Source organism: Paraglaciecola sp. G1-13, from assembly GCF_055809255.1.
The window spans coordinates 2,132,417-2,190,087 of sequence record NZ_CM147903.1 but is presented as its reverse complement, the minus strand read 5'-3'; the positions used below and the strand labels follow the sequence as shown (position 1 = coordinate 2,190,087).

The following is a 57,671-nucleotide window of genomic DNA, read 5'->3' as shown; positions in this document are numbered from 1 at the left end:
ATGAAACACCCCACGGGATAACCACACAAAAGGCAGCGCGAGAGTGGCGAAGATCCGTCTGGTGACACTTGGTTCGCCGCCACTTTTAACACCAGCCTGACCAACAGAGCTGTTATTAAGGCTAGGGTCAATGTCAGAATCAAACCCTGCACCAGACGAATTAATGGTGTCATATAAGGGGTTTGTTAACGGGCGTGGGGTTTGCTGATGCGTGTTAGCGCTGTCCGTTACACTTAGGGACGTGTCGCCATGAGCGGGTTTCGAGCGCGCTCGTGCCGCCAACATAGGAATAACGGTTAAGGCAACAAGCAAAGAGGCTCCTAACGCAAAGGTAACGGTCAGGGCTTGATCGGCAAACAATTGACCGGCGATACCTTTAACAAATACCAAAGGAAAGAATACCGCCATGGTGGTAAGGGTAGAGGCGATGATCGCCATGGATACCTGTTTCGTTCCTTGTGCTGCCGCCTGTTTAACATCGCTTTGTGTTTGCTTGTGCCGCTCTATGTTTTCAAGCACGACAATGGCGTTATCGACCAATAGGCCGATGGCCAACGCAATACCGCCCAAACTCATGATGTTCAAGCTGATGTTGTTGCCATACATAAGGTTGAACGTGGCAATGATAGACACAGGAATAGAAAGAGAAATGATGAGGGTGGGCCAAACATTACGTAGAAATAAATACAACACCACCATCGCCAGCACCCCACCTATTATGCCTGCAGATTTCACATCGTCGATGGCATTAGCAATGAATACTGACTGGTCATAAATCAGCTGGATTTTGTAGTTAGCCGGTAATGCGCTTTCTAGTTGACGCAGTTCTGCATTTACATTTTGTGCAACTTGTACTGTATTAGCATCCCCCTCTTTGTAAATGGCAATTTCGACTCCTTCTAACCCGTCGAACCGTGTAATTGAATCCCGCTCTTTATAAGCATCTTGAATAACAGCAATATCACCTAAGCGGATATTTTTGTTGTCACGTCGAGCAACAAACACATTTTGCATATCTTGTATGCTAGTGAACTGATTAAGGGTGCGTACGGTGTAAGCTTGAGAGCCATCGTCGACACGCCCGCCTGCAGCATTAACGTTTTCTTCTTTTAAGCGTTTGATGATGTCGCTCATGGGGATGGCTAATTGACTGGCCTTTTGTTGATCAACCAATACGTGAATTTCGCTTTCTAAGCCGCCGCCTATTTTGATCGACGCCACACCGTTTATGGATTCTAACTTACGCTTAATTTGTTGCTCTGCGTACTCCCGCAGTCGTTTCATGCTAGTTACATCAAGGGCGGCGCTTTGAGTGACGTCAACGTTTTTTCCGTTATTACTGGTGCTACCAATGCCGAAACCGAGTCGCATGACGGGATCTAAACTTGGGTTAAAACGCAGCAACACTGGCTTTTCAACGTCTAATGGTAAAATTAAGGTATCGAGCTTTTCGCGTACCTCTAGACTTGCCATGTCCATGTCAGTGCCCCATTCAAACTCCAGTAGCACATCGGACTGCCCAGAGGTAGATGAAGACGTGACCTTACGCACGCCTTTAACAACGCCAATGGTTTCCTCAATAGGCTTAGAGACAAGCTGTTCGATTTCGCCAGGTGCTGCCCCCACATAATCGGTACGAATAGTCAGGGTAGGGTAGGATAATTCAGGTAATAGGTTAATGGGTAAGCGTGACAGCGACACCATGCCAAATAACACAATGGCAAAGGTGAACATCCACACCGCGACCGGGCGCTTAACTGCTATATCAACAATATTCATGCTAGGTGTCCTTACTTAGCGAGTGTGATCGGCGTTTGAGGCTGTTGTGTCTGTATCTGCGGCTTCGCCCGCGTCATCACCGTTAAATTTAATGGGCTTTTGAGTGCTAGAAACTGGCTCTGCAACAGGTGATTGTGCCTGTAACATAAGTGAATCGGCATTAACCACTTCTACAGGTGCTTGGTCTTTCAAATTTTGATGACCGGTAATCACCACATGCTCGTTGCCCTTCAAGCCACTGAGTATCTCTACATAGTCACCCTCTTGATAACCCACTTGAATTTCTTGTTTGTGGGCAAGGCCGTCATTCACAACAAACACATTGACTTTATTATCAATGCTGAGCATGGCTTTACGAGGCATAAGAGTAGCGTGCTGGTGGGTGTCGTAATTCAAACTGACATGGGCGAACATACCGGCTTTAAGCAATTTTTTATCATTTGGTACACGAAGCGTCACTTTAAACGTGCCAGTGGCAGCATCGATGACTGGGCTGATGCGCTCAACATAGGCAGTGACCGTACTGTCTTGCAATGCACTTAAGGTTAATTTTGCCGCTTGATTTTTATGCACCCGAGACAGTTCTTTTTCAGGTAAGTAGACAACGCCATGTAATTCATTTTGTTCGACGATATGGAACATTTGAGCACGTTGAAATGATTCGGTTAAATTACCCACTTTGGCGTTACGTGCGGCAATATAACCAGAAATAGGCGCCACGATAGTGGCTTCTTTTAAGTCTAACTGCGCTAGCGATAACGTCGCCTTAGTGGATGCGTATTGGGCGCTAATTTTATCGTAGGTGTCGTCGCTCACTAGCTTTTGGTTATACACCTTGTCTATTTTTGCTAACTCTTTTTCGATGCCAATTAAATCCGCTTTTGCCCGTGCGAGGTTTAAGCGATAACGCTCTGGCTCTAACTGCGCAAGTACTTGACCTTTGGTGACGTAATCACCTTCTTCAACGTAAATGTGTTCGATGATGCCCGAAGCGCGGGCGACTACGTAGGCTTCTTCCTTGGCTTCAAGTACCGCTGTGGTGGTGTAATTAGAGGAAATCTCGCCGATATGCAGTGCGCCTGCTTCTACGGGCACGGAAATGACCAATGCTTGTTCGGGCTCAGTGCTGGTGGCATCTGCGCCGCCACAAGCCGAAAGCAGTGCAGTGCTCATAAGTAATGTAAGTATCGTGAGTGCGTTAAAACTGATAAACGGTACCGTTTTAATCGTCATTTTATTCCCCTGTATCGTTATTTTTATGATGCTAAATATGTGTGTAAAGACCATGCGATGACGCGTTAAGCAAACTTTGTAGCGCTTAGGTCTGTTTTTTTCTTAACACAGCAGAAGTTGTGCCATGTAAAAAATTAACTTTTATTACAATAAAATCAGTGTGTTATCTGATTTTTCTCGACTTCTAATTTTTTAGGTTAGGTCAAACAAACGATAGTTTGGCGTAAACCCCCACTTATTCGTCACGAGCCAAAGTATGCGCAAATCGATGCTGTCGGTTAGATGAAAAACACCGGAACACCGCGAGCGAACGGGTTGTTTTTTGGACAGTAAAAGTTGCAAGCACTCAAGCAGTTTGTTCACAAGCGAACGCTGTGAAAGGCCTATCTAATATATGGCGGAAAAAGGTTAAGTTATTGTATTTTAGCGAATTTATATTCTTAGGATTGGTTTGGCATAACACTTGTTTAAGCCTAGTTCAGCAACGTGAATAGCTTTGCTTTGTAACCAACACTCTTGATTAAGCAATACGGAGATAAACTATGAAAAAATTTACCCTTACGACACTAGCAGCGACCTCTTTACTTATGACTTCAGGTGCTTCCTTTGCTGCGACGAATGATGGTGTTGATCACCACGGTATTTATGTAGGTGCCGGTTATGGTTTAGTAGATGTGGATGGAGATGAAGACTTTGACCGTGACGATAACGCAGCCAATGTGTATATCGGCACACAGTTTAACCAATACGTATCGATTGAAGGTGGTTACATTGATTTCGGCGAGTACGGTAACGATACGTTCAACACCGAAGTTGACGGCTATACACTTGGCTTAAAAGCGGGTTTGCCAGTCAACGAATATATCACCGTGTACGCTAAAGGCGGACAGTTATGGTGGGACGCTGACATCAACGCAGCCGGTGTGAATGACAGCACAGACGGTGATGACTTGTTTTATGGCGTGGGTGCATCTTTCGCTGTGTCTGAAGGTTGGGATGTGCGCTTAGAATACACACGCTTTGACTTAGAGTTTGAACGTGATGAAATCGGCATTTTGTCAGAAATCGACAGCTTCGACAGCGATGTTGATTACGCCAGTGTTGCCGTGCAGTACACGTTCTAAGTTATACCACGCAGTGAGAATAATGCGCAAAAAGGGCCTGCTAAAAGCAGGCCCTTTTTTTATGTTTACCGTATTTATACGAGTAGAAAGGTACTAGTTAGCATCTCCTTGTGCCGCCGCAATTATAATTTTCATCGCTTCTTCTTTGCTAAAACCAGACTCAATTAGCGCTTCATAGTACTTTCTTTGTAATTGTGCTCTCGCCTTTATCAACTCAGGGTCGCTCATGGCGCGTACCTGATTCTTCATTTGTTCAGCTAATTGCGAATTAACAAAATCAAGAGGGCTACCCATTTGCTGGGCATGTGTGCTGGCCGTGAAAAATGTGCTCATCGCCACACCAGCGATGAGCATAGCAACACCTCTTGGTGTAACACGTGATAGATAAAACTGGGGCATGAGATGTTCCTTTTGCAGTTAATGGCATAAAACAAGCTATGGTTTGTCTACTTAGCAATGCCGGGCAGTAGAGTCGGTTTAATCTAAAAACTCTTTAATCTAAGAGTTCTGTGTTTAATGGTAATAACCGTCTTTATCAAAGTAACATTAGAGACAAGGCTTCACAGAATAAGTTGCAATGAAAATGGTGGGTGTAAATAAGAGGAAGTAGGCGAGAATAATCGTAAATGAATATAATAAGGCCCAGTGAAAACTAGGCCAAATCGTTTGCATGATAGCGCGACTGGCGAGTCGCTTAGCGCGTTAAGGTTTTAATCAAATCGCTGTGTTGCGGGAAGGTGCTGACAAGTTCTGCTTGTTCAGCTAACTGCATGTCTTGATATTCAAAACCCGGCGCGACGGCTTCGCCAATAAGCCCATAACCATAATCACCGGTCGTGGATATTTTTGATGCTTTCCATGTACCGCCTTTTACCACCATTTGCATCTCATGACCTTGGGTTGGATCAGGGCCGAGTATATGAGTTTCAAGGCTGCCGTCTTGATTGAGCAAATAATAGGTAATGGGGTCACCCACGTGGAAGTAATGCATAATATCCGAGCGGTTCATGTGAAAGTGACCGATGGGCGATTTCGCACTGAGCAAATAGTAGATAGATGTCATATTGACGCGCTCCCCATGCTCTGTGCTTAACATGGGGCGGTGATCCGCTTTAAACGTTTGACGATAAAAGCCGCCTTCCACATGACCCGTTAGATTAAGCGATTTTATTAGCTCTTCTGCGCTGAGTTTGGCATCCACCGGCTCAGTGGTCGGGGTTAACATCTCGTTTAATGTATCTTCATCTGGGGCCACTTTTGATGCCTCATAGGGCAGGGCATCTTTGTAAATATCCCAATTAGCGATGATATCATTCACCACTACACTGCCGACACTGTAGGCAGATTCAAGGGCTGATTGCATTCCAGCATAGCCATTTTCTCCGCTTTCCATGGCAAGGTTGTTTGCGGCGGTTAGACTGTCGGGCTGCATTGAATAGTTGCTAGCAGCGCGCAATACCATAAAACGCGACTTGTCAGCTTTTTGCGCGTTATCCAAATAGATCATCGATTGATAACTGCCGGTGTCTTCCATGCCTGAGGTCACAAAGTTAGCTTGGCCGTTACTCCAATAGGCTGACCAATCATTGGCCCATTCATTTAGTAATTTTCCATGCCAGAAAGTAGCTGCCGCCATGTGGTCGCCAATTAATACAAACGGACGTTTACGGGCATTGGGGTAATTGATGTATTTTTCACGTAATTCGTACATCGCAGGATAGTCGCTTAGTGCAGTGTCTTTACTTAACTCATAGGCCCATTTGGTTAGCTGAGTGTTAAGCTGATAAGCCTCACCATTCATGGCTTGTACCTTTTCATCGCTCGGCGTTGTTGGTTCTGCGCTGATAGGCTCTACGCTAAATAAGGGAAAATAACCGCTTTTCCAATCTGCCGGAATTTCTCTGGCGTCAATTTCATGCGCTAGGTCGCCATCAACTAACCAGTTGGCCCACACAGCTGAGCCGATTGAGGCATCTTGCGGGTCAACCCCGGCTATGCCAGCGACTAACCAATAGGCGTGCGTTAAATCAAAGCGAGGATCTAACCCTAGGGCCATGATAGCCGCAGCTGCCTTTGCTGTGCCCATACCCGTGACTATGCCCATAACGCCAGTGTCTTCATTCACGTAGATATCGTGATGTGACATAGGAAATGCATAGCGGGTATCTAGATTTTGGCCTTCTTTCCACATTTGGAATTCGCCGGGCTTGTCGTCATCGTCTTCGCCAATTTCAAACATGGTGACCACAACGACTTTAATTTCTAGAGGTTGGGTGATTTCAGTGGCGGCTTGCGACGTGTTTGCAGCGCTTGTTGGCGATGTAGTTGATGATGGCGTCGTACTTTGACACGCAGTTAACGCAAGGTTTAAAAAAAGGATACTGGTGAGACAAAGCGCAGATTTGGAAAACGTTTTTAGCATAATGTAACCGTATATAAAAAAACAGGCATGCTAAATAGCATACCTGTCTGTTGGAATAAATCACCTATAAACATGACTGGTGATTAGAACTTATAAGATACCGACGCTTGATAGTGACGTGGTAACTCAGGCAACACAATTTGTGCACCAAACAAATCAGGGAAGTTAGCACGATAGTACTCTTCATCCGTTAAGTTTTTGATGTTCAAGCTGGCTGACCAAGTATCTGTGGTGTATGTCACACCTGCATTCACCAAAGTGTACGAAGGTAGTTTCACAGATTGTGAGAAGCTAGAGTAAGTCTCATCAGCACGCACAATGCTGGCACTCGCCGCATAACCGTTTAAGAAGTCATAAGTGGCGTTTAACGTGTAGATGTTTTCAGGGATACCGGCTTTTCTGGCTGATTCTTTACTTGCACCTTCAGGGATCAGTGTTAAACCGACTGGGTTACCACCAAACACCAATGATGGGTCAGTTAAGCTGGTTAAATCTTCAGCACCTAAGAAACCGAACAATGAACCACCGTTGCCGTCGTTGTACGCGGTTAAGTTATACACCTTCATTTTGGTATAACCGGCGCCGACTACTAGTTGGTCGTTCACTACCCAACGTAGTTCAAATTCGGTACCTTTGTTTTGCGTGGTAGCGTTGGTCACAATTGCTTGTGCGTTAAAATCAGAACGCTCTTGTTCATATACAGACAAGGCGAAATATAACGAATCGTCTAAGAACGAACCTTTTACACCAAACTCAGTGAGCTCAGATGTATCAAATGCGCCGTTGTAGCTATTGCCTTCATCATCGATTAACTGACCGTAGCCTATTTCCGCACCTTGACCGGCCACTAAGGTTGCTTGCTCAGCGAGTGTCACATAGGGGATCAAGCCAAACTCGGTTTTATATGAAATACTGGTATTCCATGAGGTACCGTCAACCGTTTCACTGGTTGACAGAATGTCACCTTTTTCGAGCAATAAATCACCGCGACTTGTTGTTTCTATGTCGATGGTGTCGTAACGCAGACCTAATACGATATTCAAACCCCAGTCCCATGTTAGGTCTGTCATGGCAGCGATACCGTAATCGGTATAATTGCCCTTATCGTAGTTATCGTAATTGTCGTTGATACGAGTCGCCATTTCACGTCTATCAAGCGCTGTTGATTCCATGGTTAAATCGCGACGGTTGAAGTACTCATAGGTGAAATCATCACCGTGTAAAAAGTTGGTGTGACGAATTGACGGTGATACTTGAAATTGTGCTAGCAACGAGTTGCTTTCGTATTCAGTAGAGAAGATAAGTTTGTTTTCGACCACAGAGCTGTTGTGAAACTGCGCGAAACCATAAGCGTTCTCGTTTAAGTTCTCATAGTCTTCATAGAAGAATTGATTTTTGATTTCCCAGCCGTTATCGCTGTAGTAAATCGCATCGAAATACAAGGTTTGTACCGTGTTTTGCAAGACATCATCAGCTGCGACCAATACTTGATTGCGGCCCAATGTGGTCGTACCCACATTTTCTAATTGCATTAGATCAGTAGCATCTGCATCTGTGAACAAAGAAGGCACGGCGTAAAAGAAACCATTACCTGCTAAGTTCACTGCGCCATATTCTTCATGAGAAATTGCACCGCTACCATCTGTGTCGATGTTTTTCGCTGTACCTGTGATATAGGTGCCGTTATCGATTAGATCCTGCGTTAAGCGGTTCCAACCAGCCACTTGGTTACCGTCGTAATCGTGGTACATACCGCCGAATTCGAAACGAAGGTTATCCGTTACATCGATATTGAATGAGCCTTGTAGCACGGTTTGGTCGGTACCTGAGTTTTCATAATAGCTACCTGAATTTTCAACCTCGCCATACAAATAGAAACCTGCTTCTTTGCCGCCCAATGTAGCAGGGCCGCCGATTTCTGCGGTCATGACACTTTTATCCCATGACCCTAAGGTATAGGAAAAAGCGCCTTCATTTTCTTCAAGATACTGGCCACCACTGGCGCGTGCTGACTTGGGATTAAAGTTTAAGTAGCCACCGATTTTGGCTGGGCCATAAATTGGAGATGCAGGGCCACGCACAATATCAATGCGGCTTGATGCACCAATAGGAGTCGGATAGTTACCTGGGTTGTCTAAGCGCTTAACGCCGCGAAAATACGTTTCGCCTGGCGTACCACGCACGTCAAGTGAGCCTGCGACACCAAAAAATGATTGAGTAAACGTACCAGGCGAGAAGGCAACTAGATCGTCTATGTCGGTGACGGCAAAGCGCTCTAGCATTTCATCACTGATGGTAGATGCTGAACGGGGCGTCTCCAAAATTGACTTACCGAAGCCGAAAACGGCTTCTACGCCTTGACCAGGTAGACTACCTAGTGATCCCGTTACTTCAATTCGCTCTACATCGGCGGTTTCCTGAGTTGCCGATTCTTGAGCCGATATGGTGGGAGTTAGCGACATGGCTAATCCTAACAAAACAGCTTTGCTCAAGGTTGAGCTTTTAAATAAGGGATGGTTCATCTGTATTCCTCTCACTTTTATTCTTATGGATGTGTGTATAGTTTGAAATTATGGTGTTGCTACACGGACTAATAGCATGAAGGGTGCCAAAGACTTGTCCAAATGGTCAGGTAATTAGTCTAATAAGTAAGGCATTGATATTTATAACATATTTTATTTTTTGTTAGACCAAACACGATGAGGGTGACACAAAATAGTAGCGCAGCATTATTAGTTGCACCAAAATGGCTCGAAAATGACTTATTTGCACCGTAACACGACCAAGTGGCGCGTGAACCTATTGGTTAAATAAATTCACGATACCTGCAGACTTAGTTTAATTCACTGCAGATTGCAGCTTTTTGGCGAGTTTTGTATGCTCGATTTGCAGTTCTTGTTCGTCAATTGCGTAGTGTTGACCCTCTTCTATAACCCATTTACCTGCCAGCATCAGTTTATCAACTTGTTGTGCACCGCACGTCACTATGGCCGCGATTGGGTCTCCGGCTCCAGAGAAACGTAGTTCGCTTAAGTCAAAAATGGCTAAATCTGCTTGTTTGCCTGTGTGGATCTCACCAATGTCATGTCGATGAAGCAAAGAAGCTGAACCTTTCGTTGCGAGCCCTAAGGCATATTCAGCCGTGATATCGACAGCGCCATAACGTAACCTTTGTTGTAACAGAGATTGTCGAACTTCTTGTATCATGTTCGAACAGTCATTTGATGCTGAGCCGTCTACCCCTAAACCCACTCGGCAACCCGCTTTCATTAAATCCAACGTAGGGCATATGCCTGACGCCAACAGCATGTTTGAAGAAGGGCAGTGGGCAATACCGACTTTCGCATTGCCTAAACGGATAATTTCGTCTGGAGTGAAGTGAATGCCATGGGCTAGCCATGTTCTGTCGGTTAACCATCCGCATTGTTCTAAATAATCTAATGGACGTGCACCGTAGATGCGCTGGCAAAATGCATTTTCGTCTTTGGTCTCGGCTAAGTGAGTATGAAGCAATACATCATTTTGCTTGGCTAAAAGGGCGGTTTGTTTCATCAATTCTTGAGAAACAGAAAATGGCGAACAGGGCGCCAGCGCAATTTGCAACATCGGGCTGGCATGCTTGTTAGCGGATTGGTGATAGGCGTCAATCACGCGCTGGGAGTCTTTAAGAATAACGTCTTCATTTTGTATAACAGAATCTGGAGGTAACCCCCCACTGCTTTGGCCCAAGCTCATGGAGCCTCGCGTCAGAATACCTCGACAACTTAACCCTGCTAACGCTTGAACCTGAACGTCAATGGCATGGGTGAGTCGCTTTGGGAACACATAATGATGATCTCCAATGGTTGTGCAGCCAGACTTCATTAACTCAAGCCCTGCTAATTTAGTTGCACTGTATAGCATCTCTTCGTCTAGGTTTTTCCATACTTTGTATAAAAATGTTAACCAAGGAAACAGTGGTTTATTCAGCGCCCCAGGCACACAACGCGTCAGGGTTTGATAGAAATGGTGATGGGTGTTGATCATGCCTGGCATGATCACTTTACCGGTGCAGCTTTCTATCGCATCGAAGTGTAACTTTGGTGTTTCGCCGCTTTTTACTAATTCAATAATACGGCTACCTTGGATCAATAAGCCGTTGCCGGCATTTTGGTTGTTGGCGGTGAATACCGCTTCTGGAGATTTAAGCCATAACGTCGGTGATGTGCTTGCTTGCATAACGTGCGTCCCTCAAAAAATGCATACTAATGGGTATTACTTTTGTAGCTATTTAAAAAATAGGTGGTGTTAATGAACGTGTTTAATCTTATGAAACGGTAAATTCGTTCACTCGTTGCTGCTTCTCTTGTTGCTGTTCATTGCCGTTCAGACTCGTTGATTGGTGATTCATCAGCTAACACTGTGGCTGCTGGGTGATTGAATCGAGGCGCTAGTGACGGGTCTTGTGACTCAACAACATCTGCTTCCAGCTCACCAGCTTTTGGCTCGGGTATAGCAATGCTCATGATAATCGCGCAGAAACCGGCAGTGGTCACCGAAGATGAAAGTATGTTGTTGGCTAATTGCGGTAATTGGGCAAGTGTCTCAGGTACCATCATGACACCTAAACCTAATCCTAGAGACGTTGCGATAATGAGGCTTTTTCGTCTATCTATAGGCTCGCTGGTCAGTATTTTTACGCCCGCAACCGCAATAGTGGCAAACATAACAAGCGTCGCGCCGCCAAGCACAGGTTTAGGCATAAGCTGCAAGACACTGCCAACAACTGGAAATAAGCCAAGTAACACCAGAAAGCCGGCGATGTAAAATCCAACATGGCGACTGGCGACACCGGTCATTTGTATTACCGCATTGTTTTGCCCGAATGTGGTATTGGGAAAGCTATTAAACATGGCTGCCAACATAGAATTAACCCCGTCCGCTAAAATTCCCCCTTTTATGCGTTTGAGGTAAATCGGCCCTTTAATTGGCTCCTTACAAAAAAGGCTGTTGGCGGTTAAGTCTCCCGAGGTTTCAATTGCACTTAGGAAGTACACCAGTGCGATCGGAATAAACAGTTCCCAGTCAAAGGCGACACCGTATTTAAACGGCTCAGGTATGCTAATTAAAGGGGATGACAGCATATTATTGAATGACAGGATCCCCTGATACCAAGCAATGATGCAGCCTACTAACATGCCAATGAATATTGCGCTTAAGCGCAACAGCGGATATTTAGATGCATTAAGGGCAATCACGGTAATAAGTACGCTCAGGCCTAAGATGAGATTATGCGGCGCGCCAAAATCCGGTGCATTGAACCCGCCGGATAAATCGGTCATGCCAACTTTAATTAAGGTGATACCGATAGTAGTGATCACGATCCCTGTAGTGAGCGGGGTAATCACTGCTTTTAAATGCTGAATAAATTGACTTAATACAATTTCAACAAAGGCACCAAAAAAACATAAACCAAACATCAGAGCCATAATTTCTTCATTCGACCCACCACGACTTTTTATTGCGGTTCCGGCGACTAACAGCGCGCTGATGAAAGTAAAACTCGTTCCCTGTACAGCGATAAGCCCACAGCCGACAGGTCCAAATTTTTTAGCTTGAATAAAGGTGGATACGCCGGATGTCATCAGCGCCATACTGATCAGATAAGGTATTTCAGCCTGTAAGCCAAGCACAGAGCCGATGATCAATGTGGGGGTAATGATGCCAATAAAGCACGCCATAATATGCTGAAGCGCAGCAGTGGTGCTATGACCAACAGAAGGGACATCTGTTAAAGAATATAATATTTCACCGTTTTTGGGGCGAGTAGTCTGCATATGTTGGCCTATTTTTAATCTGTTATGGGTAACAAGTTTTTCGGGGTTCAGTTATTTTGTGGTTGGCAAAGTCCGTATTGCCGACAAATAAATGTGCCGTAACGGTCAGGTGTTTGACTAAAACTGTTGGCCCCTTGGTCTAAAAACGCCTGCTCAAATGCGTTGATACGGGAATGATAATCCGCCAGCAGCGCACGTTTAGTTTGCTCGTCAACAAAACCGTGCTTGAGTGAGTTTTCGGCTAAACCAGTCAGCTCTTGCCAGGATAAATTAAACTCTTTAACGGCAACAAAGTACTCGTCTGTCATATTTGAATCCCACATACCGCGGTCGTCGGTTGATAACGCTACTGGGATCCCGGTGCGCAGGTATTCAGGGAAGGGGTGTTGATGATATTCATCGACGTATTCAAGCAGTAAATTACTCACAAGGTTAATTTCTACTAAATAGCGGTCGTTACGCATCAATAACATGGTGCCAGGATCGTCGATTAAGTTAACACCATGCCCAATTCGATTCGCGCCTAATAATAGGGTGTCCCTAACATGAAAATTGGGTTCATCTACCTCACCTGCATGGATAGCCAGCGGTATATTCGGGATGCGCTGGCGTAATTTTCGTAAGGTGGATAAAAACCGTAACGGATAACCCTTATCGTTGTCTTCGCGGCCAACCATATTAATACCCACGTAGATGTCTCTGTGTCTATCAACAAAGCGATACATCCATTCGAGCTCTTGTTCGGCGTTGGGTAAAAAGCGCAATAGCGCATATTGCAATCGAGCGGTGACACCCGTGGAGGTGGCATCATCTTGGGCTAACCGTTGACGGAATATATTGACTACCTCGTCCGGCGAATAGTGAGAGCCATCTGGTTTAATGCCGCCTTTAGCATTGGTTTGCGCTTCAATATAACCCAATCCTTCTCGTGCAAAAGACTGCATATTTTTAACCAATAATTCTGCCATGATGATTGGATTGCGATTCAGATCGCCCAGGCGAGACCAATGCTTTTCAAAAAATTCAGCGCGTCCTTCAAACGGCTTGTCTAATCTAATGCTATTCATCCATGCGGATTTTTGCTCGTTTGACAACGCGGTGAGTTCGCGATATTCACTTTTCTCGCAATCACTCAGCGCTGCATAGTGGCTGTGTTGAATCGTCTTGAATAACAATAATTGCGGATTTCCGCCAAATTCATTGCTGCCATAGCCATGACATTGTTTGATAAACACCTTAGTGTAATAGCGATATCCACCATTTGTTTTCTCATCAGTAGCAAGGTTGTACCACCAATGGCTAAAGCCCGAACCGCCAAGGTGGTGATGAAGGTCACCTCCTTTTGGTAGCGCATATAAAAAGTTATATAAGGCTGTGTTATCAGCCTGTTGCTTAAATGACTCAAACCAATGCGGTTTGGGGGGCATTGGCGTGTCTGCCTTTGTGCTTAAGGGGAGCAAAGTACAACCAAAGAAAACGAGAAGTTGTAAATAGTGATTCATGTAACGATAAGAATATCGATTGTTTTGGAGTGTCGGGTTCGAATTGTTGTGCAGATTGAGGTGGTGTTTATAAATGTAACGACGAATTTGTTGTACGATGTTCATAAGAGTGTCCGTAGCTGTTGACTGATAAAGTTTAGTCAAGATGGCTGAGTCCATTGCAATTATTTGACCAAATGGTCAGTCTGGAATATCTCATTAACGTGTTGTAATTGAAGGAATAAATATCCGTTAGGTATTGTAGGATGCACATTTTAAGCAAGGTTGCACTTTAATGGTGCAATTTACCTCTATTTTGATACACACATTTGCATCACACATCAATCAAATACACGCTTACTCATTGAATGGTAAACATTATCGTGATTACAAATTGATGAAGTGAGCTAATCCGCATCGCCTAAAACGATCATGTATAGTGGTTGATAATGTGAATATTTGCTCAACACGTAATAGTGAACAGATACCCAGAATACTCTTGATTTATTGACTCGACATTTATAATGGAGAACACAGTGCAAAACACTTCAGCCCTTGTCAGCCCACAATGGTTACATGCGCATTTGGATGATGCGAACATAATGATTTTCATGAGTACGATGAACGTGATCACTACAGGTGAGCCAGAACCCATGCCTGCTAGTTATATCCCTAAAGCACAAGTATTTGATTTTGAACATCAGATTTGCGACCCATCTAGCTCACTTCCTCACACTATGCCCAGTTCTGAGGTATTTCAGCAAGAAGTGCGAAAACTTGGGGTGAATAAAGACAGTATTGTGATTGTTTATGATAATCAGGGGGTGTTCAGCGCACCACGCGTGTGGTGGATGTTTACGTGCATGGGCCACAAGCAGGTCTATGTGTTAAATGGTGGTTTTCCTGAATGGCAAAAAGCGGGATTCAAATGTGCCGAAACGTTGTCGCAAGCGAAGCAAGAGGGAGACTTTATTAGTCAATTTCATGCTGAGCGTATGATCGATGCCAGCGGTGTATTAGCAGCACTTGATGCACCTGACTGTCATGTCATAGACGCCCGTTCAGCGGATAGGTTTTATGCAAAGGTAGCAGAGCCGAGACCTCACCTTCGCAGCGGCCATATGCCAAATGGGTTGAATTTACCTTTTAGTGACTGCATTGAGAGTGCTCAATTGTTAAGCCCCCAACGACTGCGGACTAAATTCGATGCATTAGGTGTTCGTGAGAATGACAAGTTAATGTTCAGTTGTGGTTCGGGGGTAACAGCCTGTGTTTTAGCCTTGGCCGCTAATGAGGCCGGGTATCAAAATATACAAGTTTACGACGGTTCATGGAGTGAGTGGGGTGCAGATGAAAGATTACCTGTTGTTAGATAATCATATAAGAACCCGCGCTAGTCGCTAGCACCTTCTGTTAAGCAAAGGTAAGCAATTTATTCAGTGAGTATTCATTCACCCAAGTAGATAATTCTATCATTCAAATTTAGCGATTGTGACCATCGCCATGTAAAGGAAATAATATGAAAAACGTGTTTGCTATTGTTACTCTGTTGGCGTCAAGCGCCGCATTAAGTTTTAGTCCACTCAGCGCCGCCAGTGCTGAGGACAAGGTGCATCAAATCAGCGTTAGTGGCCAAGCGAATGTGGCAAGTGTGCCAGACCTGTTCCAGTTCAGTGTTTATGTAGAGGAGCAAGGAGAGCGGGTTCAAAGTCTAAACAGTGTAGTCGCAGACAAAACCCAAACCATTATCAGCAGTGTGTTGGCTTTTGGTGTTGACAAAAAAGACGTGCAATCAATGCGTGTTCAGCTTAATCCTTGGTACGAACACAGTAATAACCAACGCATTCAAAAAGGCTTCAAGCTCTCAAGAGAGATTAACTTCACCTTGCGCGATATTGCCCTGTATGACCAAGTGATTGATGCGGTATTAGCGACGGGAGCGAGCCGTATTGATGGCTTCAATTATGTTGTCGAAAATCCACAGCCGCAGTATTTAGCGGCGTTAGAATTGGCACTGAAGGACGCAAAATTACGGGCCTCTCGTATGGCAAAAACCTTGGGCGCCAAACTAGGTAGGGTTATATCAATCAGCGAAAATAGTGGCTATTCACCCATGCCTAGAGGTCGTGAAGTGATGATGATGAGCAAATCAAGTGATTCACTACCAGGCCAAATTAACACCGCTGCGCAGGTAAACGTGACATTCGAATTGGTTGAGTAAAGTGAGGCGGTTAAATGCCTAATAGTGAAATGCGAGCTTAATATTGTTATCAAAAACGTGCTTGATTAGCTATACCGTGCAGGATTAATTTTAAAGGTTTAGGAAAAAGAGGTTAGCGAATACAGCTTATCCATGGATGCTGTATTCGTTTATCTACTTAATTGATTTCGTGAAAAGTCAACTTTCAATAGTAATAATCAAGTTCTACTTCGGGCGGAGCAATAACGACCAACCAATATACGAAGGCACAAATAACCATCGCCAGTACTAAAGCTAATATCAGTCTTGAATGATTAATCCCGCTTTTCGATTGCACATTTTTATGCCCATGAAGCATCGCACCAATCAAGGGCTTCTTAAGCAATAATTCGTAACTTAAAATAGCACTAATGTGTAAACCAATAATCACCAATAATACATCGAACAGGGTGTGATGCAGCCACTGCATGATACCCTGCGTCTCATCAGATACGCTTGAGTAATAAGGCCCTGTAAATAACACATCATCGGTAACGAACAGACCGCTTATTGCCTGAGCGCCGACCACAATCAAAATAGCGGGTACCATCAAGGCGCCGAGTGGATTATGCCCCGTGTACGTTGATGGGTGGCGGCTAAATAGTGTACTTGTGTAGTGTAAAATGGCGCTAGGGCCACGTAAAAAAGAACTAAACCGGGCATGTTTTGGCCCAGCAAATCCCCAAATTATTCGAAATATTACCAAGCCTAATAAACCGTAACCAAATTTAGCATGCAGTTCCATGTAGCCATCTAATACTTCAGCCGTTAGCCACTGCGCAAAAATCAGCAGTACGAGGGCCCAATGAAAAATGCGTAAGGGGAGATCCCAGACCAATGTTTTGTGATGTGTCATATTTTGGCTCGAATAATGAATACTAAAAAAAGGAATATACAGAATATTGTTACTGGCGATAAAGCACAACTCAAGAGGAATTATGTATTTGTCTTGGTGGTGGTCTAGTTTTTGTCCTTATTGCCTGTGTTGCGAGGAGTAAATGACCTCACCGTTGAGCGACAATTAGTCAGTTTCACCATGGTAAACACCTCTTACCAGTTTATTAATCCGCCAAATCCCCTTTTTACGCTGTTATTTGGCTGATTTTAAGGAAAATAAAGTAGCATATTCTCTATTTTCAAGCATAAAATGCGCGCAAAACTACTATGACCTTTTTATTACATTAACTGGGTTTAAACAACAAGGTTCAGCACATAAACCAAAGAGTGACTGCTGCAGCCAATTTATCACCTTATTAACACGACTGAGATTTCCTATGTTGCAGGCAAATTTACCATCAATACGCCAGACTATTCGCACTAATACCTACCTCAATGAGGGGGATAGTGTTGAATATATGCTCAAGACTAATCCATTGAGTCAAGAGGCGCGCAATAACGTACATGCAACGGCGTTATCATTTGTAGAGCAGTGCAGAGCGAATCCCGACAAGCAGGGGTTATTTGACGCCTTCCTACAAGAATACAGTTTATCTAGCCATGAAGGTGTCGTGTTGATGTGTTTAGCTGAAGCACTATTGCGGGTACCTGATAGCTATACTGTTGACCGTCTTATCGCTGAAAAAATTCATCTTGGCCAGTGGGGTGAGCACATAGGTAACTCCGAAGAGTTACTAGTGAATGCTGCAAGCGTAGGCTTATCGCTTACCAGTAAAATACTAGGTAAAGAACAGAGTAAAGGCCAGAGTAATGAGCAGGGCAGCAATGATGAGCCAAGCAACTGGTTCCGTAAGCTTATTCAACGAGTAGGTGAGCCTGTTGTGCGCGGTGCGACGTTGCAGGCCATGAAATTTATGGGGCAGCAATACGTATTGGGCCGAGATATTAAAGAAGCGGCAAAGCGTGGTAGAAAAGGCAATGTTGAAGGCACTCGCTTCTCATTTGATATGTTAGGGGAAGGGGCCAGAACCTACAAAGATGCCAATAAATATTACGATGCTTACTTATCAGCTATCCGCTCCATTGGGCAAAGTAACGATGAGAGCGATGTTAATTTAGCGGACGGGATATCGGTAAAACTCAGTGCTTTGCACCCACGTTATGAATTCAGTCATCATCATTTAGTGATCGATGAATTACTGCCAAGCGTTTTGTCGTTGGCGCTTGAAGCCAAAAAATTCAATATTGGTTTTACCATTGATGCAGAAGAAGCGGCTCGCTTGGACATTGAACTCGATGTATTTCAAGCACTGGCGTTTGCGCCGGAATTAGCCAATTGGAACGGATTGGGTTTTGTGCTGCAAGCCTATCAGAAACGTGCGCTTTTCGTAGTGGACTGGTTGGTCGAATTAGCGAAAGCCAGTGAACGTACATTAATGGTGCGCTTAGTTAAAGGCGCATATTGGGATGCAGAAATTAAACATGCACAAGAAATGGGGTTGAGTGAATTTCCGGTCTTTACTCGAAAAGTACACACAGATTTGAGTTATCAAGTTTGTGCTGGCAAATTGCTCGATAACCGAGATTGTATCTACCCTCAATTTGCAACACACAATGCTTATACTGTTGCGCTCATAATGGAAATGGCGGGAGACGACACCAATAGTTTTGAGTTCCAGCGCCTGCACGGCATGGGTGACTTACTTTACGGCCAAATTAGAGAAACCACCGGGCGTGAGTTACCTCTAAGAGTCTATGCGCCAGTGGGTGTTCACAGAGACCTACTCCCTTACTTAGTACGTCGATTACTTGAAAACGGTGCCAATGGTTCATTTGTTAATCAATTCTTGGATGGTAAAATTGCCGCCTCGAATCTGGTGCAGAGTGTTGAAACAACAATCGGCAAGGCTCAGGGAAGCCGCAATAGCCAAATCCCTCTGGCTCAGGACATATTTAACGCCTTCGGTGAAAAGCGTGATAACTCCCGGGGTATCGATTTAGACGATCCTCTGGCATTTGCTACGGTTGCCCAGCAAGTAACTGCTTTTTCTGAAAAGAAATGGCAGGCAGGACCGATCATCAACGGCGTGATGAGCACCGACAATGCTTACCCTTTGTATTCGCCAGCCGCTACTGACAGCCTGATAGGGGACTGCACCGATGCTTCTGCAAAAGATGTAGATATTGCGATGAATGCGGCGTCTGCAGCGCAACCAGCTTGGCAAGCAACGCCAGTAAATCAGCGTGCACAAATCATGGAAAAGGTTGCTGATTTATTGGAAGCACAAACAGAAGAGCTAACCGCACTCATCAGTTTTGAAGCGGGTCGTACCTTAAACGATGGTATATCAGAAGTACGAGAAGCTGTTGATTTCTGTCGCTACTACGCGTTACAAGTGCGCCATCTGGTATCCGATAGCCCAACCCAACCCAAGTTAAAACAAGGTCAGGGCGTTTTCGTGTGCATTAGCCCTTGGAACTTCCCGTTAGCTATTTTTGTTGGTCAAATTGCAGCAGCGTTAGTGGCAGGCAATACAGTCGTGGCCAAACCGGCGGAACAGTCGCCATTGATTGCGACTCAAGCTATTAAACTGATGCACGATGCAGGGGTGCCCACAGATGTATTGCACTTACTGACGGGCTCTGGACGCGAACTTGGTCCAGTACTAATGGCTGATGAAAGGGTTGCAGGGGTCGCATTTACTGGGTCTACCGCAACGGCACAGAGTATTCAAAAGGAGTTGATTAAACGTGGTACTACCTTGCCGCCTTTTATAGCTGAAACGGGCGGACAAAATGTCATGTTAGTGGACTCAACAGCGCTACCCGAGCAGGTCGTTGATGATGTCATTCAATCTGCGTTCTTAAGTGCTGGGCAACGTTGTTCTGCGCTGCGTGTATTGTATGTACAAAATGATATCGCCGATAACTTGATTGACATGTTAAAAGGTGCGCTTGCTACCTTACAAATAGATCAACCCTGGAAACTAAGTACAGATCTTGGGCCAGTCATCGATGCAAACGCATTAAATACATTGCAAGCACATTGTGAAAAAATGACCAAAGAAGCCAAATTTGTTGCCAAGGCAAAGGCACCAAAAGACGTTAAAGGCTTTTATATTTGTCCTCAGGTGTTTGAAATTGAAAATATCAATGTACTAGAACGCGAAGTCTTTGGACCTATCTTACATATTGTTCGCTATAACGCGAAAGAGTTAGACCGCGTTCTTAAAGACATTAATGACACAGGTTATGGCTTAACGCTGGGAGTGCATAGTCGCCTTAAAGAGTTCGCCGATAAGGTGTACGGTGAAACGCATGTTGGTAATACCTACATCAATCGAAATATGGTCGGGGCGGTCGTTGGGGTAAACCCGTTTGGTGGTCATGGTCTATCAGGTACTGGTTTCAAAGCCGGAGGTCCGCACTACTTATTACGTTTTACTAATTTATGGGCTGCGGAGCCTGTTATCGATCAACTACCTAGCGAAATATCAGAGACGTCTACCCTTAGCAAAGATACCCAAATGAGTTTGCGCGTGGCCAAATCTGAACAAAGTACTTGGCAAAATGTGCCCATCACCCAGCGCATTAAGTTCATTGAGAATGCTTTCGCGGGTGCGCAACATCTACCGGCATTTTCAGCGATGCCAGCGGATAGCCTAAAGCAAGCTTCGCGAATGTTTGCACAAGCGCGGCACAATTTTGGCGAGGCCATAACGCTACCGGGGCCAACAGGTGAAACGAATGAGCTATCACTTCACGGCCGCGGTGTATTTTTAGTCGTGCTGAAACAAGGTGATGAAGTAACCAATTTACTGCAAGCAATGGGAGCGTTGTTAGCAGGAAATAGTATTGTGCTTATTCATTTAGCGCAAACGCCAGCCAGCGCCAGCTCGGTGTACAAAGCGTTAGAAAGTTTTGTGCCGATGGCAAACGTGCAATGTATTGATTCACAACAAGCGTTAATGGCATTGTTATTAAGCGACGGTATTGCAGGCGTGGCAGGAAGTAACGCCCCAGGACTCATTAGCGCTTTGGGTGCCAGAAAGGGGGCAATCATCCCGTTTGTGGGAAGTATGTCTGCAGATTATAGTTTGCTGCGTTTTGCCACAGAAAAAACCAAGACGGATAACGTCGTAGCCACAGGTGGTAATGCGATGCTGCTAAACCTCAAAGAGTAAACTCGAGGTTGATATTATTCGTTGTTGTTGATTTAAGCAGCACTTATCACTGGATGATTAGTGTTAATGCTGCTTAAATTAAGCCTTTTGGGTAATTTACCTGACACTAATTCTGTCTATGATTAGCATGAACAAAACTAAAAACGATAAAATCGTGTTACTACAAGGCAAATACAATGAAAAAAGGCCAAGACACCTTAGACCGCACTGATCTTAAAATACTCGATATACTACAAAGAGAGTGTCGTATATCTAACGTAGAATTAGCCAACCAAATACATTTAAGCCCCACACCGTGCTTAGAGCGTGTTCGTCGTTTAGAGAAAAACGGCTATATCGAAAAATACGTCGCACATTTAAACCCTAAAAAGTTAAAGGCTAATTTGACGGCCTATGTACAGCTTTCACTTGCTAGTACCAGTACTGAGTCAGTAAAAGAATTTAATCAACAAGTCAGTGAAATTGATGAAATTGTGGAGTGCGCGATGGTCGCAGGACAGTTTGATTACCTGATTAAAATCCGTATTGAAAACATGGATGAGTACTGTAAATTTTTGGGTTCAAAATTAGCCTCTATAAAAGGCGTGACGCAAACTCACACCTACGTCGTAATGGAAGAAGTTAAGTCAACTCATCTCATTCAATTATAAGAAATGATAGATTGACCTGCTTGTATGGCTGAAAGCCTGATGTAAATCAGGCACAATGTCGCCACAGATTCCTATGACGTACAAGCAGCATGAATAAAATTGCAATATTTGGGGCCAACGGCCGAATGGGTCGCGTATTAATTGAAGCGATAGATCAATCGCAAAATGCCACATTAAACGCGGCATTTGTCAGAGCAAGCTCCACTATGATGGGTGTTGATGTTGGGGAACTAGCGGGCATAGGCCAGCGTGGACTCACTGTCACTGACGCCAATTCCGCTGACTTTTCGCAAATTGACATTGTCATCGATTTCACCCTCCCAGATGCGCTCGAAGCTAATTTAGCCCTGTGTGTCCAACAAAAAAAGCCAGTCGTCATCGGCACGACAGGTTTAAACCAACAGCAAAAAGACGCTCTGCAACGGGCGAGCCAGCATATTCCTATCGTTTTTGCTGCTAATTACAGTATCGGGGTCAACCTATTACTTAACTTAGCCCGCCAAACTGCGCGTGTTATGGGGGGTACGGCAGACATCGAAATTATAGAAGGCCACCACAGGTTTAAAAAAGATGCGCCGTCTGGTACTGCCGTTGCAATAGGTGAAGTTATTGCTGATGAGCTTGGCCGTGACCTATCTACTTGTGCTGTATATGGCCGTGAAGGAGACACGGGCGAGCGTGACCAACAAACGATTGGCTTCGCTACCGTCAGGGCAGGGGATATAGTGGGTGAACACACAGCACTGTTTGCAGATATTGGTGAGCGAATCGAACTAACCCATAAAGCCTCAAGCCGCCTGACCTTTGCTAATGGTGCTGTTAAAGCCGCTGTTTGGCTTAAGAATAAATCCCCAGGGCTCTATGATATGCAAGATGTATTGGGGCTAGCCTAATACGTTCCATATCAAGTGAGCATAACTTAGGGTTTTAACCCTTAATGCAGTAAATGTGGTTGAAAGCACTGTTTTAACTATTTTTCTAATTGGGAATAGACCTTAATCAGGCTTTCATGTATATTATTGCGAATTTGCCAAATTTTAGTGGGTTTTTAGTAAATCCATGGAATTAATAGCTGCAAATACGGTAAAGCGGGATGTAATTCAACTAGTTACAGCCCGTTTTTTATAGGTTTTTGCACATTGCCCGTGTAAACACCTTAGGTTAACTATATTCGGAGGTTGACTTGGCTAATTCCGCCCTTTTAGTGCTAGAAGATGGGTCTGTTTTCAATGGCACGGCTATCGGAGCGACTGGTATGTCTGTTGGTGAAGTGGTGTTTAACACCTCAATGACAGGTTATCAGGAAATTCTTACTGATCCCTCTTACGCAGAACAAATCGTAACTTTAACCTATCCCCATATTGGTAACACCGGTACCAATAGCGAAGACTGTGAATCAACAAAAGTGTGGGCCAAAGGCCTTATCATTAGAGATTTACCGCTGCTAGCGAGTAATTTTCGTAGTGAACAATCGTTGTCTGAATACCTTCGCGTAAATAACATTCTTGGTATCGCAGATATCGACACTCGCCGTTTAACGCGTATTTTACGTGATAAAGGCGCGCAAAATGGCTGCATCATCGCAGTCGATTCAAGCTCTGAGATCACGCTTGATAAAGAATTGGCCCTTGAGAAGGCGAAAGCGTTCTCTGGTTTGAAAGGTTTGGATCTTGCCAAAGAAGTCACCACTGACGAAGTCTACAGTTGGACCGACGGTTCATGGACGCTCGGCCAAGGCTTCAACGAAAAGCAAACTGATTTGCCGTTTCACGTCGTAGCCTACGATTTTGGTGCCAAACACAACATTTTACGTATGTTAGTAGACAGAGGCTGCCGATTAACGGTGGTACCTGCTAAAACTACAGCAGAAGATGTACTGGCGTTAAACCCAGATGGCGTGTTTTTATCCAACGGCCCTGGTGATCCTGAGCCTTGCGTTTACGCGATCGAAGCGATTAAGACCTTGCTCGTTAAAAACCTGCCTATTTTTGGTATCTGTTTAGGGCATCAATTATTGGCGCTAGCCAGTGGTGCAAAAACTGTAAAAATGAAATTCGGTCATCACGGTGCTAACCACCCAGTGAAAGATATACTTGGTCAGCGCGTCATGATCACCAGCCAAAACCACGGTTTCGCTGTTGATGAACAATCGATGCCGGACAATTTAGATGTTACCCATGTGTCATTGTTTGACCAGTCATTGCAAGGTATACACCGTAATGATAAGCCCGCGTTTAGCTTCCAGGGACACCCTGAAGCAAGCCCCGGCCCTCATGACGCGGCACCTTTGTTTGATCACTTCATTGAATTGATGCAAGCAACACGCTAAGACGACCCTTAAGCCCCAAATTTAGAGTAACAAGCACAATGCCAAAACGTACCGACATAAAAAGTATCTTAATTATTGGTGCTGGACCGATCGTCATCGGCCAGGCCTGTGAATTCGACTATTCAGGTGCGCAGGCGTGTAAAGCACTGCGTGAAGAAGGTTATCGAGTTATTTTAGTTAACTCTAACCCTGCAACTATAATGACCGACCCTGAAATGGCCGATGCCACTTACATCGAGCCTATCCACTGGGAAGTGGTTAGAAAAATTATTGAAAAAGAACGCCCTGATGCCATTTTGCCAACCATGGGCGGACAAACCGCACTTAACTGTGCGTTAGATTTAGATAAGCACGGCGTGCTGACTGAATTCGGCGTTGAAATGATTGGCGCCACTGCGGATGCCATTGATAAAGCCGAAGACCGTGAACGTTTTGATAAGGCGATGAAATCAATTGGCCTTGAATGCCCACGTGCTGAAATTGCGCATAGCCTAGATGAAGCATTCGATGTTTCAACTCGTATCGGTTTCCCCTGTATTATTCGCCCATCTTTCACTATGGGTGGCAGCGGTGGCGGTATTGCTTATAACGTTGAAGAGTTTGAAGAAATCTGTCGTCGTGGTCTTGATTTGTCACCAACGTCTGAACTGTTGATTGATGAATCATTGATTGGTTGGAAAGAGTATGAAATGGAAGTAGTACGGGATAAAGCAGACAACTGCATTATCGTGTGTACTATCGAAAACTTTGACGCTATGGGTGTTCATACCGGTGATTCGATTACCGTTGCGCCAGCCCAAACGCTTACCGATAAAGAATTTCAAATCATGCGTAATGCCGCTATGGCCGTATTGCGTGAGATTGGTGTTGAAACGGGAGGTTCAAATGTTCAGTTTGGTGTTGACCCACAAACTGGTCGTTTAGTTATTATCGAAATGAACCCGCGCGTTTCTCGTTCATCTGCTTTGGCATCTAAAGCGACGGGCTTCCCGATTGCAAAAGTAGCGGCGAAGCTAGCCATTGGTTATACCTTGGATGAACTTGCCAACGATATTACAGGTGGTTTAACACCTGCGTCGTTTGAGCCGGCCATCGATTACGTTGTCACTAAAATTCCGCGTTTTAACTTCGAAAAATTTGCTGGTGCCAATGACCGCCTAACGACTCAAATGAAGTCAGTAGGTGAGGTGATGTCAATTGGCCGTAATCAACAAGAATCCTTGCAAAAAGCATTACGCGGACTAGAAGTTGGCGTTAATGGCTTTGATTCTATTATCGATTATACCGATCCAGAGAACAAAGCGACCATCATTCGTGAACTTCGCGAGCCAGGAGCTGAACGCATTTGGTACATAGCAGATGCGATGCGAATGGGCATGGACATCGAAGAGATTTTTGCCCTAACGAATGTTGATCGTTGGTACTTAGTGCAAATTGAAGATTTGGTTAAAGAAGAACAAAACGTCGCGAACATTGGTTTATCTGGTATTGATGCCACATTGATGAACCGATTGAAGCGTAAAGGGTTCTCTGATGCGCGTATCGCTGATTTGACCGGTGTCGACCAAGGTGATGTGCGCGAAATACGCCGTGGCTTTGATATTCACCCTGTCTACAAACGCGTTGATACTTGTGCGGCTGAGTTTGCCTCCAGCACTGCATATATGTACTCAACGTACGATGAAGAATGCGAAGCAAATCCCACTGATAAAGATAAAATTATGGTTATCGGTGGCGGGCCTAACCGCATTGGTCAAGGAATTGAGTTTGATTATTGTTGTGTTCACGCTGCTTTGGCAATGCGTGAAGATGGCTACGAAACTATCATGGTTAACTGTAACCCTGAAACGGTTTCCACTGATTACGATACATCAGACCGTTTGTACTTCGAATCAGTGACCTTAGAAGACGTGCTGGAAATTGTCCGTATCGAGAAGCCCGTTGGCGTTATTGTTCAATACGGTGGTCAAACCCCCCTTAAGTTAGCGCGTGATTTAGAAGCTGCAGGGGTACCCATCATTGGTACTTCACCTGACGCTATTGATAAAGCGGAAGATCGTGAGCGTTTCCAGAAAATGGTCAACAAGTTAAACCTCAAGCAACCGGCGAATGCGACGGTAAGCAATCTTGAAGAAGCTTTGCTAGCGGCTGAGAAAATTGGTTTCCCATTGGTTGTTCGCCCTTCATATGTACTTGGCGGACGCGCGATGGAAATCGTGTATGACCTAAAAGATTTGAAACGTTACTTAAACAATGCGGTTAAAGTCTCTAATGACTCACCTGTATTACTCGACCGTTTCTTAGATGACGCAATTGAAGTGGATGTTGACGCTATCTGTGACGGTAAAGAAGTCATGATTGGCGGTATTATGGAGCACATTGAACAAGCAGGTGTTCACTCAGGTGACTCAGCATGTTCGCTTCCACCTTATTCGCTGAGCGAGGACATTCAAAACGTCATGCGCGAGCAAGTTAAAGCCATGGCATTAGAATTAGGTGTGGTCGGTTTGATGAACACGCAATTCGCGGTCAAAGACGGGGAGGTATACTTAATTGAAGTTAACCCTCGTGCTGCTCGTACTGTGCCATTTGTGTCTAAAGCGACAGGTTTGGCCATTGCCAAAATTGGTGCTCGCGCTATGGCTGGTCAGTCTCTTGCTTCGCAAGGTCTGAGCAAAGAAGTCATTCCTCCGTTTTATAGCGTTAAAGAAGTGGTGTTGCCTTTTGCTAAGTTTCAAGGCGTAGACCCCTTACTTGGCCCTGAAATGCGCTCTACCGGCGAAGTGATGGGAGTAGGTGATACCTTCGTGGAAGCTTACGCTAAAGCAAATTTAGGTGCTGGCGAGCCCATCCCAGCAGGAGGGAAAGCATTGCTTTCTGTTCGTCTTAACGATAAAAATCGTATTATCGAATTAGGCCGAGCCATGGTAGCAAAAGGATTTAATCTTGAAGCAACGCGCGGAACGGCTGAAGTGCTGAATAAAGCCGATGTGCCTTGCTCTATTGTGAACAAGCTATCCGAAGGTCGCCCTAATATTGTAGATGCGATTAAAAACGGTGAATATTGTTATATCATCAATACCACCGAAGGACGTCAAGCAATCGATGATTCTGTGTATATTCGTCGTGAAGCGCTGCTAAATAAAATTCCTTATACCACCACTATGAATGCGGCGTTTGCCACGGTTAATGCAAATAAAGCAGACGACCGTGCCAGAGTGCATTCAGTACAAGAATTACATAAACGTTTAGTTTAATCGTTTATTAATTCGGTGCTGGGCGTTGATTTATTACGCTCAGCACTTATTTATTATCCATGTAGAACAACAATCAAAAATAAAGCGAGCTATTGATCAATGACTCAATATCCTATGACGGCTAAAGGCGCAGAAATGTTGCGTGAAGAGCTACAACATTTAAAGTCAGTAAAACGTCCAGAAATTATTAAATCGATTGCGGAAGCCCGTGAACACGGAGATTTAAAAGAAAACGCTGAATACCATGCAGCGCGTGAGCAGCAAAGCTTCTGTGAAGGGCGTATTCAAGATATCGAAGGTAAGTTATCCAACGTACAAATTATCGATGTAACCAAAATGACCAACACTGGGAAGGTTATATTTGGCACGACAGTTACTATATTAAATCTACAAAGTGATGAAGAAATTACTTATAAGATTGTGGGTGATGATGAAGCTGACATTAAAAATAACCTTATTTCAGTCAGTTCGCCCATCGCCCGGGGGTTAATCGGTAAGCAGCTAGACGATGTGGTCACCATTCAAACGCCCAAGGGTGCAATTGAATTTGAAATCATTGAGGTAGAGTACGTCTAATTTAAGACTGCTCTTTTGGGTGATGCTTGACATCATTTACAAATTTATCGTCAAAAATAATGAAAAAGCGTGCTTCCTGCACGCTTTTTTTTGTTTAATGATAAGTTGATAAAGTCATACAAATTGAACCTAGCTCAATAGCATCCACAAGGTTATAACACTAGTGAACGCGTGGCTTAGTGAGCTGCTGAATAACTTGTTGGTTCAGCGCAGCCAGATTGTGGGAGCTTCGGCTGGTATATAAACCTTGATCGACCACGAGGTCCCGGTCAACGACCTTCGCACCAGCGTTTCGCAAGCGATTGAGAACAGTTGGAAATGAAGCAACGAGTCTGTTTCTCAAAACGTCTGCTTCAAGTAACATCCACGTACCTTGATTGATGGCAACCACAGGCTTGAGCTTAGCATCCACAAAGAATGCCTTTACAAAATCTACTGCGTCTGTGTCTTGCAACAGCGCGTCTGGGTTAAATAATCCGCCGGGTAAAATGAGTGCGTCATAATCATCAGCTGACACTTTTGACACGACTTTATCTACATCCACTTCTATACCCCATTTGCTGCCGTTCCAGCCTATTATAGTCCCAGGCTCAAGGGAGACAATGTGCACATCAACCCCAGCCTCAATAAGGGCGTCACGGGTTTCAATTAATTCACATTGTTCAAAGCCATCCTTGGCGAGTATGGCTGCAGTTTTTTTATCTGTTAGCGTCGTCAACATCCGTTGCTCCTTATTGCTGCACTGATACTTTTATCCGTTAATGGTTTAAAGTAGCAAAAATGCATTTAACGTTGTTAAGCAATAATCAAACCAACTAAATCGGTGTTAGTGATCTATCAGAAGTTTATATTAACCTTTGATTTATAATGAAAAATTGCTAGTAGTGAAAAGTTAGATTGAATAATTTACTTTTAGTTTAGTAATAATAGTAGAAAGTTATGTAAATTTAGTCGCAGAATATTGGCTTTTATGTCACAAAGATTTACAGGAAAAGAGCACTTACGGTAGGTATATTTACCGGAACGTCTATTTTAGGCTGTTTAATTTACCTTTTAACGGGTTAATACAGCATATTGTTAACAAAGCTGACGTTCTCGATATCAAATGTCGAGGGTTTTTACTCCAAAAGAACTGGATTGCGCCAAGCGTTTGGCGCAGAACCGCAAAAATCGACAGACCCTTATCTCTGTTACGTTATCATATACAATCCTGTTGACTGTGTTACCTTCCGCGCAGCTATTTTCTGACACCATTTGAGGACTCGCTACTTTGAAAAGCGTTATGTTGTATGTTTTGACCGTGCTTATTTGGGGCTCGACTTGGTTGGCGATTGAGTTTCAGCTTGGGGATGTGCCAGCACAGGTGTCTTTAGCCTATCGCTTCGCTATCGCCGCTTTTGTTATGTGGTGCTACTGCGTGTTTAAAGGTATGAATATGCGGTTTTCAAAGACAGATCATGGCTTTTTTATGGTGCTGGCCTTGTGCAATTTTGGGCTAAATTATTTAATCTTATATTGGGCGCAAAATTACCTCACCTCAGCCATGGCTTCTATTGCATTTTCAACCCTGCTTCTGATGAATATTATTAATACGCGTCTGTTCTTTGGCCGTCGCATCGCTAATCGGATATATATTGGAGCCTTGCTTGGCGTCGTTGGGTTAGGAGCATTATTTTGGCCTGACATAAAAGACCTCGATTTTACCAGTGATGCCATGCTTGGGTTGGGCCTTGCACTTGGCGGCACCTTTTTAGCATCACTGGGTAACATGGCCAGTGTTCGCAATTCATCCCATCAGGTCGGTGTTATGCAAGGTAACGCATGGGGAATGCTGTACGGTGCGGTGGCACTCGTTTGTGTGGTGTTGCTCAGTGATGCTCAATTTACTTTTTCTATGGAACTTAGCTACGTTATCTCACTGCTTTATCTCTCGTTATTTGGCACAGTGATTGCCTTTGCGTGCTACTTTTTATTATTGCGTGACATTGGTCCTGAAAAAGCCAGTTATTCCATTGTTTTATTTCCAATTGTGGCTGTGCTCTTGAGTACTGTTTTCGAAGATTTCGTATGGCACGCTAACACGGTATTTGGATTTGTATTAGTACTAGTAGGAAATGCCATTGTACTCACGCCATTAGCAAAAGTTAGAAATTGGTTAGGGTAGGTCGTTAGGTGAGTTGGAGGTGGTTAATTTGGTATCCGGCCGAAAGTGGCCCAACGAAAGCGCGTTAATACAACGCGCTGCGTGTCGAAACAATTTAGTAAAGGTTGAGCGCTTCACTAAGCCGTGTGATTAAATCGAATGGCGATCAAAACCCCAAACACACTTAACAGCCATGCACCAAGGTCACCAAAATAACGATAGGGTGTGGTCCCAGTGACTTTTTGTACTTCATCATTTAACACGCCGGTCTCGAACTGAGGTAAGCGGCTTTGTACCTCGCCGTTTGCGTTGATAAACGCAGTAATACCGTTGTTTGTTGAACGTAGTACTGGCAAGCCGAATTCCTTTGCACGGACCTGTGCAATTTCTAAATGTTGCGCAGGGCCATGGGAATGACCGAACCATGCATCGTTACTGACAGTAATAATGAAGTCAGTATCGGCGTAGAGATTTTGTCGGATTTGCCCAGGAAACGCGATTTCAAAACACAGTGCAGGCGCAAAATGATAGCCATTGGCCACTAAATTCGCTTGTTGGTAATCGCCACGGGTGAATGACGACATGGGTAGATCAAATATGGGCGCTAAGCCTCGCAACCAATCTTCCATTGGAATGAATTCACCTATGGGTAATAGGTGGTGTTTATCGAACCGATTAGATTGAGGATAATGATAATGCCCGTCGTTATCCGTAGCCTCCTTGAGCCCAACACCAATAATGCTGTTGTACGCTTGACGCGTTTCAAAATTGTAGTTAACGATGCCAGTAAGCAAACCTACGCGATGCTCTGCGGCTTCTTGATCGAGTTGCATCAGATAATCCACCGCTATCGGCTCAAGTTGCGGTATCGCAGCTTCAGGCCAAATAATGACTTGGTTGTCCCAATGCGCTTCTGTTAGCTCAAGATATTTCTGCATAGTAGGCCAGTCTTGCTCTGGTGCCCAACGTATATCTTGGGCTATGTTACCTTGCACCATGGCTATTTTAACTGGCTTATCAACAGAGGAGACCCAATTATATTGGTTCAACGTCCAGCCACTGAGGTACACGAACATCGCCAACACGACAGGCGCCATGTAACGCTTATTCATAAACCACACAGCAGATGCAGCACAAAGCGCCACGAGTAAAGCGGCAACACCAAACTCGCCTATTACAGGGATCCAACCTGCCAAAGGACTTGATACTTGGCTATAGCCTATGGAAAGCCACGGAAAACCAGTTAAAAATATGCCTCTTGCCCATTCGCACAGCAACCAAACGAAAGACAGCGCAAGGCCCCATACTGTTGGCGTAAAATAACGCTTTGCTAATTTGCTAAAAAGCATAGGATACAGGGCTAAATAACTGCACAGCAATACCATTAAACCGACTGAGCCTACCAGAGGCAAGCCACCGAAATCGGCGATGCTCACATGTACCCAACTGATACCTACACCAAACCAGCCTAAACCAAAACTAAAGCCTAATTTGGTTGCTTGCTCCGGAGGGGCTTTGTATAAGACACATAAGTATGCCGTGAGGGCGATGGGCATCACTGCCCAATACGAAAAAGGAGCGTAGCTTAGGGTTAAGCTCGCTCCAAGTAATAATGATAAAATATATAGCATGCGCGTTATGGCACCTAATCTTCGCTGTGGGGAAGGGTAACCTTTAATTGAATAAGGCGTCTGGAGTCAGAGTTGGTAACCGTAAAAACGAAACCATTGATGCTGACTTTCTCATCGCGCATGGGCATATGACCAAACGCTTTTAGCACAATCCCACCTATGGTATCGGCCTCTTCTTCGTCAAAATCAGTTTTAAAGAATTCGTTGAAATCTTCTAATTCTGTAAGCGCTTTGACTGAATAAGTGTGTTTGTTTAAAGCACGTATATTATCGGTATTGGTTTCTTCAGCGTCATGTTCATCTTCAATTTCACCGACGATCAGCTCGAGAATATCCTCGATAGTCACTAAGCCTGAAACACCGCCGTATTCATCCACTACAATGGCCATATGAAAGCGCTTTTGTTGGAACTCTTTCAGTAGCACATCAACCCTTTTACTTTCAGGCACGATCACTGCGGGGCGAAGTACCTGCTTGAGCTCAAACTCTTTGCCCGGAAGAAATGCGTATTTTAGTAGATCTTTAGCGAGGATGATCCCTTCAATATGATCTTTGTCTTCGCTGATGACAGGAAAACGGGAGTGGGCCGAATCTAGCATGATCGGTAAAAATTTATCTACAGTCTCGGTAATATCAATAGTGGTCATTTGAGCACGAGGGATCATGATCTCTCTAACACGCATCTCACTGACTTCCATGACGCCTTCGATCATCTCGCGAGTTTCTTGATTGATGACTTCTCGTTGTTCTGCATCAGTGATGACAGAGAAGAGTTCGTCTTTGCTTTTCGGTTCTCCCGTGAATGATTGGACTATTTTATCCAACCAACCTTTGTTGGCAGAACCGCTAGTAGAGGGGGGGTTATCTTCGCTCATGATCTCGTTAAATTATGGTTTGAGTGGCTATCATCATTGATCTTGGTAAGGGTCGTCAATCGAAAACTGTTTAAGTATATCAACCTCTAACGCTTCCATCTCTTTTGCTTCATCATCGTTAATGTGGTCAAAGCCCAATAAATGCAAGGCTCCGTGAACGATCATATGCGCCCAATGATGGTGTAATTTTTTGTGTTGTTCGTCGGCTTCGTGCGCTACAACATCGGCACAAACGACTAAATCACCCAATAGGTTCAAGCTTAAACCCGGTGGCGCTTCAAAAGGAAAAGATAACACATTAGTCGGTTTGTCTTTCCCTCTGTAGGTAAGATTCAGTTCTTGGCTTTCTTGTGTCTCAACGATCCGCACGGTAAGTTCATGCTCTGACAGTTGTTGATGTGCAAGAACCGCATTCAACCAACGCTGAAAATCGTCAGCGCTGGGTAAATTGGCAGCATCACTGGCGACTTGCAGATCAACAATTGCACTCATGAATTGTCGCTTTGTTGCTGAGTATGTTCTGCTTTCTTTTGAATACGAATACGTTCTTGCTGTGTTTCGTAGTCTTCGTAGGCCATAACGATTCGGGCAACCACAGGGTGGCGCACTACATCGTTGGCGTTAAAGAAGTTAAATGAAATATCGTTAACATCCTTTAATACTTCGATGGCGTGGCGAAGACCTGAGCGCGTTCCTCGTGGTAAATCGACTTGAGTAATGTCCCCCGTGATCACCGCTTTAGAATTAAAACCAATACGCGTCAAAAACATCTTCATTTGTTCTACAGTCGTGTTTTGGCTCTCATCTAGAATAATGAAAGCATCGTTAAGTGTGCGCCCACGCATATAAGCTAAGGGGGCTACCTCAATAACATTACGTTCAATCAATTTTTCGACTTTTTCAAAGCCAAGCATTTCAAACAAGGCATCATAAAGCGGGCGCAGGTAAGGGTCGACTTTTTGGGATAAATCACCAGGTAAGAAGCCTAACTTTTCGCCGGCTTCCACTGCAGGACGAGTGAGCAGAATACGGCGGATCTCCTGACGCTCTAAAGCATCGACTGCTGCGGCAACCGCGAGATAGGTTTTACCGGTACCGGCAGGTCCAATACCAAAGCTGATATCATGGGTTAAGATATCCGATACGTATTTCGACTGGTTTGGATTGCGCGGTTTAATCACACCCCGTTTGGTTTTGATATGTACTTCTTTGCCGTAATGGCCTGCTTCTGCGCGCTCGAGACATTTAGCCTCTTGGATCGCGAGGTGAACCTGATCAGATTCTAAATCAGGGATTTCGCCGCGCACAGGCTGAGTTTCAATATACAACAACTTAAGTAACTGGGCCGCACCACTGGATTGTAGTGGTTGGCCTGTCACTTTAAATTCATTACTGCGATAGGTAATTTCTACCCCTAGGCGGCGTTCAATTTGTTTAATATTGTCATCAAACGGTCCACATAAACTGGCCAAACGTTTTAAGTCAGATGGCTCTAATACGATTTCATTACTGGTAAGTTTGCTCAATCGGTATCTCTCGGTTATTTAATGTTTATCAATGTGCTGGCACAAACTGAGCGACGCCTAAGGCGTCGGTTTTATTTGTTTGCTTGGCCAATATGGCCTGAGGCGCCACATTGATACGTAAATTCATGTCGGCTTCTTTGCGTAGAACATCTCCGCGCAATGAGTTGGCAAACACATCTGTGATTTTTACATCTACAAAGCCGCCAATCATATCCGGACTGCCTTCAAAGTTAACCACTCGGTTGTTTTCAGTACGCCCAGAAAGCTCCATCGGATTTTTTTTAGATGGGCCTTCTACTAATACTCGTTGTTCGCTGTCAATCATATTCCGAGCAATGCGCAATGCTTGCTGGGTGATGCGATTTTGCAATAGCTGTAAACGCTCTTTTTTCGTTGTTTCAGATACGTCGTCGGGTAAATCTGCTGCCGGCGTACCCGGACGCGCACTGTAAATAAAGCTAAAGCTCAAATCGAAATCCATCGCTTGGATCAAATCCATTGTCGCTTCAAAATCAGCGTCAGTTTCACCTGGAAATCCGATGATAAAGTCTGATGACATACTTAAGTTGGGACGAATCTTCCTAAGCTTACGAATTTTCGACTTGTACTCTATTGCAGTATGGCCTCGCTTCATTAAATTCAAGACACGATCTGAGCCTGACTGTACAGGCAGGTGTAAATGATCAACTAATTCAGGGATGGTCGCGTAAGCATCAATGATATCGTCAGTGAACTCAACGGGATGTGATGTGGTGTAACGAATACGGTCAATACCATCAATTGAAGCAACCATTTCTAGTAACTCAGCAAAGGTACAAATCGCGCCATCATGATGTGGGCCACGAAACGCATTCACGTTTTGGCCTAACAAATTGACTTCACGTACACCTTGTTCTGCAAGCTGTGCGACTTCAAGTAATACATCATCGACTGGACGACTGACTTCTTCACCCCGGGTATAAGGTACCACGCAGAAAGTACAATATTTTGAGCAACCTTCCATAATAGAAACAAAGGCAGTCGGGCCTTCCGCTTTGGGTTCTGGCAAGCGGTCAAACTTTTCTATCTCAGGGAAGCTAATATCAATAACGGAGGAGCTACCACCTTTGATCTGATTTATCATTTCTGGCAAACGGTGCAGCGTTTGCGGACCAAATACTAAATCTACAAATGGCGCACGCTGACGAATCACCTGACCTTCTTGCGATGCCACGCAGCCACCAACACCAATGATCAATTCAGGCTTATCTTGTTTGAGGTTTTTCCAGCGTCCCAATTGATGAAACACTTTCTCTTGGGCCTTTTCGCGGATAGAACACGTATTGAGTAAAATGATGTCGGCTTCTTCCGCGGTGTCAGCAACTTGATATCCATGGGTCGAATCCAATAAGTCAGCCATCTTCTGCGAGTCATACTCGTTCATCTGACAGCCCCAAGTTTTAATAAAAAGTTTTTTAGTCATAACGCCGTGTACTTACCTTTGATGTGAAATCTTTGCTCATAGAAAAGCAATGCAATCTGTTAATGCTCTTGATTGGGAACAACCTAAGGAGGTTAGTCGAAAAAATGGAGCAAAATCGAACCGCGTATTTTACGGGTTATTGTGACGCTAGGCTAGTTTTATCCTGTTGGAATGACACAAAATTAGGCAGAATTTAGGGTCTTGTAAACGAATTGCTACGTATCGAGTGGTTTACTGGCCATCAGCAAACAAACGCAGCTGATATATTAGTGAATAATTATGCATTTAGCCTGAGCCAATGACGCTGTTAACAGCAATAAGCTTTTTACTTATATCAATATTAATTAGGATGGGTTCTCCCTATTTACGCTCTATCCAAGCGTATACAGCCTTGCTATTCTTGCGCCCTAGAATATTTCAAAGGCGTAATTCATGAACAATTTACACAATATTGCTGTTGGTGACATTCAGGTTGCTAACGACAAACCTTTCGTACTGTTTGGGGGGATGAATGTTTTAGAATCCCGAGATATGGCCATGCGTATTGCTGAACACTACAAAGAAATTACCAGCAAACTTGGGATCCCATATGTTTTCAAAGCCTCATTTGATAAAGCCAACCGTTCATCGGTGAATTCATATCGCGGGCCGGGTATGGATGAGGGATTAGAAATTTTTGCAGAAATCAAAGCGACCTTTGATGTGCCATTAATAACCGATGTACATGAACCTGCTCAAGCAGCCCCAGTCGCTGAGGTGGTTGACGTTATTCAATTACCCGCATTTTTAGCACGTCAAACAGATTTGGTAGTCGCTATGGCTAAAACGAATGCCATCATCAACGTGAAAAAGCCACAGTTTTTAGCCCCACATGAAATGCGCCATATCATTACTAAATTTATGGAAGCCGGAAATGACAAAATAATTTTGTGCGAACGAGGCTCTAGTTTCGGTTACAACAATCTGGTTGTTGATATGCTAGGTATGGATGAAATGAAGCAATATGCTCCTGTCATTTTTGATGCCACGCATGCATTGCAAAAGCCTGGGGGCAGAACGGATTCCGCTGATGGGCGACGAGCACAAGCAGCACAGTTAGCAAGAAGTGGTATGGCGTTAGGATTAGCTGGGTTGTTTATAGAAGCACACCCGAACCCAAATGAAGCGAAATGTGATGGTCCATGTGCGTTATCATTAGACAAGTTAGAACCGTATTTACAGCAAATGTTGGCGTTAGATGACTTGGTAAAAGGTTTCGCACCGTTAGACACCAGCGCAAATTAAGTCCTGTATAACGTTTTACTTACACAACGTAAGAACTAATACAACACAATAGAGCTGAGAGGTTTTGAGCATACAGCGCAATCTGTATGCTCAGAACGTCTAGATAAAAATGCGTTAATGCTTTAAATGGATAACGCTTTACTATTCGGCCAAGGTAGCGGTTTGTGGCGCATTTCCGCCACGTTTGTCATTTGTAAGTGCAACGTCTTGTTGGCTATTGCTGAGACTTTTTTCAAGGCCAGCAACGATAACGTGTAGTGCTGGTGAACTGTCATTATTACTCATATCAGCTAACATGGATTCTAAACTCGCTTCGATTTGCTCTGTTACGTACATTGACGTTAAATCAAATTCTTGAGCGAAAGATTGTTGACTGAATACTAATGCAAATAAACTGCTTAAAATTAAATTTTTACGATTTTTCATCATTATCACCTAAAGTATATTAATGTTTAATGTAAACATATTTACTTATTTGTTAAATAAATACGCATTATGTTAACCCTTGTTTTAAAAGGGCTTTTACCTTTGACGGTTCGAATAATATACAATTTATGTTGATGATAAAAACGACAATAAGTATGGCGATGGATTAGAAAAACTAATAATGCTAGACTTTATTAAAATCTTATTCTTGTTGATGTTATGAACCGCAGACTGCCCCCACTTAACGCTCTTAAAGCCTTTGAAGCCGCAGCGCGTCATTTGAGCTTTACCCGCGCTGCTGAAGAACTCTTTGTGACACAAGCGGCTGTCAGTCATCAGATTAAATCCCTCGAAGAATTTCTATCCATGAAACTCTTTATGCGTAAAAACCGCTCTTTGTTACTCACTGAGGAAGGTCAAAGTTATTACTTAGATCTCAAAGATATTTTTCAAGCGTTACAAGAAGCGACTCAGCGGCTACTCGCCCGAGGAGAAAAGGGCGCGATCACGGTCGCTCTGCCGCCAAGTTTCGCCATTCAGTGGCTCGTTCCGCGTCTGAATCAGTTTAGCCAGTCTAACCCTGATATCGATATTAGGATCAAAGCGGTGGATTTTGACGAGGGTTTTTTAACAGATGATGTGGATGTGGCCATTTACTATGGTCGTGGCAAATGGCCAAATGTACATGCTCAGAAACTGCACACTGAATATTTAACGCCAGTATGTTCACCGCTGTTGTTCCAAGGTCAAAAGCCGCTTGAAAAATTAGAAGATTTGAAACATCACCTATTGCTACACGATTCATCAAGAGAAGCGTGGAAAAACTGGATCAAGCACTTTCGCATCCCAGGTATCAACGTAAACCAAGGGGCCATATTCAGTCACTCCATGTTAGTACTGCAAGCCGCCGCATTGGGGCAAGGTATTGCACTAGGGCACAGTGTTTTAGCGCGGCCTGAAATTGAATCAGGTCGATTAGTGTGTCCTTTTGATGAGAGACTCATCGCCACCAATGCGTACTATGCAGTATGTCACCAGTCTCAAGCTGAACTTGGCAAGATAGTCGCATTCTTACAGTGGCTGCAAAGTCAAGTAGAAGACGAACAGGAAGATGATGATTTTAACCAATAAAGCACAGGATCCGATTGCTCATTTAATACTTGCTCATGGTGCAGGGGCAGGTATGCACAGTGCGTTTATGGCGCGAGTTGCTGAATTGTTCGCCCAGCGAGGCGTCACGGTAACTCGATTCGATTTCGAGTATATGCAAAAAGCTGGTGAGTTAAACCGCAGGCAGCCGCCAGATAGAATGCCTAAGCTTCAGGCATACTTTAGCTATATTATCGCCGAGTTAGACGCTAGCTTACCGATTTTTATTGGCGGCAAGTCAATGGGAGGACGAGTGGCGACCATGTTGTTGGATGAATCAGATGCCATGGGAGGGATATGTTTTGGTTACCCATTTCATCCGCCAGGTAAATTGGACAAACTAAGAACAGGGCATTTAGCCATATTAAACAAGCCACTTTTGGTGGTACAGGGAAGTCGCGATACATTTGGCACCCAAGAAGAAGTGGCAAGCTATGATTTACCTAGCACCATTCAAACGTATTTTTTGCCTGATGGCGATCACAACTTGAAACCACGCAAGCGCTCAGGTTATACCGAAGAGGCGCACATTATTGCTGGCGCAGACGCTGGTGTTGAATTTATCCGCCAGCTTGTAACCAGTGAATGAGATCTCGGATAAGTTCAACAACAAATATACTGGGTTATCATCGCAGAAATTTATCACGCGCCGGTGCTAGATGACCTCGTCGAGATTATAAGGAACGCAAAATGAAGATTTATCTCATCGTAGGCACCGCGAGTGCGATGCTTGCGGTTATACTGGGGGCATTCGCCGCCCACGGATTGAAAAACCAACTGTCTGAGAGCCTGATTGGGGTCTTTCAAACGGGCGTTCAGTATCAAATGTACCATAGCCTAGGGCTTATTTTATTGGTACTTACGGCTCAGTTTATGCCGAGTCCGCAGCTAGTGTGGTCAGCGGGTTTTATGAGCGCAGGCATAGTGTTATTCAGTGGTAGTTTATATTTATTGGCCATCACTGGGATTAAATGGTTCGGACCGGTCACGCCGTTAGGTGGTCTGTGCTTTATCATCGCGTGGGCGTTATTCATTTACGCAGCAGTTAAAGGGTTAAAATAGATAATGGCAGGATTAGCATTATATTGTCGTACTGGCTTTGAAAAAGACTTAGCCAATGAAGTGATTGAAAAATGTGCTGAGCTTAATGTGTACGGCTACCCAGAGCTAAAAACAAATAGTGGCTTGGTATTGTTCCATTGCTATCAAGCAGAAGACGCTGACAGGCTAGCCAAAACGTTACCTTTAACTACATTGATATTCGCCCGTCAGCTTTTTGCTTTTAGCGAACGATGTGAGCAACTCGATACCAATGATAGGATCGGCCCAATCCTAAATGGTTGTATTGAATTTCCTGAATGTGGTGAATTACGCGTTGAGCATGCAGACAGCACACAAGGGCGCGAGATTTCAAAATTTTGCCGAAAAATAAGTGTACCACTGCGCCAAGCGCTCAGGGGAAAACGCATTTTAACGCCGCTGGAGCGCAGTAATCTGCCTGTCTGTCATGTGTATTTTGAAGACAGCACCACCGCTATTGTGGGTTATTCTTACCCTGCTAATAACTCGCCCTATCCGTTGGGCATTTTACGCTTGAAGTTTCCCAATGAAGCGCCTAGTCGCTCCACATTGAAACTGGACGAAGCATTTCAATTATTTATTCCCAAAAAAGAACAGGCAAAACGTTTATCGGGTGGCTTACATGCCGTTGATTTAGGTGCCTGTCCAGGCGGCTGGACTTACCAACTGGTGAAACGCGGCATGTTTGTTGAAGCAGTGGACAACGGCGCCATGGACGATGCACTTATGGCGACAGGGCAGGTACGCTATTGCCCAGAAGATGGTTTCAAATTTCAGCCAAGAAAAAACAATGTGTATTGGTTGGTGTGTGACATGATTGAGCAACCTCAGCGTGTGGCGAAACTAATGGCCACTTGGATAGCCACTAAGCGTTGCCAAGAAACCGTATTTAATCTCAAATTGCCGATGAAAAAGCGTTATGAATCCGTTAAAGAAGCATTGCAAATCATCGATCAGTGTATTGATCAACATCGCGCAGGGCCGTATGATCTGAAAGTTAAACACCTTTATCATGACCGTGAAGAGGTAACTGTTCACATGCGATTAAACACATAATAGATCGTGAGCATTTTTCAGTTAGTAACATTAAAGCAATAAAAAACAAAAGCTTATAAGTAGTGCACAAAGCGATTATATATTCGTTAATATAAATTAAACCGTGCGAAGGTGTAAGCGATCAGTATAATAATGAACAGAACATAGACAGTAGTGACCATAAATGAAGAACATTGAAATAGAAGATGATTTGTACGCATATATAGCGTCTCAGACACAACACATTGGTGAGACGGCCTCAGATATTCTACGTCGTTTGGTTATGCCAGAAAATACAGTAGTGAAAACGGTTGTCGCTGCTAAACCAAGCCCAACAACGAAAAAACCAGCAGGGGATGTATTTAGTCAGATAACCACTGACGAATTAAGTGAATACCCCAAAATGGTTGAGCGATTCTTAAAGATTTTATCGGTACTTGAGAGCATGCATGGTGCTCAGTTCGATGAAGTGCTCACACTCAGTGGCAGAAATCGCGTGTACTTTGCTAAAGACAAAGAGACGTTGTTGCAAGCCAGTAGTGTGACAAACCCAAAACAGATCGGTGAATCTACGTTTTGGGTTATGACCAACAATAATACGGCTAAGAAAGCGTCGTTAATTAAGGAAGTAGCAGAAGTATTAGGCTACAACGCGAACGATGGACAACGTCTTGCCGCATTATTTGCCCCGGAATTATATGAAGACTAACTAAAGGATCTACATGGCTATTCACTCAGAAGCAGGTAAACCAGCGTCACAAGCGCAACTTGTAAACGTTGCGCATTTAATTAGTGCCTATTACAGCAATAAACCTGATAAAAGTGACGTCAGTCAAGGTGTTACTTTTGGTACATCAGGGCATCGCGGAAGTGCGTTTAAAAACACCTTCACTGATACTCACATTGCAGCGATTAGTCAGGCATTAGCAGAATATCGACAAGCCAATAGTATTACAGGTCCCATGTATGTGGGGATGGATACACATGCGCTTTCTGAAGCTGCTTTTACCACTGCCATAGAAGTACTCGCAGCAAACGGGGTCAAGCTGGTTGTTCAGCAAGACCGAGGCTATACGCCAACGCCCGTGATAAGCCATGCAATTCTTGATTATAATGAGGGCAAAGAGTCCGGTTTAAGTGACGGTGTGGTCATTACACCTTCCCATAACCCACCCGAAGATGGGGGATTCAAATATAACCCTCCTCATGGTGGCCCTGCTGATAGTGATGTGACCAATCAAATTCAAGCCCGCGCTAATGAACTCATTCATAATGATCTTCTGGATGTGAAGCGCATGTCTTATCAGGCAGCTTATGACACCGGCCTAGTCGAAGAAGTTGATTTCTCTGATAACTATATCGAGCAGTTAGATCAAGTCATCGATATGAAAGCCATTGCACAAGCAGGGTTAACTCTGGGTACAGATCCCCTAGGCGGTGCAGGTTTACATTACTGGGATAAGATTGCTAAACGATACGATTTGAGCATCGAAGTGGTAAATCGAAAAGTCGATCATCAATTTGGTTTTATGCGCAGAGATAAAGACGGCAAGATACGGATGGACTGCTCCTCACCTTATGCAATGGCTGGCTTAATTGATCTTAAAGATCGTTTTGATTTAGCGTTTGGTAATGATCCCGATTTCGATCGTCACGGTATAGTGACAAAAACCAATGGCTTGATGAATCCTAATCATTATCTGGCGGTTGCCATTGAGTATCTTTATGCTCATCGTCCGGATTGGCCCACAGGACTAAAGGTCGGTAAGACCTTGGTTTCAAGCAGTATGATTGACCGCGTGGCTCATGATGCCAATCTCACCGTGGCAGAAATGCCAGTCGGGTTTAAGTGGTTTGTTCAAGGTCTGCTGAAAAGTGAAATTGGTTTTGCTGGCGAGGAAAGTGCCGGCGGTATCTTTTTACGTCGTAATGGTAAGCCATGGGCAACCGACAAAGACGGCATCATTTTATGTTTATTGGCTGCAGAAATTCTTGCTGTTACGGGCAAAGACCCAAGTGAACATTACCAAGCTTTCACCAAAAAATTCGGCGCACCTTTATATACGCGTATTGATGTTGCTGCGACTCACGCACAGAAACAGGCGTTAAGCAAAGCGGACAAAAATGCAATTACGTCCACTGAATTAGCTGGTGAACCAATTGTGTCCATTCAAACTCATGCATCAGGGAATAACGCCGCGATCGGCGGGGTGAAAGTGGCGACTGAAAATGGTTGGTTTGCTGCACGACCTTCAGGCACCGAAGAAATTTATAAAATTTACGCAGAAAGCTTTAATGGTGAAAAACATTTACAGCTTTTGATCAAAGAAGCACAAAATCTGGTGGCGCGTATATTTGAAAGCGTGAAGTAGCGACATTTTTTCATTTCCGTAATCACTTGTGATATTTATGTAAAGATAAAGTTTATTTAATGTAGTGATTAATTTTAAGTTAAGGCGGTTGAATACGTATTCAACCGCCTTTTTTATTTTGTTAACCTTTTTTTAACAGATTTATTTGAGTATTCCTGCTAAAACTACTCTCAGTTTATTTTTGTAATTTAATTACGGTTTATGTCCTTAGGATGTTAACTGAATTTTAACAAATACCACTGAGGTAGAGAAATGACCACCAAAACCACCAAACGAGCAACCAAGAAGGTTGCCTCATCAAGCAAAACGATGATGAATAAAGCTGAACTGAAGGCATCGATTGTAAAACACTTACACTGTTCTTTAGGTACAGATGAAAACAAAGCAAACAATCACGCTTGGTGGAAGGCGACTTGTGCCTCTGTGCAAGAACACGTTTTAGAAGGACTGCGTAAAACCCAAAAATCGCATTATCTAAATGATACCCGTGCCGTACATTACTTTTCGGCAGAGTTCTTAATGGGTCGTTTGACGTCTAACAACTTACACAATCTGGGGTTGTTCGAACAGACTGAAAAAGCGCTAAATGAATTAGGCGTGAATTTAACCGATATTATGGAAGAAGAGCCCGATATGGCATTGGGTAATGGTGGTCTAGGTCGCCTGGCTGCTTGTTTTATCGATTCACTGGCAACATTAGACTTACCAGCTGTGGGATACGGCTTACATTATGAGCACGGGCTATTTCGTCAAGAGATCCAAAATGGTGAACAGATTGAACGCCCTGACAGTTGGCGAGACTATGGCAATCCGTGGGAGATTTGCCGACCTGAATCGATACAAGATATTCCATTATTTGGCTACGTAGAAACTAAATACGGTGAGAATGGGCGCATTAATAAAGAGTGGCATCCTGGTCATATTGTTAAAGGTTTACCTTGGGATATTCCAGTGGTGGGGTACGGTGGTAAAACCGTAAACGTTTTGCGCTTATGGCAAAGCCAATCCTCAGACTACTTCAACTGGGATGTTTTTAATGCCGGAGGTTACGTGGATGCTCAAACAGAAAACGTCCAAGCGGAAACCATTTCAAAAGTACTTTATCCAAATGACGAAACCCAAGCGGGCAAAGATTTACGTCTTATCCAGCAGTACTTTTTTAGCGCATGCTCCCTAAAAGACATTATCCGCAGATATAAACGGGCCCATGGCGATGACTGGAGCCGTTTCTCTGATCAAGTGGTTATCCAATTAAACGATACCCATCCTGCTGTTGCTATCCCAGAGTTGATGAGAATATTAATCGACCGTGCTGAACTTGATTGGGACTATGCATGGAGTATCTGTAGTAAAACGTTTGCCTACACCAACCATACCTTGTTGCCTGAAGCATTAGAAAAGTGGCCTGCTCGTATGTTTGAAAGGATATTGCCTCGCCATTTGGAAATTATTTATGAAATTAACCGTCGCTTCATGGACGAAGTGGAAGCGGTTTGGCCAGGTAATAATGAGATCAAGCGTAAACTGTCTATTATCGAAGAGGGGCCAGACAAAATGGTACGCATGGGGAATTTGTCAGTCATTGGCTCTTTCGCCGTTAACGGGGTAGCAGAAATCCATTCGGAGCTGGTTAAGAAAGATTTATTCCCTGAATTTAATCATATGTGGCCAGGTAAACTCACCAATGTGACAAACGGCATCACACCGCGTCGTTGGTTGAAGGCGTGTAATCCTGCATTGTCACAGTTAATTGACGGTAAGATTGGTCAGGATTGGCCCTTAAATTTAGATAAACTGAAAGGTTTAGCCGAATTTGCCGATGACGCTAAGTTTCAAAAGCAGTTCATGAAAATCAAGCGTGATAATAAAGTGCAACTGGCGAACGAAGTGTTGGCGTTGACAGGTATTGAGATTAACCCAGATGCGATATTTGATGTACAGATTAAACGTCTTCACGAGTATAAGCGTCAACATTTAAACCTGTTGTATATCATGGCGTTGTATCGTCGTCTATTAGAGAACCCTGACTATGACATGCATCCTCGCGTTTTCTTGTTCGGTGCCAAAGCAGCACCTGGTTACAAGCTTGCTAAAGACATCATCTTCGCTATTAACAAAGTGGCAGAAAAAATCAACAATGACGCACGGGTTAATCACAAATTGAAAGTGGTATTTTTGCCTAACTACCGCGTGAGTTTGGCTGAGAAGATGATCCCTGCTGCAGATATTTCGGAACAGATATCCACCGCAGGTAAAGAAGCTTCTGGTACAGGCAACATGAAACTGTCCTTAAATGGTGCTCTCACGGTGGGGACGTTAGACGGGGCAAACATTGAAATAGCCGAAGAAGTCGGAGATGAAAATATATTCATCTTTGGCCTGACAGTAGCCGAAGTAGAAGCGTTAGATAAGAAGGGCTATAACCCGTTTGATTATTATGATAATAATCGCGAGTTAAAAGCAGTACTTGATTGGTTAGACAGCGATTACTTTACACCAGGTAAGCCCGGAGCGCTTTCTTCATTAAAACGCAGTATGTTGGAAGGGGGAGATCACTATAAGGTACTGGCTGATTTTACGTCCTATTGCGAAGCACAATCTCTTGCTGATAAAGCGTACAAAGAGCCACAAAGATGGGCCAAAATGGCGATACTCAATACGGCGCACATGGGGAAATTCACTTCTGACCGCTCAATCAAAGACTATGTTGAGCGCATTTGGAAGCTTGATCCTTGCAAAGTTGAGTAGTATTTATGCATTGTAATTTTAGCAGCCTAATGGCTTTCACCCCAGCCATTTTCCTGTAGACTATTACCCTATATGCAAGGCGCTAACTATGGTTAGCGCCTTGTTTTTCCTAATCAAAATAGACACACAGTGTCAGAAGTATTTGGGGTTTATCTATTTGCATGAAGCCTGTTCATGATTCATTGCGAACAATACCGAATCGTCACGTCTTCCTAAGACAAATAGACGATATGCTAAAAAGCCATCCTCATCATTCGATGCTTTTGATTGATGTGGTACGCTTTTCAGACGTCAGTAGCAGCTTTGGTTATGAATTAGGTGACGAGTTGTTGCTCAACATTGCCAATAGAATTTGCTATTTGTTTGATGGCCATGGCGCTCACTTAGGGCGTATCAGTGGCGACATTTTCGGTTTAGTCATTCCAGGTAAATTCAGCCAAGTCCAACTTCAACGCTTTTATATTCACCTAATTGAACATTTTAAAACCCCAATTGGGGTAGGTGATCATTCATTTATTGCTGATTTTAACGTGGGTGCGGTCTCTAACGAAGAATCCGCCATCGCGGCTAGTCAATTTTTTACCCGAGTTGAAGCAGCACTAAAGCAAGCTAAACAAAATCGCTACGATAATTTTTGTTATATGAGCCTTAACGATAAGCCAAATAATAGCCGTTCGATAACATTAAAAGCTGATTTGAAACGCGCATTGTCAAGAGATGAACTTGAGATATATTACCAACCTAAGGTGAACCTGCGCACATTACAAATTGTTGGCGCCGAATGCTTGTTACGCTGGAATCATCCGCTAGATGGTGTGTTATTTCCCGGCGCGTTAATTGAAGCTGCTGAGTCATACAATATGATGAACGAGATGGGCTACTGGGTTTTGGAAGCCGCCTTTAAAGGGGCAAAAGAACTGAGTAAGGCCAATATACATCTGAAGCTTTCGGTGAATATGTCACCAACCCAGTTGTACGATCCAAACTTTGTCGACCAGCTTGCTGACTTTGCGCTTATATACGCGGTCAACTTAAGTCAGATTGAGATTGAGCTAACGGAAGACGTGGCGTTATCAAATTCGTTTGTTGTAACCTCTCAGTTGACGCGTATACGAGCGCTGGGGGTATCTGTTGCGATTGATGATTTTGGTAAGGGCTATTCGAATTTAGCGTATATGCGTAATATTGAACTTGATACTATAAAAGTCGATAAAACGTTTGTGATGGAATTAGCTGAAAATCCTATTAATCGTGCAGTAATAGAAGCCTCTAAATTGATCGCAACCGCAGCCAATTGCGAATTAGTCGCAGAGGGTATCGAAAATATTCACCAGCTACATGTGCTGCGTGAAATAGGTGTAGCTGAGGGGCAGGGCTTTCTATTTTCACGGGCAGTGCCATTGCAGGAATTTATCGGATTAACTCAACAAGACTTCATCGTAGGAGATTCCCATGCACGGTTAAGTCGTCTTGATAGTGCCTAGCCATTGGCATTCCAGATAACACTCTTCTTTGGACGCCAAAAGAATATTTTTTACACTGTAAACATCATTGTCGGCCAGTCAAAATTAAAGCGCAAAGGTAACGTATGCAAACTGTTAATACGCATAAACTCATTAGTCATTTACAACAGCAGGGACAGTTTTTAACGCTATCGCGTCGCTCTGGCGAATTAGTACAAAACCCTATTTCTTTCACACTTTATGAGCACACGCAGGTCAGTATTATCTCCCCTGGTATTATTTCATTTTCACCCAAAATAAAGAGTGACAAAGCCATTGTGCTATCGAGCGGGATCCACGGCAATGAGACAGCCCCTATTGAAATATGTGACCAATATGTCATAGATATTTTGACGGGTAAAATACGTGTTGCTCATCGGATATTGTTCATTTTTGGTAACTTGCCAGCAATGGATAGAGCCACCCGCTTTGTAGATGAAAACCTAAATCGCTTGTTCAGTCATGCTCATGCAAGTGAGTCGGTCGATCAAAACAGCTACGAATGTGCTCGCGCGAAAGAAATAGAAGAGGCGGTCGCTGAGTTTTACGGATCAGGGCACGGTGAAGAGTCGCGCTATCATTACGATCTCCATACGGCTATCCGCCCATCGAAAAATGAAAAGTTTGCTGTGTATCCCTTTTTACATGGCGAGAAGCACGACAAAGAACAAATTAGTTTCTTGCTTGCTTGCGGCATCGATACCTTTCTACTCTCTGGTAGCCCTACAACGACTTTCAGCTATTATTCCAGTCGTCAATTTGGGGCCCATGCCTTTACGGTGGAACTAGGGAAGGTACAAGCGTTCGGTCAAAATGATATGTCTCGTTTCACCCAGGTTAACGACACCTTGAAACGCTTTATTTGCGGTCAACCATTGAACCTGAAATCGTTTAATGATCAAGATGTGTTGATTTACCAAGTAAATCAGGTGATCAATAAGCATGCAGAAGACTTTGAGTTGGACTTTTCAGACGATTTACCGAACTTTAGTGACTTTCCCAAGGGCACCTTATTGGCGCATGAAACAGGCAATGAATACCGCGCTGAGTTTGACGGTGAAGCGGTTGTTTTCCCTAACGCAAACGTGGCAATTGGCCAGCGTGCGATTTTAACCGTAATCCCCACTACGCTCGATTGATAGGTGCACCTCAATAAGATTGTATTTGTTACAAATACGAACGTAATTTCAGTAAGTTAATAGAAAAAATTTTGCTAACGTTCAATAGGTCAAATGGATTAACAAGGGACAATATAATGATTATGACTACTACCCCCAGTATTGAAGGCAAAAAAATCGAACGTTATTGCGGAATAGTTGTAGGGGAAGCTGTGATGGGGGCCAATGTGTTTCGCGATATATTCGCCGCCATTCGTGATGTTGTTGGTGGGCGCTCCGGTGCTTATGAAGATGAACTAACAAACGCTCGACAAATAGGATTTCGTGAGCTTGAAGCTGAGGCGCGCTCTATGGGCGCTAATGCTGTGGTAGGCATTGATATTGATTACGAAGTGGTAGGCAAGGGCGGTAGTATGTTGATGGTCAGCATCAGCGGCACGGCGGTGAGCTGCAGCGACCTTTAGTTCTGTGTTCTTAAGCAACTTGTGTTGGAAGTTGCTTAAGGTCCAATACGACTGACGTACTTAGGCTATCACTTTTTACCCCAATCATCGTCTTCGTCATCAAAATTTTTATTATTGTCTTTCGTTGGTTTAGGCAGTTTCTCATTTGCACTTTGTTGTAATAGCAATATATTGCCAATGATAAAACCCAATACGACCACAATGATGGCAACGACTATCCAAATATTCATTTAACCTCCTGATGCTCACGATCTGATATTCCTTTGTTTAGTATGTACCTGTGATAGATCATCGGCAATCGATTTAACACCTCAGCTTTGCCTTGGATATCTTGTTTATCGAGCAGTGCTTGAAGAGTTGGTAATGTCAGCAGGCTAAGCATGCTTTCAGCCACAGGACGGTAACTTAAATGCCAAGGCTCCACGGAGACCCCACCGGTAAAATTCTGATAAGGCATGTAAAAATCAAAATCAGCCGCATGCGTTACTAACCATTTATTCAGTGCAGAACAGGGACCACCCTCGCTGTATTCTTGCGGGATAAGTTGTAACGTTTGACCGGCTTGAGCCATGGCGTACTTGTCATATACATCGAGATCGGTGCCCCAATGATGACGGCTTGCCCCTGGCAATGCTGACCAAGTGAGAATGGCGTGTAGCTTTTGTTCAGAGGTCAGAGTGGTTGCATCTAATGGTTCACCGGTCTTGGAATACAGGGGGCGTAATCCCCGCCATTTATTGTCCCAAATCAATTTTTGCCGGGCAAAGTCGCGATAACCGCTGGCGATATTGATGTAAATATTGTCTTTTGCTGCACTTCGCTGCATGGCGCTAAAGGCAGAGAAAGTGTTAACTTCAAGGCGATGGCCATCTTGTGCCTCACACAAATGTGAGGCATCAAGACCTAAGGCATGCTCCACATTTATCAAGCCAATAGCCTTTGCAAAATCCCTTCATATATTTTCGCAAGTTGTGCAAGATCGTTAATATTCACATTTTCATCAATTTTATGAATAGTTGCGTTGACGGGCCCCAATTCAATGACTTGCGCGCCAGTTGGAGCGATAAAGCGCCCATCGGATGTGCCGCCGGCCGTAGAAAGTTCTGTTTCCCGGTCCGTTACGTCCTTTATCGCGCTTTGTGTGGCTTCAACTAACTTTCCAGAATCGGTCAAGAAAGGTTGCCCATTGAATGTCCAGTCGATGTGGTAGTCGAAATCGTATTTATCGAGTATCGTCGTTACGCGCTCAATAAGTTGCTTGTCGGTGACTTCTGTTGAAAAGCGAAAGTTAAAACATGCCGATAAGTCACCAGGGATAACATTACCGGCGCCTGTGCCTGAATTGATGTTAGAGACTTGGAAGCTAGTAGGTGGGAAGGAGGCATTTCCACTGTCCCAATGGGTTTGCGCTAACTCAGCAAAAGCGGGTGCCGACAAGTGAATTGGATTTTTAGCTAAGTGAGGGTATGCAACGTGACCCTGCACGCCTTTCACTGTGATATCACCGGTGAGTGAACCCCGGCGACCATTTTTAACGACATCACCAATCAGCGTAGTACTGGAAGGCTCGCCAACGAGGCACCATGTCATTTTTTCATTGCGAGCTTCTAGGGTATCAATTACGCGAGTAGTGCCATTAATAAATGGACCCTCTTCGTCGCTGGTAATTAAAAATGCGATCGAACCTGAATGTTCAGGATGCTTGGTCACAAACGCTTTAGTGGCAACAAGCATCGCCGCTAGGCTGCCCTTCATGTCCGCCGCACCACGGCCGTACAACTGACCTTCATGCTGGGTGGCGGTAAAGGGTGGAAATGTCCACTTTTCAGCAGGGCCGCTGGGCACAACATCTGTGTGCCCAGCAAAACAAAATACGGGTCCGCCTGTGCCTTTTCGGGCCCACATGTTGGTTGTATCGTCAAACACCATAGATTCAATATCAAATCCTAACGGGGCCAGATACTCAGCCATTAATTGCTGACAACCGGCATCTTCAGGTGTGACTGACTGTCGATTGATTAATTCTTCTGTTAACGCAAGTACTTCACAACTCATTTGAATATCTCTAGGTATTGGGCGTCTTTAAATCCGACTACGTGATGATCTTGATGAATAAGTAATGGACGCTTTATCATGGCCGGTGCTTCATGCATTAACGCTAAAGCAGTTTCTCGATTTAGGTTCTCTTTCTGTTCGTCAGTCAATTGTCTAAACGTTGTACCGCGTTTGTTTAGTAGGGTTTCCCAGCCAACGATGGCTTCAACTTCTTCAAGCCATTTTGGCTCGATACCGTCAACTCTATAATCATGAAATGTGTATTCTATTTCGTTCGCAGTTAGCCATTTACGTGCTTTTTTTATCGTGTCGCAGTTCTTGATACCGTACATTTTCGTCATGAAATTACTCGTTACCCGCATTAATTAACTAGCCGCTCACTATAGCGAGACTGTGCGGGTAGGGTAAAGAGGAAACAGACAATTGGCGTGAATTGATTAATAGCAAGCACCATTACACGTGCTTTCAGTGTATTTTGATATGCCGTAGAGAAAGCTGTTCACACAAATAATTCATAATATAAGTTTGGGCGAGCCTTTTAATTTTAGTTTTATACCACACATTAAAACGATGAACTTTTCAAAGCGCTTGTCCAATAGCATTTTAGCCAGTACTGCATTTGTATTGACTCTATGGTGTATAAAATCAGCTGAAATACTATTCTCGATTGATATGCACATGTTTGCAGTTTATCCCCAGACACTTAACGGAAGCCTTGGGATCATCACAGCGCCCCTCATTCACGGTTCGTTGGAACATATTTTTAGCAACAGCCTACCCTTGTTAGTGTTACTCACGGCGCTTTTTTATGGATACCCTAAAACACGCACTCGGGTGCTTATCAGCGTGTGGTTGCTGTCAGGAGTTGGTGTATGGTTCTTCGCGCGTGATGCTTATCATTTAGGCGCAAGCGGGGTGACCCACGGCATATTTTTTTATCTTTTAGTGGTTGGGATTTTACGTCGTGATAAATCGTCGGTCGCTATTATGATGATCGCATTTTTTATGTATGGCGGAATGACCATGAGCATCTTTCCCCGTGAGCCTGTCATCTCGTTCGAATATCATTTATTTGGTGGATTAGCCGGTGCTTTTGCAGGTCTACTTTGGAATAGATTAGACCCTAAACCTGCCGTGAAGCGTTATCCATGGGAGCACAGCACTGATGAAGAAGACCCTATCATCAAAGATGAATGGCGTGTTGCGGTTAATTCAAGTGATTCAAGTGATCCAAGTGAAAACCTCAGCAACTTAAAAAATGATGACTTGAACACTGCTTTAGATAAAGGTGGAGAAAAGGTAGAAAAGAGAACTTCATCTCATTCAATAATTATGACGCGTAAAGAGTAACTCTACACTTATTAAGGGTTTCCACGGTTACGCGTAGCTGTTGACGCACTTTTTTGCGCATAAAGTTAACGCAAATGACATTCCAATCAATCAGCTAAATAGATAGTTACTCATTGTTTTAATTCGTGGTCTTTTCTTGAAGCACGTAAGATAAAAATCTGTGCATATGCCAAGTAACCCCAAACAAGTGAGATCAAAAGATATGGAATTTAACTACTATTTTCGCGTCCGTTACGGTGAGTGTGATGCACAAAGCGTAGTATTTAATGCACGCTACGCAGACTATGTTGACATCACAATGACCGAATTTTTTCGAGCATTTTATGGTGGTTTCGACAATCTATTAAGCCAAGGGTACGAAACCCAAGTGGTAAACCTCAATATTAGTTGGCAATCTTCAGCGCGCTTTGATGATGTTATTGCAGCCTCTGTGAGTGTCATGAAGGTCGGGAATACGTCTTTTACCTGCGAAGTAAACCTAGTGCATCAAAGTAGTGGTAGAGCAATCGCCAATGCACAAATTACCTATGTTTGCGTTGATGCGACTACGTATATCAAAAAGGCTGTTCCGCAAAGCTTACGCAGTGGGCTATTACATCAAAAACAATTGCCTGCTATTAACCACGCAGGTGAGATTCAAGGAGCGTAGTTTCGCTCTTTTTCTTCTAGATTATACTTTAGTAGCATACTCAGTTAGTCGATATACTTTTATAGTGTTACTACATCAGTTGCTGCTAAGCACAAGCATAAGAGGCTGGTAAGTTCTTGGTTAGGTTAATATTTGAACCCAGAACAATGAATGCGCTATGGCGTGATAACAATAAATAACCTAAAAATAATAATCATAATAAAGGGTTTGTAATGGTGCCTCAGAATAGGAAAAGTGACACTGCGTTGTTTGACGCTTTGCGCATTCGATCAAGTTTAACCGTGGAACGTTTGTCCGCTTTAGTCAATCAACCCAATATTAATCTTAAGGCGTTGAATCAATGCCTTTCCCCTCTTGAAAAACAACTTCCTGCGATTATTGATGAGATCTATGCGTCACACCCAGAGATGGCAGATGTGGCGTTGCAGACTGATGAGTTCAATCTCTCTACAGATTTGCGATATCTTCTTAAGGCCTATATCAAGGAGTTATTGGTCAATAATGAGTATGACGAGCAGTACATCAGTAACCGTATCGTGTTAATTGTACATTATAAAAATATTGGTGTACCAGCGTTAACCTTCATTCAGTTTATCGATACTTTGCGCCATGTATTACTCCAACATATTGAGAAGATACCGGATTTGAGTTCTATAAAAGAGCCAATTAGCTTGGCCATTCGCCAATTACTGCAGTTCGACCTTGAGTTGTGTGTTGACATTAACGTGGCACATTTACACGCTGATATCGAGGAACTGCGAAAAGAACACAACGAATTACGCAAAAATATTGAAGCTAGAATTGCCCAGCGCACAAAAGATTTGATGGAGCAGGTGCGATTGGACCCGCTGACTAAAATATACAACATCAGTGCGATGCAAGAAATGCTCGATAAAGAGCTCGCATTAGCGAAGCGTCGGCACACAAAGTTGTCGTTAGTGTATTTTGATGTTGACCACTTCAAGCGTATAAATGACACCGAAGGGCACTTAAAAGGAGATGAAGTGCTTAAAGAAATCGGTCAAACACTGCGCCAGTGCGTGCGTCAAACAGACATAGCATGCCGTTACGGTGGTGATGAGTTTTGTGTCGTGTTACTGGAGTGTAATGCACTTGAAGCGCAGAAAGTATGTGAAAAACTGATCGCTACTTTTCAATCCCGTTACCCGACTTATTCGTTTAGTATGGGGATCGCTGAAACAGGAGCATCGGAATTTGTCAGTGTTAAACAGTTGATCCATTTAGCGGACCAGAAAATGTATCTTGCTAAAAAACAAGCGGGTTACAAAATAGTACTTTGAGTTAACATCAAACAAGGCCAAGGATAATGCTTATTCGGTCCTTGGTTAGGTACATGACTCCCCAAGTCCGTGCATTGTCATCTAACCCCCTCTTGTATTAACGTTGCAAAACTAACGTTTCAGAATCCTGCATCAGTACCTGTTGTTATCTGAATACGTATGCAAGCACTTGTTTAGATATTGTTACAAAGGATAATCTAACTCATCATATAATTGACGTGCTTGTTTACATACCTCACTACGCCAAATTCGTGGCTACCTGATGTTAATGTACAAGATGCTACAGCAATCAATTTCATCAGTAGCTGTAGCTAATGTAAGCACTTTGTCGATACACAATAATAAATAAGAGACCCCTTCATGCAGCAAACTAAACCACAATTAAGCTTTTGGCAGATTTGGAACATGTGCTTTGGCTTCCTCGGTATTCAATTTGGTTTTGCCTTGCAAAATTCTAATGTCAGTCGAATATTTGAGTCCCTTGGTGCTGATTACAGTAATTTGGCGGTCTTGTGGGTAGCCGCGCCTATTACTGGCTTAGTGGTTCAGCCGATTATTGGCTATTTGAGTGACAATACTTGGAATCGTTTAGGCAGAAGACGACCGTATTTTCTTTGGGGCGCTATTGCCGCAAGTGGTGCGTTGTTCATAATGCCAAATTCACCTACTTTGTGGTTTGCTGCAGGTATGCTGTGGATCATGGACGCCTCAATTAATGTTTCAATGGAACCGTTTCGTGCGTTCGTGGGTGATATGTTGCCCCCTAAACAACGTGCCAGCGGCTATGCCATGCAAACCTTCTTTATTGGTGTTGGTGCTGTGGTGGCGTCTGCTTTGCCTTGGATGATGACGAACTGGTTTGATGTTTCGAATATTGCTGCACCTGGCACCGTTGCTGATTCTGTTAAATTCTCGTTTTATGCTGGCGGTAGTATCTTCCTGTTTGCGGTTCTATGGACGGTCATTTCAACCAAAGAGTACTCCCCAGAGCAATTAGCTGCGTTTGATGCTGCTCAAGCGGAGAAAGACAAACAATCTCTCGCTATTACGCACACTAGAACAGCAGGGCAGTACATTAAGGGAGGCAGTCTTTTTTGTATTATTGGGTTAGCCTTACTTGTACTGATTTACCTCAACATCGACCAACTTGATAAAAATTTATATATTTTGGCCGGCGGGCTGATTGTTTTTGGCATCTGTCAGTTAGTTGGTGCCTCTATGGTGCACCAAAAACGCACCAAAAATGGTTTCGCGCAAGTCCTTGGCGATCTATTTGCTATGCCGCAAGCCATGCGTCAGTTGGCAGTAGTGCAGTTTTTCTCATGGTTTCCTTTGTTCGCGATGTGGATTTATACCAATTCAGCCGTCACATCTCATCATTATGCCAGTCGAGATACCAGCTCAATTGCGTACAATGAAGGTGCCGATTGGGTGTCAATCCTGATGGCGACCTATAATGGCGTGTCTATTTTCGCTGCTATTGTCATTCCTTTTGTCGTTCGTAAACTCAATTTGCAATATGCACATTTAATCAATCTATCGTTGGGAGGCATTGGCTTTATTTCCTTTTGGTTTATTCGCGACCCTGCTTGGCTTGTCTTAGCAATGGTCGGTGTCGGATTTGCTTGGGCGTCGATTCTTTCAGTACCTTACGCCATCTTAGCCAACGTGTTACCCAGCAACAAAATGGGGGTATACATGGGAATTTTTAATTTCTTTATTGTGATTCCACAAATCCTTGCTGCCAGTATCTTAGGTTTTTTGATCACTAAGGTGTTCGATAATCAGCCTATATTCGCGCTTGTGATAGGCGGTTGTAGCATGTTGATAGCGGGCGTGATGACGTTACGTGTGAAAATTCCTCAATAAGCAATACGAGACCATTTTATTTATGAAAATTACATGTCCGTCTTCATCCAATACTGCGCAATATTGCCTGCGTACACTTACCATATCAGTTGTGCTTGCTATGGCTGGTTGTGCTCCTACCAATAACAGTCATGTCACAGAGTCAGCTAACAGCACAACTCAGGAGTTTTATGGCACCGATAATCCGTTTGTAAAAGAAGCGGTGTACTTTGTTATGACAGACAGATTTGTTGATGGCGATAAGGCAAATAACTACCCTGAACAAGGTGGTAATCTGCCTAGTTTCAATTTGCCCTTATACGGTGAAAACGGTGAAACAGCTAATGTGGGTTATTTGGGGGGGGACTTACGCGGTGTGCTTGATAACGGACGATATATCAGCGATATGGGGTTTACCGCAGTTTGGTTAACACCTGTAGTGGATAACCCTGACCAGCAATTTTCAGGCGGCGAAGCCATAGGCTTCAAAGGCGCATTTAAGGACGGTGGTAAATCCGCTTACCACGGCTATTGGGCCTCAAATTTTTATAAAATCGACGAACATTATCCTTCTAGCGATCTTGATTATAAAAAATATACCAGCAGTATGCGTGAACAACATGGTTTGAAAACGGTGTTTGATGTGGTCGCCAATCATGGCTCACCTTCTTTTACTATGCCGGTTGAGCAAGAAAAATTTGGTAAACTGTATGATGAAAACGATCAGCTTGTGGCGGATCATCACAACGTACCGCCGGAGAAGCTCGATCCAAATAATCCTTTGCATCAGTTTTATCACACTGAACCGGATATTATGCAGCTATCTAACCTGAATGAAGATAATGCACAATTACGCGACTACTTAATTAACGCCTATTTATATTGGATAGAGCAGGGGGCAGATGCATTTAGAATCGATACCATAAAACACGTGCCACATCATTTTTGGCAGGAAATGGCTGCTCGGGTTAGGGCATTGCACCCTGATTTTTTTATGTTTGCTGAAAGTTATGATTACAATGCCAACTTTATAGCTCAACATACCTTGCCTAAAAACGGCGGGATAAGTGTTTTAGACTTTCCGGGCCAAAAAGCCATTACAGATGTTTTTGAATCATCAAGTAGTGATTTTTCCGACTTGTTGCCTTATCTACATTTGACTCATGGGCCCTATGCGAATCCCTACGAGTTAACCACGTTTTACGACAATCACGATATGCCAAGAATGAACGCCAGCGATACGGGTTTTATTGACGCGAATAATTGGTTGTTTACCAGTCGCGGGATCCCAGTCGTTTATCAAGGGTCTGAAATTGGCTTTATGCGAGGTAAGGCGGAGCATCAAGGTAACCGTAATTACCTTGGCCAAGCCAATATTGATTTGGCCAAAACCCATCCAATCCACAATGCCCTCACTGGAATTGCTAATGTGCGCAAAAGCACGCCTGCGCTACAAAATGGTTTGCAGGTCAACCTTGAGTTCAAAGGCGATTTCGCAGCGTTTTATCGGGTTATACAAAAAGGTGATATCGCTCAAACGGCGCTTATATTGTTGAACAAGAGCGATGAGACACATCGTTTTACTATTTCTAAGTATTTGGATGCAGGCACCTGGACTGAAATGCGCTTTAAGCAAGATACGCAAGTTATCGAGCAAGGAGAATCG

46 protein-coding genes (2 of these 46 running past the window's edge) are annotated in these 57,671 nt (G+C 43.8%); 26 read left to right on the top strand and 20 right to left on the bottom strand.

The features are described 5' to 3' along the window. Positions 1–1,779, bottom strand: partial view of an efflux RND transporter permease subunit gene (locus AC0L6N_RS09180; RefSeq protein WP_473480711.1) — the 5' portion only. It extends 1,692 nt beyond the left edge of the window; only the first 1,779 of its 3,471 coding nucleotides appear in the window; it begins with the start codon at positions 1,777–1,779; its stop codon lies beyond the left edge, outside the window. Positions 1,780–1,794: 15 nt separating this feature from the next. Beyond that, positions 1,795–3,012 carry an efflux RND transporter periplasmic adaptor subunit gene (locus tag AC0L6N_RS09175; protein WP_473480708.1) on the bottom strand — a complete coding sequence of 406 codons (1,218 nt, stop codon included), beginning with the start codon at positions 3,010–3,012 and terminating at the stop codon, positions 1,795–1,797. Positions 3,013–3,554: 542 nt separating this feature from the next. Here AC0L6N_RS09175 and AC0L6N_RS09170 point away from each other — a divergent pair. Further along, positions 3,555–4,136, top strand: coding sequence for a porin family protein (locus AC0L6N_RS09170; RefSeq protein WP_011575028.1), 582 nt, complete (start codon positions 3,555–3,557; stop codon positions 4,134–4,136). A 93-nt stretch (positions 4,137–4,229) separates the two neighbouring features. Here AC0L6N_RS09170 and AC0L6N_RS09165 read toward each other — a convergent pair whose 3' ends face one another. From AC0L6N_RS09165 to AC0L6N_RS09140, 6 genes are all read right to left on the bottom strand, one after another. Next, positions 4,230–4,535, bottom strand: a complete 306-nt coding sequence (locus AC0L6N_RS09165) for a hypothetical protein (protein WP_473480705.1) — start codon at positions 4,533–4,535, stop codon at positions 4,230–4,232. Positions 4,536–4,830: 295 nt separating this feature from the next. Continuing rightward, positions 4,831–6,558 carry a cupin domain-containing protein gene (locus tag AC0L6N_RS09160; RefSeq protein WP_473480703.1) on the bottom strand — a complete coding sequence of 576 codons (1,728 nt, stop codon included), beginning with the start codon at positions 6,556–6,558 and terminating at the stop codon, positions 4,831–4,833. 83 nt (positions 6,559–6,641) lie between these two features. Next, positions 6,642–9,080, bottom strand: a complete 2,439-nt coding sequence (locus AC0L6N_RS09155) for a TonB-dependent siderophore receptor (protein ID WP_473480700.1) — start codon at positions 9,078–9,080, stop codon at positions 6,642–6,644. A 316-nt stretch (positions 9,081–9,396) separates the two neighbouring features. After that, on the bottom strand, positions 9,397–10,776 hold the full coding sequence (locus tag AC0L6N_RS09150) for an 8-oxoguanine deaminase (protein WP_473480697.1): 1,380 nt from the start codon (positions 10,774–10,776) through the stop codon (positions 9,397–9,399). 137 nt (positions 10,777–10,913) lie between these two features. Then, positions 10,914–12,374 (bottom strand): uracil-xanthine permease family protein, encoded by a 1,461-nt coding sequence (locus tag AC0L6N_RS09145; protein WP_473480694.1) that lies wholly within the window; start codon positions 12,372–12,374, stop codon positions 10,914–10,916. Positions 12,375–12,421: 47 nt separating this feature from the next. Next, the gene (locus AC0L6N_RS09140; protein ID WP_473480691.1) at positions 12,422–13,981 is read right to left on the bottom strand and encodes an adenosine deaminase family protein; all 1,560 of its coding nucleotides are present in this window, start codon (positions 13,979–13,981) and stop codon (positions 12,422–12,424) included. A gap of 410 nt (positions 13,982–14,391) precedes the next feature. Here AC0L6N_RS09140 and AC0L6N_RS09135 point away from each other — a divergent pair, with 410 nt between their 5' ends. Beyond that, positions 14,392–15,231 (top strand): sulfurtransferase, encoded by an 840-nt coding sequence (locus AC0L6N_RS09135; protein WP_473480688.1) that lies wholly within the window; start codon positions 14,392–14,394, stop codon positions 15,229–15,231. 143 nt (positions 15,232–15,374) lie between these two features. Next, positions 15,375–16,076 (top strand): SIMPL domain-containing protein, encoded by a 702-nt coding sequence (locus AC0L6N_RS09130; RefSeq protein ID WP_473480685.1) that lies wholly within the window; start codon positions 15,375–15,377, stop codon positions 16,074–16,076. Between the two features lie 184 nt (positions 16,077–16,260). On the opposite strand, the gene AC0L6N_RS09125 is transcribed toward AC0L6N_RS09130, so the two are convergent. After that, positions 16,261–16,950: a cytochrome b/b6 domain-containing protein gene (locus AC0L6N_RS09125; protein WP_473480682.1), complete on the bottom strand. Its 690-nt coding sequence runs from the start codon at positions 16,948–16,950 to the stop codon at positions 16,261–16,263. A gap of 418 nt (positions 16,951–17,368) precedes the next feature. Here AC0L6N_RS09125 and putA point away from each other — a divergent pair, with 418 nt between their 5' ends. From putA to greA, 6 genes are all read left to right on the top strand, one after another. Then, on the top strand, positions 17,369–21,175 hold the full coding sequence (gene putA, locus AC0L6N_RS09120; RefSeq protein WP_473480679.1) for a bifunctional proline dehydrogenase/L-glutamate gamma-semialdehyde dehydrogenase PutA: 3,807 nt from the start codon (positions 17,369–17,371) through the stop codon (positions 21,173–21,175). A 176-nt stretch (positions 21,176–21,351) separates the two neighbouring features. Beyond that, positions 21,352–21,825, top strand: a complete 474-nt coding sequence (locus tag AC0L6N_RS09115) for a winged helix-turn-helix transcriptional regulator (protein ID WP_006993387.1) — start codon at positions 21,352–21,354, stop codon at positions 21,823–21,825. 89 nt (positions 21,826–21,914) lie between these two features. Beyond that, positions 21,915–22,718 carry a 4-hydroxy-tetrahydrodipicolinate reductase gene (dapB, locus tag AC0L6N_RS09110; RefSeq protein WP_473480676.1) on the top strand — a complete coding sequence of 268 codons (804 nt, stop codon included), beginning with the start codon at positions 21,915–21,917 and terminating at the stop codon, positions 22,716–22,718. Positions 22,719–23,008: 290 nt separating this feature from the next. Beyond that, a complete protein-coding gene (carA, locus tag AC0L6N_RS09105; RefSeq protein ID WP_473480673.1) occupies positions 23,009–24,154 on the top strand; it encodes a glutamine-hydrolyzing carbamoyl-phosphate synthase small subunit in 1,146 nt (381 codons plus the stop codon). A gap of 38 nt (positions 24,155–24,192) precedes the next feature. After that, entirely contained in the window at positions 24,193–27,411 is a 3,219-nt protein-coding gene (gene carB / locus AC0L6N_RS09100; protein WP_473480670.1) for a carbamoyl-phosphate synthase large subunit, read from the top strand. A gap of 99 nt (positions 27,412–27,510) precedes the next feature. Next, positions 27,511–27,987 (top strand): transcription elongation factor GreA, encoded by a 477-nt coding sequence (greA, locus tag AC0L6N_RS09095; protein ID WP_011575014.1) that lies wholly within the window; start codon positions 27,511–27,513, stop codon positions 27,985–27,987. A 160-nt stretch (positions 27,988–28,147) separates the two neighbouring features. On the opposite strand, the gene AC0L6N_RS09090 is transcribed toward greA, so the two are convergent. Next, the gene (locus AC0L6N_RS09090) at positions 28,148–28,708 is read right to left on the bottom strand and encodes a DJ-1/PfpI family protein (RefSeq protein ID WP_473480667.1); all 561 of its coding nucleotides are present in this window, start codon (positions 28,706–28,708) and stop codon (positions 28,148–28,150) included. A 549-nt stretch (positions 28,709–29,257) separates the two neighbouring features. Between AC0L6N_RS09090 and AC0L6N_RS09085 the strand changes: the two genes are divergently transcribed. Next, a complete protein-coding gene (locus AC0L6N_RS09085; protein WP_473480665.1) occupies positions 29,258–30,151 on the top strand; it encodes a DMT family transporter in 894 nt (297 codons plus the stop codon). 116 nt (positions 30,152–30,267) lie between these two features. Here AC0L6N_RS09085 and lnt read toward each other — a convergent pair whose 3' ends face one another. From lnt to miaB, 5 genes are read right to left on the bottom strand one after another with little or no spacing between them, the layout of a single operon-like run. Beyond that, positions 30,268–31,761, bottom strand: a complete 1,494-nt coding sequence (gene lnt / locus AC0L6N_RS09080) for an apolipoprotein N-acyltransferase (protein ID WP_473480662.1) — start codon at positions 31,759–31,761, stop codon at positions 30,268–30,270. A 14-nt stretch (positions 31,762–31,775) separates the two neighbouring features. After that, complete coding sequence (gene corC / locus AC0L6N_RS09075) at positions 31,776–32,636, bottom strand: CNNM family magnesium/cobalt transport protein CorC (RefSeq protein ID WP_011575010.1); 861 nt, start codon at positions 32,634–32,636, stop codon at positions 31,776–31,778. 33 nt (positions 32,637–32,669) lie between these two features. Further along, positions 32,670–33,128, bottom strand: coding sequence for an rRNA maturation RNase YbeY (gene ybeY / locus AC0L6N_RS09070; RefSeq protein ID WP_011575009.1), 459 nt, complete (start codon positions 33,126–33,128; stop codon positions 32,670–32,672). Next, a complete protein-coding gene (locus AC0L6N_RS09065; protein WP_033185276.1) occupies positions 33,125–34,162 on the bottom strand; it encodes a PhoH family protein in 1,038 nt (345 codons plus the stop codon). Before AC0L6N_RS09065 ends, ybeY begins: the two co-directional genes overlap by 4 nt. A gap of 28 nt (positions 34,163–34,190) precedes the next feature. Next, positions 34,191–35,624 carry a tRNA (N6-isopentenyl adenosine(37)-C2)-methylthiotransferase MiaB gene (miaB, locus tag AC0L6N_RS09060; RefSeq protein WP_473480658.1) on the bottom strand — a complete coding sequence of 478 codons (1,434 nt, stop codon included), beginning with the start codon at positions 35,622–35,624 and terminating at the stop codon, positions 34,191–34,193. A 432-nt stretch (positions 35,625–36,056) separates the two neighbouring features. Between miaB and kdsA the strand changes: the two genes are divergently transcribed. Then, positions 36,057–36,908: a 3-deoxy-8-phosphooctulonate synthase gene (gene kdsA, locus AC0L6N_RS09055; protein WP_011575006.1), complete on the top strand. Its 852-nt coding sequence runs from the start codon at positions 36,057–36,059 to the stop codon at positions 36,906–36,908. Positions 36,909–37,049: 141 nt separating this feature from the next. On the opposite strand, the gene AC0L6N_RS09050 is transcribed toward kdsA, so the two are convergent. After that, positions 37,050–37,334 carry a hypothetical protein gene (locus AC0L6N_RS09050; protein WP_011575005.1) on the bottom strand — a complete coding sequence of 95 codons (285 nt, stop codon included), beginning with the start codon at positions 37,332–37,334 and terminating at the stop codon, positions 37,050–37,052. Between the two features lie 219 nt (positions 37,335–37,553). On the opposite strand from AC0L6N_RS09050, the gene AC0L6N_RS09045 reads away from it, so the two are divergent. The 10 genes from AC0L6N_RS09045 to AC0L6N_RS09000 all read left to right on the top strand — a co-directional run bounded on the left by AC0L6N_RS09045 (position 37,554) and on the right by AC0L6N_RS09000 (position 48,802). Then, positions 37,554–38,465 carry a transcriptional regulator GcvA gene (locus AC0L6N_RS09045; RefSeq protein WP_473480655.1) on the top strand — a complete coding sequence of 304 codons (912 nt, stop codon included), beginning with the start codon at positions 37,554–37,556 and terminating at the stop codon, positions 38,463–38,465. After that, positions 38,449–39,072 carry an alpha/beta family hydrolase gene (locus tag AC0L6N_RS09040; protein ID WP_473481299.1) on the top strand — a complete coding sequence of 208 codons (624 nt, stop codon included), beginning with the start codon at positions 38,449–38,451 and terminating at the stop codon, positions 39,070–39,072. Before AC0L6N_RS09045 ends, AC0L6N_RS09040 begins: the two co-directional genes overlap by 17 nt. A 101-nt stretch (positions 39,073–39,173) precedes the next feature. Further along, positions 39,174–39,545, top strand: a complete 372-nt coding sequence (locus tag AC0L6N_RS09035; protein ID WP_473480652.1) for a DUF423 domain-containing protein — start codon at positions 39,174–39,176, stop codon at positions 39,543–39,545. Positions 39,546–39,548: 3 nt separating this feature from the next. Further along, positions 39,549–40,619 (top strand): 23S rRNA (cytidine(2498)-2'-O)-methyltransferase RlmM, encoded by a 1,071-nt coding sequence (gene rlmM, locus AC0L6N_RS09030; RefSeq protein ID WP_473480651.1) that lies wholly within the window; start codon positions 39,549–39,551, stop codon positions 40,617–40,619. Positions 40,620–40,782: 163 nt separating this feature from the next. Beyond that, the gene (locus AC0L6N_RS09025; protein WP_473480649.1) at positions 40,783–41,307 is read left to right on the top strand and encodes a Negative modulator of initiation of replication; all 525 of its coding nucleotides are present in this window, start codon (positions 40,783–40,785) and stop codon (positions 41,305–41,307) included. 13 nt (positions 41,308–41,320) lie between these two features. Then, complete coding sequence (gene pgm, locus AC0L6N_RS09020; RefSeq protein ID WP_473480647.1) at positions 41,321–42,970, top strand: phosphoglucomutase (alpha-D-glucose-1,6-bisphosphate-dependent); 1,650 nt, start codon at positions 41,321–41,323, stop codon at positions 42,968–42,970. A 252-nt stretch (positions 42,971–43,222) separates the two neighbouring features. After that, positions 43,223–45,718 carry a glycogen/starch/alpha-glucan phosphorylase gene (locus tag AC0L6N_RS09015; RefSeq protein WP_473480645.1) on the top strand — a complete coding sequence of 832 codons (2,496 nt, stop codon included), beginning with the start codon at positions 43,223–43,225 and terminating at the stop codon, positions 45,716–45,718. 161 nt (positions 45,719–45,879) lie between these two features. Beyond that, a complete protein-coding gene (locus tag AC0L6N_RS09010; protein ID WP_473480642.1) occupies positions 45,880–47,202 on the top strand; it encodes a putative bifunctional diguanylate cyclase/phosphodiesterase in 1,323 nt (440 codons plus the stop codon). A 104-nt stretch (positions 47,203–47,306) separates the two neighbouring features. Further along, entirely contained in the window at positions 47,307–48,359 is a 1,053-nt protein-coding gene (gene astE / locus AC0L6N_RS09005; protein ID WP_473480640.1) for a succinylglutamate desuccinylase, read from the top strand. Between the two features lie 116 nt (positions 48,360–48,475). Beyond that, a complete protein-coding gene (locus AC0L6N_RS09000; RefSeq protein WP_006993363.1) occupies positions 48,476–48,802 on the top strand; it encodes a heavy metal-binding domain-containing protein in 327 nt (108 codons plus the stop codon). 68 nt (positions 48,803–48,870) lie between these two features. On the opposite strand, the gene AC0L6N_RS08995 is transcribed toward AC0L6N_RS09000, so the two are convergent. From AC0L6N_RS08995 to AC0L6N_RS08980, 4 genes are read right to left on the bottom strand one after another with little or no spacing between them, the layout of a single operon-like run. Further along, positions 48,871–49,032, bottom strand: a complete 162-nt coding sequence (locus tag AC0L6N_RS08995; RefSeq protein ID WP_006993362.1) for a DUF2897 family protein — start codon at positions 49,030–49,032, stop codon at positions 48,871–48,873. Further along, positions 49,029–49,721: a M15 family metallopeptidase gene (locus AC0L6N_RS08990; RefSeq protein ID WP_473481298.1), complete on the bottom strand. Its 693-nt coding sequence runs from the start codon at positions 49,719–49,721 to the stop codon at positions 49,029–49,031. Before AC0L6N_RS08990 ends, AC0L6N_RS08995 begins: the two co-directional genes overlap by 4 nt. 5 nt (positions 49,722–49,726) lie before the next feature. Further along, a complete protein-coding gene (dapE, locus tag AC0L6N_RS08985) occupies positions 49,727–50,857 on the bottom strand; it encodes a succinyl-diaminopimelate desuccinylase (protein WP_473480637.1) in 1,131 nt (376 codons plus the stop codon). Then, positions 50,854–51,198, bottom strand: a complete 345-nt coding sequence (locus AC0L6N_RS08980) for an ArsC family reductase (protein WP_473480634.1) — start codon at positions 51,196–51,198, stop codon at positions 50,854–50,856. The genes dapE and AC0L6N_RS08980 overlap by 4 nt, the downstream gene beginning before the upstream one ends. 229 nt (positions 51,199–51,427) lie before the next feature. On the opposite strand from AC0L6N_RS08980, the gene AC0L6N_RS08975 reads away from it, so the two are divergent. The 5 genes from AC0L6N_RS08975 to AC0L6N_RS08955 all read left to right on the top strand — a co-directional run. Beyond that, the gene (locus AC0L6N_RS08975) at positions 51,428–52,207 is read left to right on the top strand and encodes a rhomboid family intramembrane serine protease (protein ID WP_473480632.1); all 780 of its coding nucleotides are present in this window, start codon (positions 51,428–51,430) and stop codon (positions 52,205–52,207) included. Between the two features lie 202 nt (positions 52,208–52,409). Continuing rightward, on the top strand, positions 52,410–52,856 hold the full coding sequence (locus AC0L6N_RS08970) for an acyl-CoA thioesterase (RefSeq protein ID WP_473481296.1): 447 nt from the start codon (positions 52,410–52,412) through the stop codon (positions 52,854–52,856). 212 nt (positions 52,857–53,068) lie between these two features. Further along, complete coding sequence (locus tag AC0L6N_RS08965) at positions 53,069–54,157, top strand: GGDEF domain-containing protein (RefSeq protein ID WP_473480629.1); 1,089 nt, start codon at positions 53,069–53,071, stop codon at positions 54,155–54,157. 360 nt (positions 54,158–54,517) lie between these two features. Continuing rightward, complete coding sequence (locus tag AC0L6N_RS08960) at positions 54,518–56,026, top strand: MFS transporter (protein ID WP_473480627.1); 1,509 nt, start codon at positions 54,518–54,520, stop codon at positions 56,024–56,026. Between the two features lie 22 nt (positions 56,027–56,048). After that, a protein-coding gene (locus tag AC0L6N_RS08955; RefSeq protein WP_473480624.1) for an alpha-amylase family glycosyl hydrolase crosses the window boundary here: on the top strand, positions 56,049–57,671 show its 5' portion. 108 nt of this gene lie beyond the right edge of the window; only the first 1,623 of its 1,731 coding nucleotides appear in the window; its start codon is at positions 56,049–56,051; its stop codon lies off the right edge, out of view.

Excerpts from the sequence above, each read along its gene's own strand:
- dapE (WP_473480637.1), bottom strand. The coding sequence starts at position 50,857 with ATGAGTTGTGAAGTACTTGCGTTAACAGAAGAATTAATCAATCGACAG.
- rlmM (WP_473480651.1), top strand. The coding sequence starts at position 39,549 with ATGGCAGGATTAGCATTATATTGTCGTACTGGCTTTGAAAAAGACTTA.
- lnt (WP_473480662.1), bottom strand. The coding sequence starts at position 31,761 with ATGCTATATATTTTATCATTATTACTTGGAGCGAGCTTAACCCTAAGC.
- AC0L6N_RS09050 (WP_011575005.1), bottom strand. The coding sequence starts at position 37,334 with ATGAAAAATCGTAAAAATTTAATTTTAAGCAGTTTATTTGCATTAGTA.
- astE (WP_473480640.1), top strand. The coding sequence starts at position 47,307 with ATGCAAACTGTTAATACGCATAAACTCATTAGTCATTTACAACAGCAG.
- kdsA (WP_011575006.1), top strand. The coding sequence starts at position 36,057 with ATGAACAATTTACACAATATTGCTGTTGGTGACATTCAGGTTGCTAAC.
- AC0L6N_RS09040 (WP_473481299.1), top strand. The coding sequence starts at position 38,449 with ATGATTTTAACCAATAAAGCACAGGATCCGATTGCTCATTTAATACTT.
- AC0L6N_RS09000 (WP_006993363.1), top strand. The coding sequence starts at position 48,476 with ATGATTATGACTACTACCCCCAGTATTGAAGGCAAAAAAATCGAACGT.
- AC0L6N_RS09125 (WP_473480682.1), bottom strand. The coding sequence starts at position 16,950 with ATGACACATCACAAAACATTGGTCTGGGATCTCCCCTTACGCATTTTT.
- AC0L6N_RS09035 (WP_473480652.1), top strand. The coding sequence starts at position 39,174 with ATGAAGATTTATCTCATCGTAGGCACCGCGAGTGCGATGCTTGCGGTT.
- AC0L6N_RS09115 (WP_006993387.1), top strand. The coding sequence starts at position 21,352 with ATGAAAAAAGGCCAAGACACCTTAGACCGCACTGATCTTAAAATACTC.
- AC0L6N_RS08980 (WP_473480634.1), bottom strand. The coding sequence starts at position 51,198 with ATGACGAAAATGTACGGTATCAAGAACTGCGACACGATAAAAAAAGCA.
- greA (WP_011575014.1), top strand. The coding sequence starts at position 27,511 with ATGACTCAATATCCTATGACGGCTAAAGGCGCAGAAATGTTGCGTGAA.
- AC0L6N_RS08965 (WP_473480629.1), top strand. The coding sequence starts at position 53,069 with ATGGTGCCTCAGAATAGGAAAAGTGACACTGCGTTGTTTGACGCTTTG.
- AC0L6N_RS08970 (WP_473481296.1), top strand. The coding sequence starts at position 52,410 with ATGGAATTTAACTACTATTTTCGCGTCCGTTACGGTGAGTGTGATGCA.
- AC0L6N_RS09170 (WP_011575028.1), top strand. The coding sequence starts at position 3,555 with ATGAAAAAATTTACCCTTACGACACTAGCAGCGACCTCTTTACTTATG.
- AC0L6N_RS09025 (WP_473480649.1), top strand. The coding sequence starts at position 40,783 with ATGAAGAACATTGAAATAGAAGATGATTTGTACGCATATATAGCGTCT.
- AC0L6N_RS09090 (WP_473480667.1), bottom strand. The coding sequence starts at position 28,708 with ATGTTGACGACGCTAACAGATAAAAAAACTGCAGCCATACTCGCCAAG.
- AC0L6N_RS08995 (WP_006993362.1), bottom strand. The coding sequence starts at position 49,032 with ATGAATATTTGGATAGTCGTTGCCATCATTGTGGTCGTATTGGGTTTT.
- pgm (WP_473480647.1), top strand. The coding sequence starts at position 41,321 with ATGGCTATTCACTCAGAAGCAGGTAAACCAGCGTCACAAGCGCAACTT.
- carB (WP_473480670.1), top strand. The coding sequence starts at position 24,193 with ATGCCAAAACGTACCGACATAAAAAGTATCTTAATTATTGGTGCTGGA.
- ybeY (WP_011575009.1), bottom strand. The coding sequence starts at position 33,128 with ATGAGTGCAATTGTTGATCTGCAAGTCGCCAGTGATGCTGCCAATTTA.
- putA (WP_473480679.1), top strand. The coding sequence starts at position 17,369 with ATGTTGCAGGCAAATTTACCATCAATACGCCAGACTATTCGCACTAAT.
- AC0L6N_RS09160 (WP_473480703.1), bottom strand. The coding sequence starts at position 6,558 with ATGCTAAAAACGTTTTCCAAATCTGCGCTTTGTCTCACCAGTATCCTT.
- miaB (WP_473480658.1), bottom strand. The coding sequence starts at position 35,624 with ATGACTAAAAAACTTTTTATTAAAACTTGGGGCTGTCAGATGAACGAG.
- AC0L6N_RS09015 (WP_473480645.1), top strand. The coding sequence starts at position 43,223 with ATGACCACCAAAACCACCAAACGAGCAACCAAGAAGGTTGCCTCATCA.
- AC0L6N_RS09155 (WP_473480700.1), bottom strand. The coding sequence starts at position 9,080 with ATGAACCATCCCTTATTTAAAAGCTCAACCTTGAGCAAAGCTGTTTTG.
- corC (WP_011575010.1), bottom strand. The coding sequence starts at position 32,636 with ATGAGCGAAGATAACCCCCCCTCTACTAGCGGTTCTGCCAACAAAGGT.
- AC0L6N_RS09140 (WP_473480691.1), bottom strand. The coding sequence starts at position 13,981 with ATGAACATCGTACAACAAATTCGTCGTTACATTTATAAACACCACCTC.
- AC0L6N_RS09175 (WP_473480708.1), bottom strand. The coding sequence starts at position 3,012 with ATGACGATTAAAACGGTACCGTTTATCAGTTTTAACGCACTCACGATA.
- AC0L6N_RS08975 (WP_473480632.1), top strand. The coding sequence starts at position 51,428 with ATGAACTTTTCAAAGCGCTTGTCCAATAGCATTTTAGCCAGTACTGCA.
- AC0L6N_RS08960 (WP_473480627.1), top strand. The coding sequence starts at position 54,518 with ATGCAGCAAACTAAACCACAATTAAGCTTTTGGCAGATTTGGAACATG.
- AC0L6N_RS09045 (WP_473480655.1), top strand. The coding sequence starts at position 37,554 with ATGAACCGCAGACTGCCCCCACTTAACGCTCTTAAAGCCTTTGAAGCC.
- AC0L6N_RS09010 (WP_473480642.1), top strand. The coding sequence starts at position 45,880 with ATGAAGCCTGTTCATGATTCATTGCGAACAATACCGAATCGTCACGTC.
- dapB (WP_473480676.1), top strand. The coding sequence starts at position 21,915 with ATGAATAAAATTGCAATATTTGGGGCCAACGGCCGAATGGGTCGCGTA.
- AC0L6N_RS09145 (WP_473480694.1), bottom strand. The coding sequence starts at position 12,374 with ATGCAGACTACTCGCCCCAAAAACGGTGAAATATTATATTCTTTAACA.
- AC0L6N_RS09150 (WP_473480697.1), bottom strand. The coding sequence starts at position 10,776 with ATGCAAGCAAGCACATCACCGACGTTATGGCTTAAATCTCCAGAAGCG.
- AC0L6N_RS09130 (WP_473480685.1), top strand. The coding sequence starts at position 15,375 with ATGAAAAACGTGTTTGCTATTGTTACTCTGTTGGCGTCAAGCGCCGCA.
- AC0L6N_RS09165 (WP_473480705.1), bottom strand. The coding sequence starts at position 4,535 with ATGCCCCAGTTTTATCTATCACGTGTTACACCAAGAGGTGTTGCTATG.